Origin of the sequence: Bradyrhizobium lablabi, assembly GCF_001440475.1 — a bacterium.
GTDB classification, from domain to species: Bacteria; Pseudomonadota; Alphaproteobacteria; order Rhizobiales; family Xanthobacteraceae; genus Bradyrhizobium; species Bradyrhizobium lablabi.
This window is the reverse complement of sequence record NZ_LLYB01000093.1, coordinates 1-41794: the sequence shown is the minus strand read 5'-3', so window position 1 is coordinate 41794 and position 41794 is coordinate 1. Positions and strand designations below refer to the sequence as shown.

Below are 41794 nucleotides of genomic sequence, written 5' to 3'. Positions count from 1 at the left end.
TTCGCGCTTTGTTCACGCAAACCCAGCAACCGATAGCGGAGCGACATACCGAAGCATGCAAGTCTGCCTGTTGAAATAGTTATCCTCCTAACTCACAACCGTGCCAGCTTGCCCCTCCGACAGTAGTCCGGTTGGCTTTCCCAAAGCCCCGGAGGTCGAAGATGCAAACCTATACACGCCAACAACTGCACGATCTGGTCTGGTCAGGACCGATGCGTGACATATCCAAGAAATTTGGAATGTCGGACAACGGATTGCGCAAACACTGTGTCAAGGCGTTCGTGCCCCTGCCACCGCAAGGATACTGGAACAAGGTACACGCAGGCCAGAAGGTGAAAACGATCCCGCTCCCTCCTCGACCACCCGGCATATCTGGCGAGTTCAGGTTCGGGCAATGGGACTATCGCGAATACGAAAGGCAGTTGAAGGAAAACGAGCCGGTGGCACCGGCCTTCGATGAACCCATAGAAACTGTGCGGGAGCGGGTTACGCGCAATCTTGGCGTGGTCCTCGCTGCCAAGAGCCTGTCGCCACCTCACGCAGCTTTTCGTCGACAGGTGGAGGATGATGCCAGGCAGGCGGCTCAATCGAGCTGGCACACGGCAATCTTTGATACGCCTCTTGAGAAACGGCGACTACGAATCCTCCAGGGCCTCTTCTACGGCTTGAGTCGACTCGACTCCTGGGCGACTGTTCAGGGTCGGGAAACGCGCACCATTTATGTCGGTGTTGGCCACCAATCTGTATCCATTGGTCTTGAGCGCGCAGCGAACCGCCGACGAACAGCCGACGGCAAGGACACGGAGCGCTTGAAATTCAGCATCTTCAAGGGCTCCGGAACAGAACTTGAGCGGATCTCGTGGATGGATACGGACGAGCAGTCGCTTGAGGCACAGCTAAGCACCATCGCCGCAGAAATCATTGTCTCCGGCGAACTCCAGTATCGCGAGCATCAGGTGTGGGCCTACGAGCAGGCCGTTCGGCGCCGAGAGGAGATCCGGCAGGAAGAAATTCGAAAGAAGTTGGCGGCGGAGAAGGCCGAGCGCGAGCGTCTTATCAAACTGGAGGCCGACCGACTAAAGCGCCTGACCGATAGCGCCGAGAGTTATCATCGCGCCCAGACAATCAGAGCCTTTGTGGCCTCAGTGGTTTCGATGCCTGCGGCGTCCACCGACCCGGCAAGTGTCGCGCGATGGAAAGACTGGGCCCTGCTCCAGGCCGACAATATCGACCCCATCGCGACCGGCCGAATTTGGGACGATGTGAATGATACAGGCCCGTCAACCACTTGATGACACGCCCGACGTCTTCCGCAAGGAACTGGCGGCATAGCAAAGGAGCGCCTCGCGGCGCTCCTTCTCGCTTCAGGTCGATGATTTCACGCCCAGGCCAATGACCTTCCCACCGACCTTGAGGTCAGGCGGCAGTTCAGTGATGGCCGTATCTGTGATGTCGAGGTCGCCCGACACGGAGAGCCCTTCCGGCAAGGCCGTAAGCTTGGTCTTCCGCAGGATTAGGTCGCCGTCGATGGTCATCTGCCGGGGCAGTAACGTGGTCGGGACCCCAGTGAGATCCAGGCCTTCATCGAGAGTGAATCCCTCGGGAAGGAAGTTGGTGACCGTATCCTCTTTGACGTTGTGGGGCTCAAATCGCAGCATGCATTACTCCAAGGAGGTCTCCCGTCACGCCCGGAAGACGTGACGAGGACCGCAGCCCTTCTTGGGAAACGGTACGCGTGATCTTGGGATTGTGGGTTAGCGATTCGCTTTTACAAGTCCCCGAAGGGAAGAGCTGCTGCTGCATGAATAAGCGTGGCCGACGATGACAGAGCAACAGCCACATACTAAGACGCGGTGGCTCCGGCTGCGTCGCGCGTCAAGGGTCAAGACGAGCGGCAGAACCGCCCTTGACGCGCGCCGCACCCGGCGCATGTGGCTCGGCATCACCAATGCCGGAGACCCGGCATTGGTGCCGCAGGCTTCGCTGGCCTGCTACAAAAGGCTTATTTCCAATGAGCCGTGACAATACGCGGCCTCCCTCTCCGCCGAAACTCCGCAGCGCAGCGTGGCCTTTTTGGCCTGGCGAATCACAACGATCCGTTTAGAAGAATCTGCCTAGATGGACGCAGCTTCGGCATGGCGTCCGAACTGGCGACAAGAGCGAAACTTTGTCCCAGTTTGAGACTTGATCAGACGGCCTGCGCGGCATTTTTCAATCGTTTTGCCGCATTTAGCACGGATTTTAGCACAAGCTAAAAACAAGGTGGAAAAAGCTAAGTAAAACAAGCTGCTTAGTGCTTGACAAGAGGACTTAAAATCCCTCGATGGCAACGTCGTGTGGGTTCGAGTCCCACCGCCCGCACCAGCCTTCGCTCGCGAAGTGAGCGAAGGCTGCCGCGCCGAAGCCGACAGTCGAAGGCGGGCTTTGTGTCCGCGAGCTACGGCTAGGCAAGCCACGCCCTGCGAGGCATAGCTTGAACCGGGTGGGAACGGACTCGGGAGACTGGGGGGACTACATTGCCGCAAATCGGTCTTTTCGAAATGCGCCGGCTGGAGATGCTGAGCAACACCATCTTTGGCGTTGCCATGACGCTGCTCGCCTATGATCTGCCGAAAGCCAGCAGTTTCAAGGAAGCGCCGACCTGGATGGGTCTGATACACGTCTACGCGCATCCCGTCATCGCGCTGACGATCAGCTTCATCGTCGCCGGGCTGTTCTGGTTCAGCCATCACCGGCGGCTTGCCGTGGCGCCCGAAGGCGGCCGCGGCGTGGTGTTTCTCAATCTGTTTTTTCTGCTCTCGATCATCATCCTGCCGGTGACGAACGGCCTCTACGGCGTCTATCGGATCGATGGCGTGATCGCGGTGCTATATGGATTCCACCTGGTCGTGATCGCCGCGCTAAACGCGCTATTGTGGGTCCTGGCGCTGCGCGGCCAGAGCAATCCGCAGTTGCTGGCGACGGCGGTGTTTCCGCTGGGCGTATTCGTGCTCGGCACGGCCGTGGCCTTCGTCGCCCCGAGCATCTCACAGTTCATCTGGTGCCTGGCGTTCCTGGCTCCGATGGCCGGCTGGCTCGCGGGCCGCCGCGCAAGCTATCCGCAAGTTGAAGCCCGCTGAAATGCGATTTTATGTGTTGCTCAAAGGAGAGGGATTCACGTCCCTCTCAGGAGAGCTCAGCCCATCTGTGGACGTTGGACAAGCTACAAAATTTGGGTTCTTTACGACGCGAGTAGTTGATGCACCTGACGCTCAGCGAGCGGTTGAACTCGCGGCTGCTCAGGTCCGTCAAGATGAGAAAATTCGTGCCTGTTCCATGGGAGAAGAGATAATTGTCCCAGAGGAGGTTCACCGTGTGAGCTGGATCTTCAGGCGGCTTCGTCCTCCGCGGGGATACACTTTCTTCTTAGAAGAAGAGGATTGAGCCAGACCGATAACTGCCGATCCCGTCAGCGGTGATGCGAGGGATGAATTGGATGGATATTGCACGAAATGAACTGCTGCCGGTTTGACTTTGCCGGAGGCTAGCGCACCTTCGCCTCGCTCACCGTCAGCAACCGGCTCGCCTCCTCCGCAATCATCCGCTCCATCTTGTCCTGAAATTCCTTGCGCGGCAGGCCCGGCGCGATCGGCGGCAGGAACGACAGCGTGATGGTGCCGGAGTGCATCATCAGGGTCTTCTTGCCCCAAAAGAGCCCGGAATTGCACGCCGCCGGCACCACGGGGACCTCGAGATTGGTGTAGAGCGCGGAAATGCCGGCCGACTGAAACTTCACGGGCTCGTCGATCGCCTGCCGTGTGCCTTGCGGAAACAGCAGCACCTTGCGGCCCTCGCCAACCGCACGCTTGGCTTCATCGACCATCTGGCGCAGTGCATGCCGGCCTGCCGAGCGGTCGACCAGGATCATCGGATAGCGCTCGAGAAACCAGCCCACCAGCGGCAGCTTTCTCAGCTCCTTCTTGGCGACGATGCTGGCGTCGGGGAAGATCACACAGAGGGCTGCGGTCTCCCACAGCGATTGGTGATTGCAGGCAATGATGCAGGGACCGTCGGGAACGTGCTCGCGCCCCTCGACGCGATAGTCCAGCCCGATCACGTGCTTCATCAGGAACATGATGCCGTTGGCCCACACCTGGGAGACCGCACGCACTGTCGCACTGCTCGCGTTGAACAGCGCCATGAACGGCGCCGTCGATGCAACGACGACCGTCAGGATCACCACGGCGGCATCGAATAGTATGGACCTCAGATAATGCAAACGTTCCGTCCTCTCGGGCCTCTGATGCGGCTTCCAATACAGCACTTTTCCCGGCTTGCACAATTCCGCCCGCCCGGCTGAAATAGGCCCCGACATGGATCGGCCCGATTGGCGGTCCAGGATCGCCGCATGCCCGACAGCGAAAAGATCGCCATCACGCCACATCTCGTCTTCGATTCCATCACGGCCGGCCCGCCCGGCGCGCCGCTGGTGCTGCTGCTGCACGGCTTTGCGGAATCGATGCATTGCTGGCGCGCGCAGGTCACGGCGCTCGGCGACATGGGCTATCGCGCCATCGCACCAAGCCAGCGCGGCTATTCGCCGGGTGCGCGCCCCGATGCGCGCGAATTTTCGCATTACCTGATCGACCGCCTGATGGACGACGCAATGGCGATCGCGGCGGCCGCGGGCTATGGCGAGGCGCGCTTTCATCTCGCCGGCCATGACTGGGGTGGCAGCATCGCCTGGGGTATCGCCGACCGCCACCATGAGCGACTGGCCTCGCTCACCATTCTCTCGCGGCCGCATCCGAACGCGTTCAACCGCGCGCTGGAAACCGATGGCGAGCAGGCGCAGCGCTCAAGGCATCACAAGGCGTTTCTGGAACCGGACGCCGCCGATATCGTGCTCGCGGACGACGCCAGATGGCTGCGCGAGCGTCTCGCCGCCAACGGCGTCCCCACTGAGGCGATCGAAAGGCATCTCGCCGTGCTCGGCAACAAGGACGCCATGGAAGCGGCGCTGGCCTGGTATCGCGCGCGCGGCGCGATCCGCGGGCCGCTCGGACCGATCCGCGTGCCGACACTTTATATCTGGGGCGATGCCGACGACACCGTCGGCCGCGCCGCCGCCGAAGGCACCGTCGATTTCATCGCCGCGCCCTACCGCTTCGAGGTGCTGCCAGGCGTCGGGCATTTTGCAGCGGATCAGGCGCCGGAACGTGTATGCGAATTAATGCTGGAACATCTCGCGGCGCATCCGGTGTAAGGAACGCAACGCCTGCAAGAATGTTGTCGTGCACAAAATGGAGCACGACAAATTGGCCAACGAACAACCCTTGGATAAACCCGTCGTAACCAGCCGCAAGCCAGCCCGGAACCAGGTACGTCAGCCACAACAGCCACAGGTTCGCTCGCCGCTGTTGAACGACGGACCGGAACTGGAGCGCGACAGCCACTGCTGACGCGGACTGCTAAAAAACGAAAACGCGACGGAGGACGAACCTCCGTCGCGCTTTTTGTTGTCCGATTGAAGCTGGTGCCTACTCGCTCTTGTCGATGTTCCAGAACACCGGCGTTGCCGGGCCGTCGACGACACCGGTGAGCGATTTGCGCCAGCCGCTCGGGATCAGATATTGGCCGAGCGGGATGTAGATCACCTGTTCATAGGCCTGCTTCTGGATGTCGGCAGCGATCTTCTTCTGCTCGTCCAGCGAAGCGGAGCGCGCAAACTTGTCGCGGAGCTCTTCGATCTTGGCGTCTTCGGCCCAGCCGAACCAGCCACCGTTCTTGCCGCGACCGCCGACCGAAGCGTTGGCGACGGGATTGGAGACGTCGGCGGCAACCCAGTTGGTGAAGAACATGTTCCAGCCACCTTCCTTCGGCGGCTTCTGGCTGGCGCGGCGGGTCACGACGGTCTGCCAGTCAGTGGCCTGCACGTCGACCTTGAAGCCGGCTTCACGGAGCAATTGCGCCGCAACGATCGGCTGCGCCTTCAGCGTCACGACGTCGCCGGGCGCCATGACCACGACCGGCGTGCCGTCATAGCCGGACTCGGCGAGCAGCTTCTTCGCCTCCGCCATGCCGTTGCCCTTCACCAGGCTCTCGGCGCCGGCATCGCTCTCCAGCGGGGTGTCGCAGATGAAGATCGCGCCGCAGATCTTTTGATACTTGGCATTGCCGACCAGCGCATCGAGCACGTCCTTCTGCTTCATCGCCATGAAAGCGGCGCGGCGAACCTTGACGTTATCGAAGGGCGGATAGAGGAAGTTCATTCGCCCCAGCGTCTGGAAACCGAACTTGTTGAGGACGTCGACCTTGATCTCCTTGTTCGCCTCCAGCACCGGCAGCAAATCGAACGGCAGGTTTTCCATGAAGTCGATATCGCCCGACTGCAGCGCGTTCACCGCGGTCTGCGCGTCCGGCATCGTGATCCATTCGACGCGATCGACCTTCACGACCTTGCCGCCGGCGGTCCAGCTCGGCGCCTCCTTGCGCGGCACGTAGTCCGCGTTCTTTTCATAGACGGCCTTCACGCCCGGCTGGAATTCGGCCTGCACGAATTTGAACGGACCAGAGCCGACCTGCTCCTTGATCTGCTGGCCGGCAGGCGTTTCTGCGAGCCGCTTCGGCATCATGAACGGGGTATAGGATGACGGCTTACCGATCGACTCCAGCACCAGGCCGTAGGGCTCCTTCAGTTTCAGCGCGAAGCTCTTGGCATCGATCGGCTCCAGGCTGGCGACGAAATCCATCAGCTTCTGGCCCATCGTATCGTTGCGGCCCCAGCGCTTCAGCGAGGCGACGCAATCTTCCGCCGTCACCGGCTGGCCGTCATGCCACTTCAGGCCGTCACGCAACGTGAATGTGTAAGTCAGCTTGTCGTCGCTGACTTTCCAATCGGCCATCTGCGGCTGGACCTTGAAGCTGGAATCCGTTGCCAACAGCGTGTCGTAGACCATGTAGCCATGATCGCGGGTGATGTAGGCGGTGGTGAAACCGGGATCGATGACACGCAGGTCGGAATGCATCACGGCGGTGATGGTCTTCTTGCCGGCAGCCATAGCCTGCGAGCTCAGGGCTAGCGACGTCACCGCTACCGATAGCGCAAGCGCCGACAATGCGGACGCTATCGTGGGACGTTTCCAACGCATGATGGGGAACATTCGATCTCTCCTGACGTGAAACTGGTCAAAGTCCGCTGATTCATTATGCATGCGGTTCGTTATTTGGGCGAACTAACACGCTGTAAATCCTGACTATTTGAAGACTTGCATCAAGCGCGCGGCGCGTCAATCCGCTTTGAGGCGGCCATCGCCCTGCGGATACCGCGGACGCGCGCTCATGTTTCACTTTACAAATCCGCGCGAGATCATTCTCGTAGGTTGGCGAGGCCGGTGCCCGATTAGTTGAAACCAAGATCAAGAAACGAAGAGAAGTCCATGAACCCAGCCAATCTTCCCTTTGATTCCGAGGCCATGCTGCAGGGGCTGCGTAGCTGGGTGGAGTGCGAAAGCCCAACCTGGGACAAGAGCGCCGTCGAGCGCATGCTCGACCTCGCCGCGCGCGACATGGCGATCATGGGTGCGACCATCGAGCGCATCGCCGGCCGCCAGGGTTTTGCCGGCTGCGTCCGCGCCCGCTTTCCGCACCCGCGGCAAGGCGAGCCCGGCATCCTGATCGCCGGCCACATGGATACTGTCCACCCCGTCGGCACCATCGAAAAACTGAAATGGCGGCGCGAGGGCGGCAAGTGCTTCGGCCCCGGCATCTTCGACATGAAGGGCGGCAATTACCTCTCGCTGGAAGCGATCCGGCAACTGGCCCGCGCCGCGTTCACGACACCGCTGCCGATCACGGTGCTGTTCACACCGGATGAAGAGGTCGGCACGCCCTCGACCCGCGACATCATCGAGGCGGAGGCGGCGCGCAACAAATATGTGCTGGTGCCGGAGCCCGGACGCCCCAACAACGGCGTCGTCACCGGCCGCTACGCGATTGCGCGCTTCAATCTCGAAGCCGTCGGCAAGCCGAGCCATGCCGGCGCCACGCTCTCATCGGGCCGCTCGGCGATCCGCGAGATGGCACGCCAGATTATAGCGATCGACGGCATGACGACCGAAGATTGCACGTTCTCGGTCGGCATCGTGCATGGCGGCCAATGGGTCAACTGCGTCGCCACCACCTGCACCGGCGAGGCGCTGAGCATGGCCAAGCGACAGGCCGATCTCGACCGCGGCGTCGAACGCATGCTGGCATTGTCCGGTACCAGCAATGACGTGAACTTCACCGTGACGCGCGGCGTGACCCGCCCGGTGTGGGAACACGACGCCGGCACCATGGCGCTGTATGAAAAAGCGCGCGGGATTGCGGCTCAGCTTGGCCAGGAGCTTCCCCATGGCAGCGCCGGCGGCGGTTCTGACGGTAATTTCACCGGCGCGATGGGCATCCCGACACTGGATGGCCTCGGCGTCCGCGGCGCCGACGCCCATACGCTCAACGAGCATATTGAAGTGGATAGTTTGGCCGAGCGCGGCCGGCTGATGGCGGGTCTCTTGGCGACGCTGGAGTGAGCCATCGTTGCGAGGAGCGAAGCGAAGCAATCCATGGTCCCGCATAAAGGAGGAGTGGACTGCTTCGTCGCTTCGCCGCGCAATGACGGCTGAAAGCCTTCCCGACCGCTTAGCTGCATCGCAAAAAACGCAGGCGCAATGGCACGGGACTTGCTGAAATGCTACGCTGGTGGCGCGGAAACCAGCTCCAAGGCCGGCGCTGCCCAATTCACCCACAACTGACGGATCAAGATGCTCGGATATCTGCTTCGCCGCATTCTCGCCGCCATTCCCGTGATGGGCGTGGTCGCGCTGTTTGTGTTTCTCCTGCTGCGGCTGACGCCGGGCGATCCCGCCGCGATCTTGGCCGGCGACAATGCGACGCCCGAACAGCTCGAGCGCATCCGCACCTCGCTCGGCCTCAACGAGCCGCTCTACACCCAGTTCTTCACCTGGATCGGCAAGCTGCTGCAGGGTGACCTCGGCATGTCGCTGATTTCGAACGTGCCGGTGCTGACGATGATCAGCAAGCGCGTCGAGCCGTCGATCTCGATCGCGCTCTGCACCATCATCCTGGCCGTCATTGTCGCCGTGCCGCTTGGCGTGATCGCGGCGTGGAAGCACGGCACCTGGATCGACCGTTTCGTGATGGGCCTGTCGGTCATCGGCTTCTCCGTGCCGGTATTCGTGATCGGCTACGTCCTGATCCAGATCTTTGCCATCGAGCTGCGCTGGGTGCCGGTGCAGGGTTTCCGCAGCATCACGGCGGGTTTCGGCCCGTTCTTCGAGCGCATCATCCTGCCGACCTGCACGCTCTCCTTTATCTACGTCGCGCTGATCGCACGCATGACGCGGGCGGCGATGCTCGATGTGCTGGGTGAAGATTACGTCCGCACCGCGCGGGCGAAAGGTATCAGCGAGACCGGCGTGCTGCTGCGCCATGCACTGCGCAACGCCGCCGTGCCCGTCATCACGGTGATCGGAACGGGCTTCGCGCTGCTGATTTCCGGCGTCGTTGTTACCGAGAGCGTGTTCAACGTGCCCGGCATCGGCCGCCTCACCGTCGATGCGGTGCTGGCGCGCGACTATCCGGTGATTCAGGCGATGATCCTTTTGACGTCGGGCATCTATGTCACCGTCAATCTGTTGATCGACCTCGCCTACACCCTTCTTGATCCAAGAATTCGTTACTGAGGTTCGGCACGATGGCGATCGAAACCCTTCCCGAACCGTCAATCCCCGTCACCACGCCGTTCCGGCCTAAACTGGGATTCCTCACGGCAACGCCGATCATCGCGGTGGCGACCATCTGCCTCGGGCTGATCATCCTGATGGCGATCCTCGCGCCCCTGCTCGCGCCGCACGACCCGCAATTGCTGTTGCCGGCGCAACGGCTGAAGCCGGCCAGCTCGACATTCCTGCTCGGCACCGACGCCTACGGCCGCGACGTACTGTCGCGCATCATCTACGGCGCACGGATTTCGCTGTTGATCGGCCTTGGCGCCGCGGTCTTCTCGATCGGCATCGGCCTTCTGATCGGGCTCGTCTCCGGCTTCTTCCGCTGGGTCGACGCCGTGATGATGCGGGTGATGGATGGCCTGATGGCAATCCCCTCCATCCTGCTCGCTATTGCCGTGGTCTCGCTGTCGGGCGCCAGCCTGACGACCGTGCTGGTCGCGATCACCATTCCTGAAATTCCCCGCGTAGCCCGGCTGGTGCGTTCGGTCGTGCTGTCGGCGCGCGAGGAACCGTATGTGGAGGCGGCCATCTCGGTCGGCACCAGCCTGCCCAAGATCATGTGGCGGCATTTGATGCCGAACACGGTGGCGCCACTGATCGTGCAAGGCACCTATGTCTGCGCTTCCGCCATCCTCACCGAGGCAATCCTGTCGTTCCTCGGCGCCGGCATCAGCCCGGAAACGCCGACCTGGGGCAACATCATGGCCGAGGGGCGCGCCTACTTCCAGGTCAAGCCGTCGCTGATCTTCTGGCCCGGCCTGTTGCTGTCGATCGCCATCCTGAGCATCAACCTGATCGGCGACGCCGCCCGCGACGCGCTCGATCCGCGCATGAAACAGCGGGAGGCCGGAAAGTGAATTCGACCTCTCCCCGTCATTGCGAGCGAAGCGAAGCAATCCATCTCGCCGCGCAAAGAAAAGAATGGATTGCTTCGTCGCTCCGCTCCTCGCAATGACGGCTGAACTGAAATGAAAAACATCGTTCTCGATATCGACAATCTCGTCGTCGGCCTCGGCAAGAACCCGTCCGGCCAGCGCATCATCGACGGCGTCTCCCTACAGGTCCGCGAGGGCGAGACGCTCTGCGTGGTCGGCGAAAGCGGCTCCGGCAAGTCCGTGACATCGCTGACCGTGATGGGCCTGTTGCAGAAAGGCGCGCTGGTGCCCTCGGGCGGCAGCGTCAAGCTGGTGGGCGAGGAGCTCTTGACCGCCACCGACAAGCGCCTGCGGCAACTCCGCGCCACCCGAATGGCGATGATCTTTCAGGAGCCGATGACGGCGCTCAATCCGGTGGTGCCGGTCGGCCGGCAGATCGACGAAGTGCTGCGCGCCCACACCGATCTCGACGCCCGCGCCCGCCGCCAGAAAATCCTGGCGATGATGGAGCACGTACGACTGCCCGACGTGGAGCGCATCTTTGCCTCCTACCCGCACCGGCTGTCCGGCGGACAGCGCCAGCGCATCATGATTGCGATGGCGCTGGTGCTCGAACCCAAACTCCTGATCGCGGACGAGCCGACCACGGCGCTCGACGTCACCACGCAGAAGCAGATCCTCACCTTGATCCGCGACCTGCAGCGCGATCACGGCACCGCGGTCCTCTTCATCACCCATGACATGGGCGTGGTCGCGGAAATTGCCGACCGCGTCGCGGTGATGCGCTACGGCCGGCTGGTCGAGACCGGCACGCTCGATAGCATCCTGCGCACGCCGGCGATGGAATACACCCGCAACCTGCTCTCCTCGGTGCCGAGCCTGGTGCCGCGGGCGCCGCGGGCGGAGACCAACGAACCGGTCGTGCTGGAAGCCAACGAGCTCAGCAAGATCTATCGCGAGCGCTCGTTCCTCGGAAAGGCGCGCGAGGTCGCCGCGGCCAAGGACGTCACTATCACCCTGCGCAAGGGCCGCACGCTCGGCATCGTCGGCGAAAGCGGTTCCGGCAAATCCACGGTGGCGCGCTGCATCGTCCGCCTGATCGATCCGACTTCGGGCGGCGTTCGCCTTGCGGGGCGCGAGATCTCCGACCTGTCGCGGCGCCTCCTGCAGCCACACCGCAAGAAGATCCAGATCATCTTCCAGGACCCGTATCGTTCGCTCAATCCGCGCGTCACGGTTGGCGAGACCATCGCCGAGGGCCCGATCAATTACGGCATGCCGCGTGCAGAGGCGCTGGCGAAAGCGCGCGAACTGCTCGAGCTGGTCGATCTGCCGGCGGATGCGGTCTCGCGTTATCCGCATCAATTCTCCGGCGGCCAGCGCCAGCGCATCGCGATTGCGCGCGCGCTCGCGCTCGACCCCGACGTTCTGGTCGCGGACGAAGCGGTCTCGGCCCTCGACGTCTCGGTGCAGGCGCAGGTGCTCGAACTGCTCGACGAAATCCAGAAACGGCTCGGCATCGCGCTCCTGTTCATCACCCACGATCTTCGCGTTGCGGCGCAAATCTGCGACGACGTCGCTGTGATGCAGCATGGCCGGATTGTGGAACAGGGGCCCGCGGCAGAGGTGCTGACCCATCCGCAACAGGCCTATACCAAGGCGCTGCTCGATGCCGCGCCCGGCCGGGGCTGGGATTTCGCCAATTTCCGGCCGGTGGAAGTAGCGGCTGAATAGCGACTGCCTCTCCGCGTCATTGCGAGCGAAGCGAAGCAATCCACCTCCCCGCGCGAGGATAGATGGGTTGCTGNCCTGTCATCGGGCGGCGCTTCGCGCCGACCCGTTGGCTCCTCGCAATGACGGGGTTGGCCCCGGCGCAAGCCAAATTCTAACGCCCACGCGGCATGCAAAACGGAATTGCTCCCCGGCTTGCACTTGCCACGATCTCCCGCTTAACGTCCCCCAACGAAAAATACTGGCTGAGACATATGACCCGCATCGCCGTCGGCGGCTTCCTGCACGAGACCAACACCTTCGCGCCGACCAAGGCGACCTATGCCGATTTCGTTCATGGCGGCGGCTGGCCCTCGATGACGCACGGGCCCGATGTGCTGAAGGTGATGCGCAAGATCAATGTCGGCCTTGCCGGCTTCATCGAAACGGCTGAGGCCAATGGCTGGGAACTGGTCCCGACCATCGCCGCCGCCGCCAGCCCCTCGGCGCATGTCACGACCGATGCCTTCGAACGCGTCATGAAGGAGTTGGTCGACGGCATCGCCAACGCGGGGCCGATCGACGCCGTCTATCTCGATCTGCACGGCGCCATGGTGACCGAGCAGCACGACGACGGTGAAGGCGAGATCCTCGCCCGCGTTCGCAAGGTGATAGGCCCGGATCTGCCGCTGGTCGCCAGCCTCGACCTTCACGCCAACGTCTCGCCCGAGATGATTGAGCACGCGGATGCACTCATTGCCTACCGCACCTACCCCCACGTCGACATGGCCGACACCGGCCGCGCCTGTGCAAGGCACCTCGCGCTGTTGCTGCAGACGAAGCATCGCTTTGCAAAAGCCTTCCGGCAACTGCCGTTCCTGATCGCGATTTCCTGGCAGTGCACCAACGACCAGCCTACCAGGGGCATCTATGAAAAGCTCGCGGCGCTCGAAGGCGACGCGGTGCCGACGCTGTCCTTTGCGCCGGGCTTTCCGGCGGCAGATTTCCCTCATTGCGGGCCGAGCGTGTTTGCCTATGGCCGGACGCAGGCCGACGCCGATGCCGCCGCCGACAGGATCGTCGCGCTGGTCGAGAGCCACGAGGATGATTTCGACGGCCGCATCTATTCGCCCGATGACGGCGTGCGCCTCGCGATGGAGCTGTCGAAATCGGCCACAAGGCCGATCATTATTGCCGATACCCAGGACAATCCCGGCGCCGGCGGCGATTCCGACACCACGGGGATGCTGCGCGCGCTCGTGCGCAACAAGGCGTCCGGTGCCACCGGCGTGATCTACGATCCGGAGTCGGCCAAGGCGGCGCACGCAGCCGGCGTCGGCGTCACGGTCACGCTTTCGCTGGGTGGCAAGTCGGGCATATCAGGCGACGCGCCTTACAGGGAAACTTTCGTCGTCGAGAAACTGTCAGACGGACAGTTCGTGGCATCCGGCCCCTATTACGGCGGTCGCGACATGGATATGGGACCATCGGCCTGCCTGCGCATCGGAGATGTTCGTATCGTCGTCGGCTCCTACAAGGCGCAGCTTGCGGACCAATCGATGTACCGCTATGTCGGCATCGAGCCGACCGAACAGAAAATCCTGGTCAACAAGAGCTCGGTGCATTTCCGCGCCGATTTCGAACCGATCGCCGAAAAGCTCCTGATCTGTGCCGCGCCCGGCGCGATGCCGGCCGATACCGCGGCCCTGCCCTGGACGCGGCTGCGTCCGGGCATCCGCATCAAGCCGAACGGCCCTGCCTTCACGCCATCCGTCCAATCCAAATCTTCAGTTACGGGATAACAGACATGCCTACCATTGAACGCATCGACGGCTTTGCCGACGAACTCACCGCCATCCGCCGCGATCTGCATGCCCATCCCGAGATCGGCTTCGAGGAAGTCCGCACCTCCGGCATCGTCGCCGAAAAGCTGAAGGGTTGGGGCATCGAGGTGCATCGGGGCCTCGGCGGCACCGGCGTGATCGGCATCCTCAAGGGCAAGGGCAATGGCGGCAAGCGCATCGGGTTGCGCGCCGACATGGACGCGCTGCCGATGGAGGAAAATACCAACCTGAAATGGCGCTCGACCATTCCGGGCCGGTTTCACGGCTGCGGCCATGACGGCCACACCACCATGCTGCTCGGCACCGCGCGCTATCTGGCGGAGACGAAGAATTTCGACGGCACCGTGCACTTCATCTTCCAGCCCGCCGAGGAAGGCCTTGGCGGCGCCCGCGCCATGATCAAGGACGGCCTGTTCCAGAAGTTTCCGTGCGATGAGATCTACGGGCTACACAACGCGCCGGACCTGAACCACGGCGAGATCGCGATCCTGCCGGGACCGGCGATGGCGGGCGCCGACTTCTTCGACATCACCATCCAGGGCTACGGCGCACATGGCGCGATGCCCGAGCGCTCCAAGGACGCGGTGGTGATCGCGACCACGCTGGCGCAGGCGCTGCAGACCATCGTCAGCCGCAACGTCGATCCCTTGAAGTCGGCGGTGCTGTCGGTGACGCAGATCCATGCCGGCTCCGCCAACAACGTGATCCCCGGCGAGGCCAGGCTCGGCGGCACGGTGCGCGCGTTCGACGACGGCGTGCGCGCGCTGATCCGCGACCGCATGCGTGCGATCTGCGCCGGCATTGCCGCGACATTCGACTGCGAAATCACCGCCGATATCAAAGATACGTTCAGCGTCCTCATCAATGAGGAGGAACAGTCCAGGGTGGTCGAAGCCGTGGCCAAGACCGTGGTCGATCCGGCCAACGTGTTGACGCGTTCGGCCCCGAAGATGGGCAGCGAGGATTTCGCCGACATGATGCAGGCGGTGCCCGGCGCCTATTTCTGGATCGGCCACGATGGCTCGGTGCCCGTGCACAATCCCGGCTTTGTGCTCGACGACAAGATCCTGCCGATCGGCGCCAGCATGTTCGCCCGCATCATCGAAACCCGTTTGCCGGCAGGTTAGCATGCAGAACGCAGCCCCCGAGGAAGAGGTCACCTCGCTGCATGACCTTTCCGCCATCGACCTGATCGCAGGTTATCGCGCCAAGCAGTTCTCGCCTTCGGAAGTGCTGGAGGAAGTGATCGAGCATGTCGCGGCGTGGGAGCCGCACATCAAGGCGCTGTATCTGTTCGATCCCGATGGCGCACGCGCGGTCGCGAAAGCTTCGACCGACCGCTGGCAGAAGGGCGAGCCGGTGAGCACGCTCGACGGCGTGCCGGTGACGATCAAGGACAATATCGCCACCAAGGGCCAGCCGATACCGCTGGGATCGGCCAGCGTGAAGCTGGTGGCGGCGGAGAAGGACGCACCGCCCGCGGCGCGCTTACGCGAAGCCGGCGCGATCATGTTCGCCAAAACGACGATGCCGGATTACGGCATGCTGTCGTCGGGACTCTCCAGCTTCCATCCCCTCACCCGCAATCCCTGGGATTTGACCAAGAATCCCGGCGGGTCCTCTTCCGGCGCGGGCGCGGCGGGCGCGGCCGGTTACGGCCCGCTGCACCTCGGCACCGACATCGGCGGCTCGGTGCGGCTGCCGGCTTCATGGTGCGGTCTGGTCGCGCTGAAACCGAGTCTCGGGCGCGTTCCGATCGATCCGCCCTATGTCGGCCGGGTCGCCGGCCCCATGACCCGCACCGTCGACGATGCCGCGCTGATGATGTGCGTGCTGTCGAAGCCGGATCGTCGCGACGGCATGAGCCTGCCGGCGGATACCATCAACTGGCGGGCGCACGACAAGTCGCCGCGCAAGGTCCGGATCGGCCTGATGCTCGATGCCGGCGCCGGGCAACCGCTGGAAGGTGACGTGCGAAACGTTGTTGTCAACGCGGCCAAGGCGTTCGAATCCGCCGGCGCTATCGTCACTGAAGTCAACGGCATCCTGACCCGCGAGATGCTCGACGGGCTCGACGATTTCTGGCGGGCGCGGTTGTGGGACGATCTGTCAAAATTGTCGCCCGAGGAGCGCGGCAAGACGCTGCCCTATATCCACAAATGGGCGGAAGCCGGTGCAAAGCTTTCCGGCGTGGACGTCGTCAGGGGTTTCAACGCCACCATGGCGATCCGCGCCGCGGCTGCAAAACTGTTCTGCGAATTCGACTACGTGATTTCGCCGGTATCGCCGGTGGTGAACTTCCCGGCCGAGTTTGCTGCCCCCATCAACGATCCGGATAAACCGTTCGAGCACATTGCCTATACCGTGCCGTGGAATATGGCGGAGAACCCGGCGCTCTCGATCAATGGTGGTTACGACACCAAGGGTTTTCCGATCGGCGTGCAAATCATCGGCCGGCGCTTCGACGATCTCGGCGTGCTCGGCATGGCCAAGGCCTTCGAGGCCCTGCGCGGTCCGCAGAAGCCGTGGCCGACGCCACCGAAGAACTAAACGCAAGACCTGCAGGGACATGCGGGATTGTCATGCGCGGGCCTGCCCCGCGCATCCATCGTCTTCATAAAAGATGGATTGCCGGGTCAAGCCCGGTAATGACAAGATGAACATCAACAATAAGTATCACGCGAGGAACCGCACCCATGGCGTACGAGACCATCAAGTACGAGGTCGACGAGCAGATTCTCACCATCACGCTGAACCGGCCCGACAAGCTCAACGCCTTCAACGGCACGATGCAGCAGGAACTGATCGACGCCTTCGACGCCGCCGACAAGGACGACAATGTCCGCGCCATCATCGTCACCGGCGCGGGCCGCGGCTTCTGCGCCGGCGCCGATCTTTCCTCCGGCGCCAACACGTTCGACCGCGACGCGCGACGCGGCCCGGTGAAGCGGCTCGCCAGCGGCGCGGTGGACTACAGCGATCCCATGGTGCGCGACGGTGGCGGCCAGGTGACGCTGCGCATCTTCAAATGCCTGAAGCCTGTGATCGCGGCGGTGAACGGGCCCGCCGTCGGCATCGGCGTCACCATGCAGCTCGCGATGGATATCCGCATTGCAAGCGAAGCCGCGCGCTTCGGCTTCGTATTCTCCCAGCGCGGCATCGTCCCCGAGGCCGCCTCGAGCTGGTTTTTGCCGCGCATCGTCGGCATCTCGCAGGCGCTGGAATGGTGCTATTCGGGCCGCGTCTTCCCGGCGCAGGAAGCACTCGCCGGCCGCCTCGTCAGCAAGGTGGTGCCGCCGGACGACCTGTTGCCGACCGCGCGTGCGCTGGCAAAAGAATTCGCCGCCAAGACCGCACCGGTATCGGTGGCGCTGATCCGGCAGATGATGTGGCGCATGATGGGCGCCGACGATCCGATGGAAGCCCACAAGGTCGACAGCCGCGGCATCTACGCCCGCGGCCGCTCGGAGGACGTCAAGGAAGGCGTGGTGTCGTTCCTGGAAAAGCGCCCGGCCGAGTTCAAGAACAAGGTGTCGAGCGACATGCCCGATTATTTCCCGTGGTGGCAGGAGCGCGAGTATAAGTGAACGNAGCGGCCTGCCGCGGGTTGCAGCCGCGGCAGGTCATTCCTCANNNNCGGAACAGACCAACGATAGCCGATTGCGCTATTACAAGGGTGGGCAAAGCGAAGCGTGCCCACCATCTCCGCGAAAATGGTGGGCACGGCGCAAGTGCGCCTTTGCCCACCCTACGAGTTCTGGATGCCCCGCCTTCGCGGGGCATGACAAGGAAACTACTCCATCACCAGCGCCACACGCCCAATCGCCTTGCGATCGATCAACAGCCGCATCGCTCTCGCATAGTCTTCCAGCGGCAGGCGGTGCGAGACGTTGGGGCGGACCTTTCCAGCCTCCGCCCATCCCGTCAGCGCCTTGATCCTGACCTCGCCGAGCGCGGGATTTCGCCGCACCGCTTCGCCGGCGCGGACGCCGAGCACGCTGGCGCCCTTGATCATCAGCAAATTGGTTTTTGCGAGCCCGATGCCGCCGGTGAACCCGATGATGAGCAGCCGCGCTCCCCAGTTGATGCAGCGCATCGAGTTCTCGAACACCTCGCCGCCGACGGGATCGAACACCACGTCGGCGCCCTGCCCGTCGGTGATGCGCTTGACGGCGTCACGGAACGGCTCGCGGTCGTAGCGGATGAGGTGATCGGCGCCTCGCTCCTTCGCAATCTCGAGCTTCTCGTCGCTTGACGCCGTCGCGATCACGGTCGCGCCTAGCATCTTTCCGATCTCGACGGCGGCCAGCCCGACGCCACCGCCGGCGCCGTGCACCAGCAACACCTCGCCCGGCTGGAGCCGGCCGCGATCGATCAGCGCGTGATAGGCCGTGCCATGGCCGGCCAGGAACGTCGCGCCCTCGGCATAGTCGAAGGTCGACGGTAGTTTGACGAGCTGCGAGGGCGCGGCGACGGCTTCATCGGAATAGGCGCCGTGGCGCATCTTGACGATCACCTTGTCGCCAACCGCAATGCCCGCGGCTTGGTTGACCTCGACGACATCGCCGGCGGCTTCCATGCCCGGTGTAAACGGCAGCGGCGGCTTGAGCTGATATTCGCCCGCGGCCATCAGCACGTCGGGAAAATTCAACCCGGCGGCGCGGATGGCGACGCGCACCTGTCCGGGAGCCAAGGGTACTGCATCAAATGTTTCCAGCCGCAGGCTCTCGGGCGGACCGAGCTCGCGGCAGACGACAGCCCTCGGCATCAGGCGGCCCGCGCTTTCACGCGCTCCAGCGCTTCGCGGATCAGCGGCATCCGGTCGTTGCCGAAATACATGTCGGTCTTGTCGACAAAGATCGTCGGCGAGCCAAAGCCACCGCGCGCCATCACTTCATCCGTGTTGGCCTTGAGCTGGTCCTTGATCGCCTGCTGGCCGATCCCTTCGAAGAACTTGACGTGGTCGATGCCGACCTTCTTGCAGATCTCCGTCAGCACGGAGTCTTGCGAGATGTCCTTGTCGGCGCCCCAATAGGCCTCGAACACGGCGGTGGCGAACGGCACCATATCCTTGTTGCCGAGCCAGATGCAGCCGCGCATCGCCTTGACGCTGTTCACTGGAAACACCGTTGGCGGCATCTTGATCGCAACGCCCGCCGAGCGTGCCCAGTCGGCGAGATCCTTCTTCATGTAGCGCGCCTTCAACGGCACCGGCGTCTCACGCTGCGCGTAGACGCTCGGATTGACGGTGTTGAAGATGCCGCCGACCAGGATCGGCCGCCAACTGATCTCGACGCCGAGCTCTTTCGCCAGCGGCTGGATGTTGTGGAAGGCGAGATAGGTCCAAGGACTGGAACAGTCGAAGAAGAATTCGAGCATGGGGTTTCCTTTTGTGTTGATCCTCATCCTGAGGAGCGCGCAACGCGCGCGTCTCGAAGGATGAAGGCCCGTCTGTGGCCTCATGGTTCGAGACGGCGCTGCGCGCCTCCTCACCATGAGGGGCTTACAATTACTTCCTCCCCGCCATCTCCTTTGCGCGCGCACCGAACATGTTTCGCCGCGCCTCCTCGTCGAACGGCTCCTTCACGAACTTGCCGATTGCCAGCCCCGCCTGCACCTGCGGCCGTGCACGCACTTCCGCGTACCAGCGCCTGACGTTCGGGTAATCGTCGAGGGTAAAACCCTGCGCCTTGTGGGTCATGCTCCAGGGGAAGCAGGCGATGTCGGCGATCGAGTAGTCGCCCGCGACATAGGCGCCGGTTTTGCCGAGTTGGCGGTCGAGCACGCCATAAAGCCGCGCCGCCTCGTCGCGGTAGCGGTCGATCGCGTACGGGATCTTCTCTGCCGCATAGAGCGCGAAATGGCCGTGTTGGCCGAGCATGGGCCCCAGCCCACTCATCTGCCACATCAGCCATTGCGTCACCTGGGATCGCGCCCGCGTCTCCTTTGGCAGGAAGCGTCCGGTCTTGTCGGCGAGGTAGATCAGGATGGCGCCGGTCTCGAACACCGAAAGCGGCCCCTGCCCGTCGGCGGGTTCGTGGTCCACGATGGCCGGAATGCGGTTATTCGGGCTGATCGCCAGAAATTCCGGCCTGAACTGCTCGCCGGCGCGGATGTTGACCGGGATGACCTGGTAGGGAAGCCCGAGTTCCTCCAGCATGATCGAGATTTTCCAGCCGTTCGGCGTAGGCGCGTAATGCAGGTCGATCATGGCTCCCCTGGCTGCCGATACCGGGGAATATTCCCCGCGAAGGCGACTTTTGTTGTTCTGTACCTCGATCTTAAGACATGGCAGACAGGCGCTCAATCAGTACTGATGGGAGGCCCCTATGCTGTTTCCAACCACGATCGCAGGCTCCTTGCCCAAGCCGGAATGGCTGGCCGAGCCCAATATGCTGTGGGCGCCCTGGAAGTCGAAAGGCGACGAACTCGTCCGCGCCAAGCGCGACGCCACCATGCTGGCGGTCAAACTGCAGGAGGATGCCGGCGTCGATATCGTCACCGAGGGCGAGCAGGCGCGCCAGCATTTCGTCCATGGCTTTCTGGAGAAGGTCGAGGGCATCGATTTCGCCCACAAGGTCGAGATGGGCATCCGTAAAGACCGCTACAAGGCGATGGTGCCGCAGGTGACAGCACCACTGACGCTAAAGGGCCGCGTCCATGCGGATGAGGCCCGCGTCGCCCGCACCCACACCACGCGCAAGCTGAAATTCACCCTGCCCGGCCCGATGACCATCACCGACACCGTCGCTGACAAATACTACGGTGACAAGGTCAAGATGGCGTTCGCCTTCGCCGAACTGCTCAACAACGAGGCCAAGGCATTGCAGGCCGACGGCGTCGATGTGATCCAGTTCGACGAGCCCGCCTTCAACGTCTTCATGGACGAGGTCTCCGACTGGGGCATAAGAGCGCTGGAGCGCGCCGCCGAGGGGCTGACATGCACCACCGCCGTCCACATCTGCTACGGCTACGGCATCAAGGCCAACACCGACTGGAAGCAGACGCTGGGTAACGAGTGGCGGCAATATGAGGACATTTTCCCGGCGATCGAAAAAAGCCCGATCCAGCAGGTGGCGATTGAGTGCCGCAATTCGAAGGTGCCGCTGGATCTGCTGGCGCTGCTCCCCGGCAAGGTGATCCAGGCCGGCGTGATCGACGTCGCCAGCGACACGGTGGAGACCGCCGAGGACGTCGTGAAGGTGATCGAGGCGGTCTCGAAATTCGTGCCGCTCAGCAACATTGTCGCCACCACCAATTGCGGCATGGCGCCGATGCGGCGGGATATCGCGGAGGCGAAGCTGGCGGCGCTGGGCGCGGGCGCGAAGCTGGCGAGGGAGAGGTTGGGGTGACAACCCCGTCATTGCGAGCGAAGCGAAGCAATCCATTGTCCCGCAGCGGAGGTATGGATTGCTTCGTCGCTGCGCTCCCTTTGCGCAAACGCTTCGCGTTTGTCGCAGGCAATGACGGAGTAAAATCTTTAGCTCGTCGCACTCGGATGCAGCACCGGACGATATCCGGCGTTGAGTGCCTGCAGCGTTGACGGTGGCGTCAGCAGCAGCGCGTCGTCGAGTGCGGCGTGCGTCTTGTGATAGCCAGCCATCGACCATCGCAGCGCCCTGCCCTGCACGATCAAAAAAGACTCTTCGCCCTGCTGCACCATCGCGCCGTCGGGCAATTGCGTCACCGGTGCCCGCAGCGGATGCAGCCGCTTGCTGCCACGCTCGAGCCGCTCCCGATGCAACACGGCGTCCATCTCCCGCGCGCGGATATCCGAAACGCCATTCCCCTCCTCCCACGCGGCGCGAAAACGGTTGGCATCGTCGCGGCGGCAGAAGAAGCATGGGCGGTGGCCGGCCGCGAATGCGGTCGCTTCATCGAGAAAGAACAGCTCGGTCCAGCTACGGCCGCCCATCACCTTGCGCCGCCAGCCCCGGAATTCGCAGACGCAGGTGATCCACGCCGGGCTCGACCAGCGCTTTTTCAACAGCGTCTTTGTCGCGGGATCGTGGATGATGCCGCGATTGCCGGTGAACATGCCGCGGTGCGGCGTCGCGATGATGTCGCCCGTGGGCGTGACACGGTTTTGCAGCGGCATGTGGCTGAGCTACTTTGCCGGCGACGTCGAGGCGCGCATCTTCCACAGGTTCCAGATGCGGTCGACGATCGCCAGATTCACCGCGTCGGCTTTGGCGCCTTCTCCCGGCGTCAGATAGTTCGCCTCGCCACCGAGCGCGATCGCCTGCGACTGCAGCCTAGCATTGACGTCGGTGTAGTAGGCGCGGAAAACCGCCAGTTTGACCGACGGTCCGACGGCCACGTCACCATGGCCGCGCATCAAAACCACCGGCCTGTCGCCGAGCGTCAGCGCCAAATCCTTGCCGATCGCCGCGTTGCGGACCAGCATGTCGGTCTCGCCGAAACCCTTTCTTATATCCCATACCGGTGCGCCAGCCGCGAGGAACGCCGCGTTGTGAAATACCGCGCGCAACGGCACCTGGCTGATCGTGTATGGAATGACGCCGGGTGAATGGGTGTGGACGACAGACATGACGTCCGGCCGCGCCCGGTAGATTTCGCTGTGAATGAAGCGCTCCAGGAACAGGGATCGCCCCCGCGCATCAACGGCATTGCCGTCGAGATCGAATTCCATGATGTCGTCGGCCGCGACCAGCGCGGGCGCCAGCGAGCGCGACATCAGGAAGCGACTGGGATTGGCGGGATGGCGGGCACTGACATGGCCGAAACCGTCGAGAACGCCGAAATCGGCGAGCACCCGGCTGCCGGTCACGATGTCATCGATCAGGGCCGCATCAGTGCCGGGGACTAAAGTGGCGGTCTGAGCACGGACCTCGGCCAATCCGGACAGCGCCGTAAGCACCGCGACCAGAGCGAACCTTATCGGCCAAATGCCAACCCACCGTCCGCTCATGCCCCATTATCCCATCCTGATCACGCCGCGCCGTCACGGATCGGCGGCTGGAACGACAGCGCGGTGTCCCAGGGGAAGAAGATCCAGGTGTCCTGCGACACTTCGGTGATGAAGGTGTCGACCAGCGGCTTGCCTTTCGGCTTGGCGTAGACGGTGGCGAAATGCGCGTCCGGCATCATGTCGCGGACCAGCCGTCCGGTCTTGCCGGTGTCGACGAGATCATCGACGATCAACAGCCCCTTGCCGGTGCCGCCGCCGAGCTTCGCGGTTTCCGCGGAAATGCTCTTCAGCACTTTCAGGTCGCCCTGCTTGTCGTGGTCGTAGCTCGCGATGCAGACGGTATCGATCACGCGCACGCCGAGTTCGCGCGCGACGATCGCTGCCGGCACGAGTCCACCGCGGGTGATGGCAATCACCGCGTGAAACGGCCCGACCTCGTTGAGCCGCCAGGTCAACGCCCGGCAATCCCGGTGAAACTGATCCCATGAGACCGGAAACGCCTTGCCCGCGCGCTCCTGCGCGCTCAGTTCCGGAGTATCCGGCGCCATTATCCTCTCCTTGTATCTTCCGAATTCGTTCCCGCGCTTACCGGGCGACGTTCAATCCCGCCAGCATCTGCTTCACCGCGGTCATCGCGGCATTGAGCTTTTCGGGATCGCGGGAGCGGACCACGAGATTGGTGTTCGGCTTCTTGTCCTCGTCCATGAACGGATAGCTGCCGATGATGGTGTCGGGATGGGCATTGGCGATGTCCCGCAGCGGCCCGCCGATATCGCCTTCCCGCGCATTGGCGCGGACCGAGTCCGAGAGCATCCGCACGCCCGACTTCAGCTTGGGCGCGACGATATCCATCATCGCCTGCATGATCGAGGGAATGCCGGCCATCACGATGACGTTGCCGAGCTTGAAGCCGGGCGCGAGGATCGTCGCACTCTGGATCAGCTCGGCGCCGTCGGGCACGCGGGCCATGCGCAGCCGGGCCTCGTTCAGGTCCTGCTCGCTCCAGCGATCGCGGAAGCGCGCCACGACCTCCGGATGGTGGTCGATGCCGACGCCGAACGCTTTCGCGACGCTGTCGGCGGTGATGTCGTCGTGGGTGGGACCGATGCCGCCGGTCGTGAAGACGTAGTCGTAGCGATGCCGCAGTGCATCAAGGGCGGCGATGATATCGGCTTCGTCGTCGGCGACGACACGGACTTCCCGCAGGTCGATGCCGATATTGGTCAGGTATTCGGCGATAAAGCCGATGTTCTTGTCCTTGGTCCGGCCGGACAGGATCTCGTCGCCAATGACCAGAATACCCGCCGTGACGATCTCGCTCATGACTTCCCCTCGCCTGTCCCCGTACTTTGCGCAAGCAACGCATTGAAGTCACGGGGCTTTGCTGCCGAAATAAGCACCCGGCAGCCTTTTTTTAGGGCAGCGCGGCCGGCTACCCACACGAAATGCCGCGAGCCAATGCATATCGCGCTGGCCCGAGCCTTGCTACCATCCCGTGAAGTCATGCACTGTGCCGCATGGCTTCGAGAGATAGTCAGGATTTATGGCAGTTGCCTTCGACGAAATGAACGGGCCCGGCGGCGACCTCCGCCCCGCCTATCGGGAGCTCTCCCGCTGGCTGAAGGAGACGCCTCCGGACGCCCTGGAATATCGCCGTCAGGAGGCGGAACTCTTGTTCCGCCGGATCGGCATCACCTTCGCCGTCTATGGCGACGCCGAAGCCCAGGAGCGGCTGATCCCCTTCGACGTGATCCCGCGGATCATGTCGGGGAAGGAATGGACGGTGCTGGAAAAGGGCCTGAAGCAGCGGGTCCGCGCGCTCAACATGTTCCTGCGCGACATCTACCACGGCCGCGACATCCTGCGCGCCAACCTCATTCCCGACGACCTGATCTTCCAGAACCCGGTCTTCCGGCCCGAGATGAACGGCCAGAGCGTGCCGCACGACGTCTATGTGCACATCGCCGGGATCGACATCGTCCGGATCGACGCCGACAATTTCATCGTGCTGGAGGACAATGCGCGGACGCCGTCCGGCGTGTCCTACATGCTGGAAAACCGCGAAATCATGATGCGGCTGTTTCCGGACCTGTTCGCCCGCCACCGCGTCGCCCCGGTGGAGCGATATCCGGACGAACTGCTCTCGGCGCTGCGCTCGGTGGCGCCGCTCTCCGCCTCGGCGGAGCCGACGGTCGCGCTGATGACGCCCGGTGTCTACAACTCCGCCTATTACGAGCACTCCTTCCTGGCCGACAAGCTCGGTATCGAGCTGGTCGAAGGCCGCGACCTCATCGTCAAGAACGACGAGGTATTCATGCGGACCACCGAGGGGCTCAAACGCGTCGACGTGATCTACCGCCGCGTCGACGACGATTTCCTCGACCCCCTCACCTTCCGCCCGGATTCGGCGCTCGGCGTCCCCGGGCTGATGTCGGCCTATGCCGCCGGCAACGTCACCCTGGCGAACGCGGTCGGCACCGGCATTGCCGACGACAAGGCGATCTACTCCTACATGCCGGAGATCGTGAAATTCTATCTCGGCGAGGAGCCGATCCTGAAGAACGTGCCGACCTGGCGCTGCCGCGAGCCGAAAGACCTGTCCTACGTGCTCGACAATCTCGGTGACCTCGTGGTGAAGGAAGTCCACGGCTCCGGCGGCTACGGCATGCTGATCGGCCCTGCCGCGACCAAGGCGACGATCGAGGCGTTCCGCGACAAGCTCAAGCGCGAGCCTGAGGGTTTTATTGCCCAGCCGACGCTGGCGCTGTCGACCTGCCCGACCTGCACGGCCGCCGGCCTTGCGCCCCGCCATGTCGACTTGCGCCCGTTCGTGCTGACGGGCAGCAAGCACGTCACCATCGTTCCCGGTGGATTGACGCGGGTGGCGCTGAAGGAAGGCTCGCTGGTGGTGAATTCGAGCCAGGGCGGCGGCACCAAGGACACCTGGATACTGGACGAATAGAGAGCGAAATTCACGTATGCTGTCGCGCACCGCCGAAAACCTGTACTGGCTGGCCCGCTATGTCGAGCGCGCCGAATATATCGCGCGCACCATCGACGCGACGCTGCGCGTCACTGCCCTTCCCGCCGCCTATATCGGCAAGACCAACGAGTGGGAATCGGCGCTGCTGACCGCCGGTGTCAGCACCAGCTTCTACGAGACCTATCAGGAGGCGACCGAGCAGAACGTCGTCGAGTATCTGGCGTTCTCGCCGGCCAATCCCTCCTCGATCAAGAACTGCATCGAGGCGGCCCGGCTCAATTCGCGCTCGGTGCGCACGGCGCTCACCAGCGAGATGTGGGACACCATTAACTCGGCCTGGATCGAATTACAGGAAGTCTGGGGCAAGGGCACTTCCAGCCGCGAGGAACTGGCGCGTTTTCTCCGCTTCGTGCAGGAGACCTCGCTGCGGTTCGACGGCTCGGCCTACCGGACCATGCTGCGCAACGACGCCTACTGGTTCTCGCGGCTCGGGCTGCATCTGGAGCGCGCCGACAACACCGCCCGGATTCTCGACGTGAAATATCACGTGCTGCTGCCCGAGGAGGAACATGTCGGCGGCCCCCTCGACTACTACCAGTGGACCTCCATCCTGCGTTCGGTATCCGCGCTGACCGCCTATCACTGGGTCTATCGCGAGACGCTGAAACCGTGGCTGATCGCCGACCTGCTGATCCTCAACGATACGCTGCCGCGCTCGCTGGCGAGCTGCTACAGCAATCTGGTGCGCAACCTCGACCAGATTGGCGTCGCCTACGGCCGCCAGGGCGCCTCCCAGCGTCACGCCCGCGGGGTGCGAAACCGGCTTGAACACAGCCATATGGACGATATCTTCCAGCACGGCGTCCATGAATTCATCCAGGAATTCATCGCGGACAATTCCAGGCTGGGTGAGATCATCACAAAGCAGTATTTGATTTAGAGATTTCGGACGAACGCAACCAAACGCCGTCATGGCCGGGCTTGTCCCGGCCATCCACGTCTTGCTATGCCAACCGAAAGACGTGGATGCCGGGGCATCTAGCGCGAAGACGCGCTTCGCGCTACTGCCCGGGCATGACGATCCCAAACATCGACCGGATCCACCATGCGCCTGCGAATTGCCCATACCACGAGCTATCGCTACGAGCCGCCTGCCTCGGGCGTGATCCAGATCCTGCGCATGACGCCCGGCAGCCATGACGGGCAGTATGTCGCCGAATGGCAGATCGACGTCTCGACCGATTCCCGGCTCGACACGCATCAGGACGCGTTCGGCAACGTCACGCATGTGCTCACCCACGGGCCGATCGCCGACCTCACCATCCATGTCGAAGGGCTGATCGAGACCCACGACACCGGCGGTGTGCTGCGCGGTACCGACGAGCGCTTTCCGCCGAGCCTGTTCCTGCGCTCGACCGCGCTGACCGAAGTCAACCCGGCGATGGCGACGTTCGCCCGCGAGATGCGCTCAGAGTCCGACGGCGACGTGCTCGGCTTCCTGCATGCGCTGATGGTGCAGATCAACGAACACATGATCTTCGACGAAGACCCGACCAACTCGGGCACCTCGGCGGCGGAAGCCTTCGCCCTCAAGCGCGGCGTCTGCCAGGACTACGCGCACATCTTCATCGCCTGCGCCCGCTCCGGCGGCGTTCCGGCGCGTTTCGTCTCCGGACATTTCCTGCGCTCCGACGGCACCACTCAGCAGCAGGCCGGCCACGCCTGGGCGGAAGCCTACGTGCCTGATCTCGGCTGGGTCGGGTTCGATGCCGCCAACGGCATCTGTACCACCGACGCCCACGCCCGCGTCGCCATCGGGCTCGACTATCTCGGCGCCGCCCCCGTGCGCGGCACCCGCTATGGCGGCGGCGCGGAGACGCTGACGGTGGCCGTCAAGGTCGAACAGGCCGGGCGGCCCGGCCAGTGGCAGAGCCAGTCGCAGTAGCATTCAGCCGTCATTACGAGCGAAGCGAAGCAATCCACGCTTCAACGCGGGGATAGATGGATTGCTTCGTCGCTTTGTTCCTCGCAATGACGGCCCTTCGGCCGTCACTTGTCCAGCCAGACTTCCTCGAACCGCAGATTGTTGTACTGGCTGTTGTCGTGCGGCTTGAAATTCTTCACGTAGGGCTGCCAGCAATTGGCGGCCGATGAGTGCAGGATGATCGGCCGCGCCGCGTCCTCGACCAGGAGCCGCTCGATCTCCCACACCATCTTCTTGCGCTTGTCCCGGTCGAGCTCGCTTGATTGCGCGACCAGCAAACGATCGACCTCGGCGTTGCAGTACTGGGTGTAGTTGCGCTCCGACTTGCAGGAATAGTTCTCGACGATATTGCCGTCGGGATCGTCGACGCTGACGCCGGTGACGTTCAGCCCGATCGTGTAATCCTTCTTCGCCAGCCGCGCGTACCAGCGTGGGGTGTCGAGAATATCGAGTTCACTCGTGATGTAGACCTTCTTGAGCTGGTCCGTCAGGATCACGGCGGGATCGCGATAGGTCGGCAGGTTCCTGGTCTGGATCTTGATCTGCAGCGGCTTTGCGTCGCTATAGCCGAGTTTCTGCATGATCGCCTGCGCCTCGGCGATGTTCTTCTCGGCATTCGGCCCGTAGCCGGTCAGCGACGACACCATGTCCTCCGGCATGCCCCACTCGCCCTCGGGCTTGGCCAGCATGGCCCCGCCCATCCGCGCCAGCCCCTCCATCAGGATGGTGTTGAAGGGTTTGCGGTCCAGCGCCAGCGACATGGCTTTACGAATATCCGCATTGTCGAACGGCGGGTTGACGCGGTTGACCATCAGATTGATCTGCGTTCCCGTGGTCGTCATCTCGCAGATCGCGTTCGGTGCGCGCGCCTTCACGTCCTTCATCAGGGGAACGCTGACGTCGGAGGGAAAGGTGATGTCGTATTCGCCGGTGGCAAAGGCCAGCATCCGCGTCGCGCGGCTGTCGATCATCCGGAACGTGATCTCGTCGAGATAGGGACGGTCCTTCTTCCAGTACTCGGGATTGCGCACCAGGCGAACCGACTCGCCGCGCTTGAACTCGACGAACTTGAACGGCCCGGTGCCGATCGGCTTGGTCCGCATCACCTGCTGCGACACATGGCAGGGATAGACCGGCGAAAACGCGCTCGCCAGCAGCACCGGCAGGCTCGGCTGCGGCTCGCTCAACTCGAACGTCGCCTCATGATCGCCGTTGATCGAGACGTCCTGCAGCTTGGTGTACCAGACCTTGCGCGGATTGCGCTTGAAGTCCTGGGTCTCGGTCTTGCCGATCAGCATCCGCCAGGTGCATTGCACGTCCTTGGCCGTGAACGGCTGGCCGTCGTGCCATTTCACGCCCTGCCGGAGCTTGAACGTCAGCTTGGTGTTGGTTGAATCCCACGCCCAGCTTTCGGCCAGATCCGGAATGACGGTATCGATGCTCTCATGCGCATTGGCCGGATCGAACACCACGAGATTGTTGAAGATCGCCGCGAACGGCGTCACCGATGCAATCGTCGCTTCCTCGTGCAGCGAGGTCGAGGGCGGATTGTCATTGTGATAGAGCCGGAGCGTGCCGCCCTTTTTCTGCGCCAAGGCGGGGCTTGCGGCAATCAGTGCAATGCAAAAAAACGACGCCAACGCGGCGTATGACTTGCCCGGCAATTCTCTGACGCGCACTGCGGCCTCCCCATGTATTTTCTTTTTCATTAGAATGACGAGAGATCGAAGCGTAACGCAGAGGACAGGCCATGTCAGCAGGCGACAAGATCTTCGCAGGCTCGATCCCGGAAAACTATGACCGCTACATGGTTCCCTTGATCTTCGCGAGTTACGCCCGGGATATCTCGCAAAAGGCCGCCGCGCTTTCGCCCAAAGCCGTGCTGGAGACGGCCGCCGGCAGCGGCGTGGTGACGCGCGCGCTGGCGCCCGGACTTTCATCCGATGCCCGTTACGTCGTGACCGACCTCAATCAACCGATGCTCGATTATGCCGCCACGCGGCAAAATCAGGACGTTCGCATCAGCTGGCGCAAGGCGGATGCACAGGCACTGCCGTTCGAGGATGCCGCCTTCGACCTCGTTTGCTGCCAGTTTGGCGTGATGTTCTTTCCCGACCGACCGTCCGCCTATCGCGAGGCCAGACGCGTGCTCAAGCCGGGTGGATGTTTCCTGTTCAACGCATGGGACCGCATCGAGGAGAACGTGTTCGCGGACGACGTGACCAACGCGCTCGCGGAATTCTTTCCAAACGATCCGCCGCGCTTTCTGGCGCGCACGCCGCACGGCTATCACGATACCGCGCTGATCCGGAGCGACCTGGCGAAGGCGGGCTTTTCGAACGTCACGATCGAAACCAGGGCGGAGGAGAGCCGCGCGCCCTCGCCCCGTTACCCAGCAGTCGCCTATTGCCAGGGAACACCGCTACGCAACGAGATCGAATTCCGGGGTGCCGACAAGCTCGAGGCCGCCACTGACCGCGCCGCGGCCGCCATCGCGCGCAAGCATGGTAACGGTGAGGTTGCCGCCAAAATCCAGGCGCATGTCGTTCTGGCGCGGGCTTGATCCCGGTTTGAGCTCCGGGATGGGTCCAGGCGGCGGTTAGCCCCGGGCATGAGCCGCCACGTCGCCCAGCAGGGCGGGTTCTGGCCGCCGGTTGCATGCCGCGCCGCGGGAATTGGGGTTGGATGGCCCCTCGAAATTGGCTACTAGTTTGGCCGCCGAAAAACGGACGCGTTCGGGGACTTTGAATGACCTATTGCTGCGGAATTCTGGTGCGGGACGGCCTCGTCATGATCGCGGATACCCGCACCAATGCCGGCCTCGACAACGTCTCGACCTTCCGCAAGCTGCATATCTTCTCAAAACCCGGCGAGCGCATCATGGCGATTGCCAGCGCCGGCAATCTGGCGATCAGCCAGTCGGTGCTGTCGACGCTGACCGAGGGCATCGAGGACCCCAACACCGGCGAGGTCGAGACGCTGATGAACGCGCCGACCATGTTCCAGGCAGCCCAGCGCATCGGGCGGGCGATCCGCATGGTCCATGCCACCGAAGGCCCGGCGCTGCGATCCGAAGACGTCTCCTTCGACGTCTCCTTCCTGTTCGGCGGGCAGATCAAGGGCTCGCGGATGCGGCTGTTCATGGTCTACACCGCCGGCAATTTCATCGAATGCACCACCGACACGCCCTATTTGCAGATCGGCGAGCACAAATACGGCAAGCCGGTGCTCGACCGCGCGATGCATTACGACGTCGAGCTCTATGAGGCGCTGAAGACCGGGCTGATCTCGATGGATTCGACCATGCGGTCCAATCTCGGAGTCGGCCTGCCGATCGACGTCTTGGTGGTGCGTGCGGATGCCTGTGAGGCCGACCTCAACCACCGCATCGAGGCCGGCGAGCCCTATTTCCACGACCTTCGCTCGCGCTGGTCGGCGGCGCTGCGCGCGGCACATCAGAATATTCCAAGACCACCCTACAAATCCGAAACAGAAGCAAAGAAGTAAAGGCGAGGAAACAATGGCCGACGCAACCAACAAGATCGCGCTCGTTACCGGTGCAGGCACCGGCGTCGGACGCGCCGCATCGCTGGCGCTGATGAATGCCGGCTACACCGTGGTGCTGGCCGGGCGCCGCATGGAGATGCTGGAGGAGACCAAGAAGCTCGGCGACAATGTCGGCAAGAGCATGTGCGTTTCCGCCGACATGACCAAGCCGGATTCGATCGCCGCCCTGTTCGCCAAGGTGAAGGACACCTATGGCCGGCTCGACGTGCTCTTCAACAATGCCGGCATGGGCGCGCCGCCGGTCAATTTCGAGGACCTCAGCCTCGAGCAGTGGCAGGCGGTGGTGAACACCAACCTCACCGGCCCGTTCCTGTGCACGCAGCACGCCTTCCGCATCATGAAGGACCAGAACCCGCGCGGCGGCCGCATCATCAACAATGGCTCGATTTCGGCGCATGCGCCGCGGCCGTTCTCCTCGGCCTACACCTCGACCAAGCACGCGATCACCGGCCTGACCAAGGCCTCCAACCTCGACGGCCGCATGTACGACATTGCAGTGGGCCAGGTCGACATCGGCAATGCCGCGACGCCAATGACCGATCGCATGGTCGCCGGACCCGGCGTGATGCAGCCCGACGGCACGATGAAACACGAGCCGCGCATGGACGCGAAGGCCGTCGGCGACGCGGTCGCCTACATGGCCGGCCTGCCGCTCGATGCCAACGTGCTGTTCATGACGGTCATGGCGACCAAGATGCCGTTCGTGGGACGGGGCTAGATTTTTCGGCGAACTCCCCTTTCAGATCTCATGGGTGAGGAGCCGCCACTTGGCGCCGCCTCGAACCATGCGGCCCCGCGGGTAGCCTCATCCTTGAGACGCGCGTTCCGCGCTTCTCAAGGTGAAAATTGCCTCGCCCTATTCCAGCTTCCCCAGCGACGGACGCATTCGTCCGGTGTCGACAGCTGCACCAGGAAAGCGGATCACGACGCTGGATCGTAGCGGCGTCCGAGCGTTGCTCCCGTGATATCCGCGTGGCTGGTTCGCATCGAAATGATCAAGGGAGGTCCGCCCTGCGATCTCTCGCACCAATTGCATTTGCACTGCTGTTCCCGTAGTCGTCCGGATGGATTCCGGTAATCGTCCGGATGGATCGAGAATCAGCCTTCGAGTACGACAAAGCCATCGCTGGACTACTCCTATCGAGTCTCGGTCCGCATCAACTCTCGCCTGCTACATCAGGACCGTTCCGTCGCATAGCATCGGCCGGACGACGTTGAAGGCTTAACAAGCTGCAGTGCAGCTCGCGGTCGCCCATGAAACTCGCACGCCTGATCATCGGTTTGATCTTCTTCGCCGGCGGACTTTACGTCCTGGTCGGCGAGCACTTTGCCGGAACATCGGAAGACGCGACGGTCAATGCGCGACTTTACGTCGTCCGCGCCCCGATCGAAGGCAAAGTAGCGCTCGCGGCGCGGAGCGTTGGGTCGCGCGTCAATGCCGGCGAACTCGTGGCGCGTGTTACCGATGAAAGGTTCGACACCGCCCGCCTTCTCGAGCTCGAGCGCGATCGCGACGCCCAGCAGATCGAGCTGCAGCGCATCGCGGCGCAGAGGGTCGCCTTGTCGCAGTCAAGAGCCGGCTTCGAGACGCAGTCTGCAGACTACCGACGCGGCCGAATCCGGCAGATCGAGGTGCGAATAGCGGAGGCGAAGGCGGCACAGGATGCCGCAGGCGCGCGGCTGCGCGAGGCAGACGCCGAATTCAACCGCGCCAGCGAGTTGAGCAATCGCGGCGTACAGACCGCGGCGAATCTGGGTCGGGCTCGTGCGGCGTTCGATGTCGCGCAGCAAGACCTGCAGGGAACAAGGGAGCGGGGCAAATATTTCGAGACCGAACTTGCCGCAGCCCACACCGGAGTATTCATCGGCGAGTCCTACAACGACGCACCGTTCTCTGCGCAACGTATCCATGAAATCGACCTGCGACTGGCCGAACTCTCCGTCGACGAGGAACGAGTCAAAGCCCGCGTGCTCCAGTCCGGTCGACAGATCGACGCCGAGCGTCTTCGCGTCAACCGCTTGACGTCTGCTGCCCTCAGCGCCCGCGTCCCAGGCGTGATTTGGGATTTCCTGGTGGACGATGGCGAGCATGCACGTCGAGGCCAGGATCTCGTCAAGCTCGTCGACTGCAACAGCATGGTCGTGACGGCGGGCGTTTCCGAGGCTCTTTACGCCAGCCTGTCGGTCGGGGCACCGGTGCAGTTTCGATTGTTCGGGGACGATCGGATTTTTGACGGAACGGTTACCCGGCTCGGCGGATCGGGGGCATCGTCGCTTTATCAAAATCTCGCCGTGGGTCCCAGCCCTCAGCATATGCAGCGCTTCGACGTCACGGTGACGGTGCCCGAACTCGCACGACAGCCGGATCTCGGCTGCGCGATCGGCCGGACCGGCCGCGTGATCTTTTCAGCCGGCCACGTCGCTACCATCCGGAAGTTTCTCACACGCTACGGCCTTTGATGCTTCTGCTCTCCCCACTTCTGGCGGCCTTTGCCGGATCCGCTGTTATCGTCGGGCTGCGCCTGATCGTGCTGCCGCTGCTCAACCCAGGCCGATGGTACTGGCGCGCCCTTCTGCTCGGGGGGGCGACCGTTTTGTCGTGGCGCTACGTGGCCTGGCGGTTCACCGAGACTCTCGCGCCACTCGGTTGGACGAGCGATGCCATCGTCAGCTGGGGGTTTGCGACGCTCGAGGCGCTGACGGTGCTGTCTTCGTCCATCGCCTTTTTCATCCTCTTTCGGGTGCGGGAGCGCACGACGGAAGCGAACCAGCATGCCGGATGGTGGTTGCCTGGCGAGACGCCGCGTGTCGATATCTTCATCACGACGTTTAACGAGCCGCCGGAAGTGCTCGAACGGACGATTGTCGGCGCAAAGGCCGTCCAATTTCCCCGCTATCGCGTTTTCGTGCTCGACGATGGCCGCAGGGATTGGCTGCGGCGCGCCTGCGAGCAGCACGGCGTGGGATACATCGTCCGTTCCGATAATGCGCATGCGAAGGCCGGAAACATCAATCACGCGCTTGCCGAACGCGCTCGGGATCCGGACCGCCCGGATTTTATCGCCGTGCTCGATGCCGACTTTGTTCCGCACGTCGACTTTATCGAGCGGGCGCTGGCGTTGTTTCACGACCCAAGCGTCGGGCTTGTTCAAACACCTCAGCACTACTTCAACGCCGATCCAATCCAGCACAACCTCGGCATAAGCTCCGCATATCCGGATGAGCAGCGCCACTTCTTCGACAATGTCGAACCGGCGCGTGATGCCTGGGGAATCGCGATTTGCTGCGGCACCTCCTCCGTGGTGAGATTTCGGGCGGTTGAGCAGATTGGCTGGCTTCCGACGGAAAGCGTGACCGAGGATTTCCTGCTCACATTGAAGCTTGCGGAAAGCGGATGGCGGACGGTGTACCTGAACGAGCCTCTGACCGAGGGTTTGGCGCCGGAGGGCCTCAAGGAATATATCGCCCAGCGCAGCCGCTGGTGCCTTGGCCTCACGCAGATTGTGCGCGGCTCGTACAATCCGATCGGCTCTCATCGATTGAGCCTGATATACCGGATCGGCATACTGGACTCATTGCTCTATTGGATCAGTACCTTTCCGTTCCGAATTGCCAGCCTGATCTGTCCCCTGCTGTATTGGTGGTTCGGCATCACGGTCGTGAACGCATCGCTTGCCGACATCGTCAGCTATTACCTGCCGTATTATTTGGCGGTCCTGGTAACCTTGAACTGGCTTTCCAAGGGACTGTTCATTCCGATCCTCAACGACACGGCGCAGTTGATCGCCGCCTGGCCGGTCTGCCGGGCTCTGACGCTGGGCCTTTTGACGAAGGGTCCCCACAAGTTTTCGGTGACGGCCAAGGGCGGCAACCGGACAAAAGTCGTCGTCCAATGGTCGTTGATGCGACCATTCCTGATCCTCCTGGGGTTGACCGTCGGCGGCCTGGTCGTGCCGCTCAACTCCGATTTCATCTTCAATACTTCGTCGACAGCCGCTGACGGTCTTGCCGTCGTCATGTTCTGGACGGTCTACAACATCCTGGTCCTGCTCGTGGCCACCGCCGTCTGCATCGAACGTCCCCGATATAATCGGCCGCAGCGCCAGGTGCCCGAACCCACCGCTCTGACCGTCGGAGGCGAGAAGCAGCGTGGCTGGCTCATCAATCTCGGTCCGGAAGGCGGACGAGTTAGCGGTCCAGTTGGTCTATCGTTGGGGACGACGGGGTTATTGACGATCCCTGGGATCGGCGACGTTGAGGCATTCGTCCTTGCGCCAACACGTGATGGCTATCGGCTGAGGTTCTCGTCCACCACGACGCAGCGTGCCCAGATCATCGAGAAGCTTCACACGGCTCGCGCCATTCCCGGATCCGATCGGGCAGATATTGTCCGCATGATCCGCGAACTGGCTCGGGCTTTGACCCATTAAGGAGGCGTCATGGCAGGCAGGCGGCTGAGCCTTCGTACGCTGGTGTTCTTCGGCGGCGCCATGCTCATGCTGGTGCTCGCCGTTGTGACTGCGGTGCTCTATACCGCTGCCCTGCAGCGGCGCGCCGAGGAACTGCGGGTTGAGAAGCTGACGACGCGCGGCGAATTGAGCGCCAACCTGCTGGCGCGGCGCCTCCACGGAGTGTGGATGGATGTCGCACGGCTTGCCACCCTGATCGATTCGACCAACCCGGCAAGTGCCCGCGAGCAAATCCAGTTCATGAGCCGGCTCGACACTCGCTATTCCTGGCTCGGCGTCTCCAATCTCGAGGGAAAAGTGCTGGCGGCCACGGACGGAACGCTGGAGGGCGAACGCGTCGAACAAGAGCCGTGGTTCAGGCAAGGCCTGGATGTAACGGCGGCCATCGATGGCAATGGAGCGCATGATCCCGCGCACCTGCCACCGGCGTCGATGGAATCCAGTCGTTCCATCGATCTTGCCGCGCCGGTGCAGCACGCCGGTTCCGTCACCGGCGTCGTTGGTGCGCAGCTGAACTGGAATTGGGTGCTGGAGGGCATGGCAGATTTGCAGGCGCCCGGCATCGAGCCGGTTCTGCTTTCACGTGATCGGCTAGTCCTGTTCGGACCACCCGATCTCGTCAACAAGCCGCTCAACATCGGCTCCGCGCTGGCGGCCGATCGGGTCAATTCCTCGTCTCTGAGAGAGCGCTGGCCTGATGGCAAAGACTACTTCACCGTGACCGTTCCAATGATCGGCTTGGCGGATCTTCCGAACCTCGGCTGGTCGCTCTTGATTCGCCAGAACGCGGATGACGCGATGGCACCGACGCGCGAGTTGATCAGATCGTTCTGGGTCATGCTCGGAACCGGTGCCCTCACCGCCCTGGCGCTGCTCTATCTCGCGGCGCAATGGCTGAGGACTCCGCTGCGCCGGCTTTCTGAAGCAGCCGAGGCTATCGTGCGTGATCCAGCATCGAGGGCGCCTTACGCGGAAACGCGGTTTGAGGAAGCTGCGAGGCTGAGCAACGCCCTGGCTCGGATGCAGTCGAAGCTGATGGACCGGTCCACTTCTTGATTGGCGCACGGCGTTGGTGCGCGCGAAGATTACTGCAGGCGGAAAACTGCTGTGCAAGCAACCGGGTTTCTCGGGATGAGGATCACTCCTCTCCCTACTCCAGCCGCTCCACCTTCCGCAGCGTCGGAAACAGCTTCATCCAGAGCAGTGCAATCGCGATGGTGCCGATGCCGCCGATGACGGCGGCCGGCACGGTGCCAAACAGCGCCGCCGTGACGCCGCTTTCGAACTGGCCGAGCTGGTTGGAGGCATTGATGAACAGGAAATTCACCGCGCCGACACGACCACGCATCTCGTCGGGCGTCGCGAGTTGCACCAGCGAGAAGCGGATCACCACGCTGATCGTGTCGGCGGCGCCCAACATCGCCAGCGCCAGCACCGAAAGCCACATCCATTGCGACAGTGCGAACACGATGGTCGCCGCGCCGAACACGATGACGGCCTGGAACATCCGCAATCCGACATGGCGGTTGATGGTGTGACGCGCCAGATAGGCGGTCATGAACAGCGCGCCGACCGCGGGCGCGGCGCGCAGGATGCCGAGCCCGAGCGGACCGGTCTGCAGAATATCGCGGGCATAGATCGGCAACAGCGCCGTGACGCCGCCAAGCAGCACCGCGAACAGATCGAGCGAGATGGTGCCGAGGATAGCTGGGTTGTTGCGGATGAAGCGAACACCGGCATACACATCGTCTGCAACCGCCGCCTCAGTCGAAACCTCCTGCTTCTCCGTGCGGATGAAGCCGGTGAGAACCGCGCCCGCCAGCCAGAAGATGACGATGACGAGATACGGCAGGCTCGGCGCGAAGACATAGGCGAGACCGCCGAGCGCCGGGCCGGTGATGGTCGCGACCTGGGCGGCGCCGGATGAGATCGCCGTCGCGCGCTGCAGCGAGCCTCTGGGCGCGATCAGCGGCAGCAACGCCGCCGTCGCCGGGCTCTCGAACGCGCCGGCAATCCCGATCACGAAGGTGGCAATGAATATCTGTACGTCGTTGAGCCAGCCGGCAAAGGTCGAGATCGCCAGGAACAACGCGGTCGCCGCCTCCGCGAGCTGGCAAAGCTGCACCACCCGCCTGCGCTCGAACCGGTCGGCGGCGTGGCCGGCCACGAAAACCAGAAGCGCCGTCGGCAGGAATTGCACCAGCCCGACCATGCCGAGCTGGAAGGCGCTGCCGGTGAGGTCGTAGATCTGCCAGCCGATCGCGACCGCGGCGATCTGGCTGGCAAAACGCGACAGGCTGCGGGACAGCAGGAAATAGAGGAACGGGGCGTGCCTGAGCAGATCGCGGGCGCCCATCGGCATCGTCGATGACATGGCAGACGGGTGGCCGAGGGCGACGCGGATGTCAACGGGCAGGCCCGCAACACGGCATTGCGCGGCCGTGCGGCGCTGGCATAATCCCTGGGGGTTTTGGGGGATTCATGCTGCAACTGCAATCGGCGTTTGGCGTGCTGGCATTGCTGGCGATCGCATGGGCGCTTGGCGAGAACCGCCGCGCGGTTTCGATCCGGCAAATTTTGGTTGGCCTGGCAGCCACCGTTGGCACGGCGCTGGTATTGCTCAAGCTGCCTCCGGTGGCCAAAGCGTTCGGCGCCATCAACGACGCCGTCAACACGATCTCGGCGGCCACCCGCGCCGGCACTTCCTTCGTGTTCGGCTATGTCGGCGGCGGCGCGCTGCCGTTCGACCTCAAGGCGCCGGGCGCGGACTTCGTCCTGGCCTTTCAGGCGCTGCCGATCGTGCTCGTCATGAGCGTATTGACGACGCTGCTGTTTTACTGGCGCGTGCTCCCGCCGATCGTGCGCGGCATGGCGTGGCTATTGGAGCGCACGCTCGGCGTCGGCGGCGCGGTCGGGCTGTCGACCGCAGCCAATATCTTTCTCGGCATGGTCGAGGCGCCGCTGTTCATCCGCCCCTATCTGGCCCAGCTGACGCGCAGCGAGTTGTTCCTGGTGATGACCGGCGGCATGGCGGGCATCGCCGGCACCGTGCTGGTGCTCTACGCCACCTTCCTAGCGCCGTTGATCCCGGATGCGGCGGCGCATTTTGTCATCGCATCGGTGCTTGGTGCGCCGGCCGCGATCCTCATCAGCCTGATCATGGTGCCGGAGACGTCGGACAAGCGCACCGGGGGATCATTGGAAGATCCGGACATGCAGGTCTCGAGCACCATGGATGCGATCGTCAAGGGCACCACGGCAGGGCTCGAGCTGTTGCTCAACATCGTCGCCATGCTGCTGGTGCTGGTGGCGCTGGTCTATCTCGTCAATGCGATTTTGGGACTGTTGCCCGAGATCGGCGGCGCCAAGATCTCGCTGCAGCGGCTGCTCGGCTACGTGATGGCGCCCGTGTGCTGGCTGATGGGCCTGCCCTGGCCGCAGGCCGTCACGGCCGGCAGCCTGATGGGCATCAAGACCATCCTCAACGAATTGATCGCCTATGTCGAACTGTCGAAGCTCGGCGCTGATGCGCTGGATCCGCGCTCGCGGCTGATCATGCTCTATGCGATGTGCGGCTTCGCCAACTTCGCCAGCCTCGGCATCATGATCGGCGGCCTCGGCACCATGGCGCCGGAGCGGCGCGAGGAGATCAATGCGCTCGGGTTGAAGTCGATCGTATCAGGGACGCTGGCGACGTGCTTGATGGGCGCGGTGGTGGGGGTGTTGACGTAGGCCGTAAATCCGTAGCCCGGATGGAGCGAAGCGCAATCCGGGATCAGTTTGTCAGCTTCGAGACTGGCCCATCGGGCGCGCATTCGCGCGACCCGTTGGCTCCATCCGGGCTGCAGGATCAGCCCGCCAATTCCACCGTCTTGAAATCCGCCGGCAAAATCACTTCCAGCAGTTCGACGTCGTCGGAATAATCCATAATCAGATGCTTGATGCGCGGCGGCTGGGTCCAGGCGCTGCCTTCCCTCATCAGCGTTTCGCCCTGCCCTTCCATGTAGGTCTTCACCCAGCCCTTGAGCACATAGACCATCTGGAATTCGACGTCGTGGTAATGCAGCTTTGAAACTTCCGCCGGATTGCAGGGCCCCTGCAAGCGGATGACATGCGCCTGCGCCAGGCCGTGGGTGGCATCCTTGATGCCGAGGTCGCGGTACTTTGCGTAAGTGCGCAGGCCGTCGGCCTTGAAATCCTCTTCGCGGTGATGGCTGATGGCGATGGTCTGCTTCGGCCGCGCCTTGCTGGCCGGCTTGGCCTTCGACACGCGTCCCTTGGATTTGAGGGCCTTGCGGGCTCGGGATTTGGGGGCCGTCTTGTGACCCGACCATTTCTTCTTTACGGCAGGCTGCGCCGCCGGTCGTGACGTCACTTTCTTTTTGGCCATGGGAGCCTCCCTTTTTTGTTTGTGCAGAGAGGCTAACACGAATTCAATTTTGTAGGGTGGGCAAAGGCGCTTGCGCCGTGCCCACCATCTAACATTCCGCTCGCGATGGCGGGCACGCTTCGCTCTGCCCACCCTACGGCTTCAGCGCAATCAATGCAGCCTGAACACGCCATCCACCGCGCGCAGCTCGGCCGGCTTGATCAGCCTGGAATGTGCAACCGTCACGGAAAACAGCGGGCCATCGAGCTTTTCCTGCCAGAAGGCGAGGAAATCCTTCAGCGCGGGGAATTTCGGAAACAAATCGTAATTCTGCCAGACATAGGTCTGTAACAATGAGGGGTGATCCGGCATCCGATACAGAATTTGCGCCGTCGTCAGCCCGTAACCCAGCACCTGCTTCCGGAAGTCGTCGGAAGCAACTCCAACCCGCGACACCATGCCAAACCTCCATTGCTGGAAGCGCATTCACGTGGTGGCCACACACCGAGCCACCCCGGCGGAGATGCGCTCACATCTGAGAAATGTGACGACGCGCCCCTCCCATCACAAGCCTAAATGTTTAATGATCTGTTGAAAATTCACGCGTTAGCAGCAGCTTACCGCACGTGCTAATACGGGGTCCCGGAGTCGGGCCGCCCCGGTTAATCATGATTAATGAAATTGGCAGGCGTCATATTTGAGTGCCAATTTTTCTGCTAGAAGCCCTTGTCCCCCGCAGAATACTGGCCTAAATCAGCCGCAGCCGAGTTAGCACTCGCCGGCTCGGACTGCCAAAATTCCCAATTCTGGTAACATCTTCAGAAACTTAGGAGGACTGCATGAAATTCCGTCCGCTTCACGACCGCGTCGTGGTCAAGCGTATCGACGCCGAAGAGAAGACCGCTGGCGGCATCATCATTCCGGACAGTGCCAAGGAAAAGCCCTCCCAGGGCGAAGTCGTTGCCGTCGGCCCGGGTNCCGTGACGAAGCCGGCAAGCTCATCCCGATCGACCTCAAGGTCGGCGACCGCGTCCTGTTCGGCAAGTGGTCGGGCACCGAGGTCAAGATCGACGGTGAGGATCTCCTGATCATGAAGGAGTCCGACGTCATGGGCGTGCTCGACGTCCCCGCCTCGAAGAAGAAGGCCGCCTAAGCCCTTCGCCTGCCACGCTCACCCTGAGGAGCGCCCGCAAGGCGCCTCCCCGACAGGGTGAGAAACAAAGATCAACTCAGGGAAACCAAATATGTCAGCCAAAGAAGTCAAATTCGGCGTTGATGCCCGCGACCGCATGCT

Annotated in this window: 36 protein-coding genes and 2 pseudogenes; 24 read left to right on the top strand and 14 right to left on the bottom strand. The window is 62.9% G+C overall.

Annotated features, from left to right (window positions below):
* The first annotated feature begins 161 nt into the window (after positions 1–161).
* On the top strand, positions 162–1292 hold the full coding sequence (locus CQ14_RS26985) for a hypothetical protein (protein WP_156435468.1): 1131 nt from the start codon (positions 162–164) through the stop codon (positions 1290–1292).
* 72 nt (positions 1293–1364) lie between these two features.
* Here the strand turns inward: CQ14_RS26985 and CQ14_RS26980 are convergent, their stop codons facing one another.
* Positions 1365–1658, bottom strand: coding sequence for a hypothetical protein (locus tag CQ14_RS26980; protein WP_057860864.1), 294 nt, complete (start codon positions 1656–1658; stop codon positions 1365–1367).
* Positions 1659–2540: 882 nt separating this feature from the next.
* Here CQ14_RS26980 and CQ14_RS26975 point away from each other — a divergent pair.
* Entirely contained in the window at positions 2541–3119 is a 579-nt protein-coding gene (locus CQ14_RS26975; protein ID WP_057860876.1) for a TMEM175 family protein, read from the top strand.
* A gap of 404 nt (positions 3120–3523) precedes the next feature.
* Here CQ14_RS26975 and CQ14_RS42580 read toward each other — a convergent pair whose 3' ends face one another.
* Entirely contained in the window at positions 3524–4258 is a 735-nt protein-coding gene (locus CQ14_RS42580; RefSeq protein ID WP_057860875.1) for a lysophospholipid acyltransferase family protein, read from the bottom strand.
* A gap of 129 nt (positions 4259–4387) precedes the next feature.
* On the opposite strand from CQ14_RS42580, the gene CQ14_RS26965 reads away from it, so the two are divergent.
* Entirely contained in the window at positions 4388–5245 is an 858-nt protein-coding gene (locus tag CQ14_RS26965; protein ID WP_057860863.1) for an alpha/beta fold hydrolase, read from the top strand.
* A 274-nt stretch (positions 5246–5519) separates the two neighbouring features.
* Here the strand turns inward: CQ14_RS26965 and CQ14_RS26960 are convergent, their stop codons facing one another.
* The gene (locus CQ14_RS26960; protein ID WP_057860862.1) at positions 5520–7142 is read right to left on the bottom strand and encodes an ABC transporter substrate-binding protein; all 1623 of its coding nucleotides are present in this window, start codon (positions 7140–7142) and stop codon (positions 5520–5522) included.
* Positions 7143–7418: 276 nt separating this feature from the next.
* Between CQ14_RS26960 and CQ14_RS26955 the strand changes: the two genes are divergently transcribed.
* The 8 genes from CQ14_RS26955 (at position 7419) to CQ14_RS26920 (ending at position 17783) form a co-directional block, all read left to right on the top strand.
* On the top strand, positions 7419–8549 hold the full coding sequence (locus CQ14_RS26955) for a M20/M25/M40 family metallo-hydrolase (protein ID WP_057860861.1): 1131 nt from the start codon (positions 7419–7421) through the stop codon (positions 8547–8549).
* A gap of 231 nt (positions 8550–8780) precedes the next feature.
* Positions 8781–9722: an ABC transporter permease gene (locus CQ14_RS26950; RefSeq protein WP_057833748.1), complete on the top strand. Its 942-nt coding sequence runs from the start codon at positions 8781–8783 to the stop codon at positions 9720–9722.
* Positions 9723–9733: 11 nt separating this feature from the next.
* Complete coding sequence (locus tag CQ14_RS26945; RefSeq protein WP_057860860.1) at positions 9734–10624, top strand: ABC transporter permease; 891 nt, start codon at positions 9734–9736, stop codon at positions 10622–10624.
* 111 nt (positions 10625–10735) lie between these two features.
* Positions 10736–12376, top strand: a complete 1641-nt coding sequence (locus tag CQ14_RS26940; protein ID WP_057860859.1) for an ABC transporter ATP-binding protein — start codon at positions 10736–10738, stop codon at positions 12374–12376.
* 251 nt (positions 12377–12627) lie between these two features.
* Positions 12628–14154, top strand: coding sequence for a M81 family metallopeptidase (locus tag CQ14_RS26935; protein WP_057860858.1), 1527 nt, complete (start codon positions 12628–12630; stop codon positions 14152–14154).
* Positions 14155–14159: 5 nt separating this feature from the next.
* Entirely contained in the window at positions 14160–15323 is a 1164-nt protein-coding gene (locus CQ14_RS26930) for a M20 aminoacylase family protein (RefSeq protein ID WP_057860857.1), read from the top strand.
* Position 15324: 1 nt separating this feature from the next.
* Positions 15325–16746, top strand: coding sequence for an amidase (locus CQ14_RS26925; RefSeq protein WP_057860856.1), 1422 nt, complete (start codon positions 15325–15327; stop codon positions 16744–16746).
* Positions 16747–16892: 146 nt separating this feature from the next.
* Positions 16893–17783, top strand: coding sequence for a crotonase/enoyl-CoA hydratase family protein (locus CQ14_RS26920; protein WP_057860855.1), 891 nt, complete (start codon positions 16893–16895; stop codon positions 17781–17783).
* 206 nt (positions 17784–17989) lie between these two features.
* Here the strand turns inward: CQ14_RS26920 and CQ14_RS26915 are convergent, their stop codons facing one another.
* From CQ14_RS26915 to CQ14_RS26905, 3 genes are all read right to left on the bottom strand, one after another.
* On the bottom strand, positions 17990–18964 hold the full coding sequence (locus CQ14_RS26915; RefSeq protein WP_057860854.1) for an NADPH:quinone oxidoreductase family protein: 975 nt from the start codon (positions 18962–18964) through the stop codon (positions 17990–17992).
* Positions 18964–19575: a 2-hydroxychromene-2-carboxylate isomerase gene (locus CQ14_RS26910; protein ID WP_057860853.1), complete on the bottom strand. Its 612-nt coding sequence runs from the start codon at positions 19573–19575 to the stop codon at positions 18964–18966. The genes CQ14_RS26915 and CQ14_RS26910 overlap by 1 nt, the downstream gene beginning before the upstream one ends.
* A gap of 130 nt (positions 19576–19705) precedes the next feature.
* Positions 19706–20407, bottom strand: coding sequence for a glutathione S-transferase N-terminal domain-containing protein (locus CQ14_RS26905; protein WP_057860852.1), 702 nt, complete (start codon positions 20405–20407; stop codon positions 19706–19708).
* Positions 20408–20525: 118 nt separating this feature from the next.
* On the opposite strand from CQ14_RS26905, the gene CQ14_RS26900 reads away from it, so the two are divergent.
* Positions 20526–21548: a methionine synthase gene (locus tag CQ14_RS26900; RefSeq protein WP_057860851.1), complete on the top strand. Its 1023-nt coding sequence runs from the start codon at positions 20526–20528 to the stop codon at positions 21546–21548.
* A gap of 128 nt (positions 21549–21676) precedes the next feature.
* On the opposite strand, the gene CQ14_RS26895 is transcribed toward CQ14_RS26900, so the two are convergent.
* From CQ14_RS26895 to CQ14_RS26880, 4 genes are read right to left on the bottom strand one after another with little or no spacing between them, the layout of a single operon-like run.
* Positions 21677–22294, bottom strand: a complete 618-nt coding sequence (locus CQ14_RS26895; RefSeq protein ID WP_057860850.1) for a hypothetical protein — start codon at positions 22292–22294, stop codon at positions 21677–21679.
* A gap of 9 nt (positions 22295–22303) precedes the next feature.
* The gene (locus CQ14_RS26890; protein ID WP_082650053.1) at positions 22304–23128 is read right to left on the bottom strand and encodes a class II aldolase/adducin family protein; all 825 of its coding nucleotides are present in this window, start codon (positions 23126–23128) and stop codon (positions 22304–22306) included.
* A gap of 20 nt (positions 23129–23148) precedes the next feature.
* The gene (gene gpt / locus CQ14_RS26885) at positions 23149–23676 is read right to left on the bottom strand and encodes a xanthine phosphoribosyltransferase (RefSeq protein ID WP_057860849.1); all 528 of its coding nucleotides are present in this window, start codon (positions 23674–23676) and stop codon (positions 23149–23151) included.
* Positions 23677–23713: 37 nt separating this feature from the next.
* Positions 23714–24451, bottom strand: coding sequence for a competence/damage-inducible protein A (locus CQ14_RS26880; protein ID WP_057860848.1), 738 nt, complete (start codon positions 24449–24451; stop codon positions 23714–23716).
* Between the two features lie 220 nt (positions 24452–24671).
* Between CQ14_RS26880 and CQ14_RS26875 the strand changes: the two genes are divergently transcribed.
* From CQ14_RS26875 to CQ14_RS26865, 3 genes are all read left to right on the top strand, one after another.
* The gene (locus CQ14_RS26875) at positions 24672–26090 is read left to right on the top strand and encodes a circularly permuted type 2 ATP-grasp protein (RefSeq protein WP_057860847.1); all 1419 of its coding nucleotides are present in this window, start codon (positions 24672–24674) and stop codon (positions 26088–26090) included.
* A 16-nt stretch (positions 26091–26106) separates the two neighbouring features.
* Positions 26107–27051: an alpha-E domain-containing protein gene (locus CQ14_RS26870; protein WP_057860846.1), complete on the top strand. Its 945-nt coding sequence runs from the start codon at positions 26107–26109 to the stop codon at positions 27049–27051.
* A 165-nt stretch (positions 27052–27216) separates the two neighbouring features.
* A complete protein-coding gene (locus tag CQ14_RS26865) occupies positions 27217–28056 on the top strand; it encodes a transglutaminase family protein (RefSeq protein WP_057860845.1) in 840 nt (279 codons plus the stop codon).
* Positions 28057–28160: 104 nt separating this feature from the next.
* On the opposite strand, the gene CQ14_RS26860 is transcribed toward CQ14_RS26865, so the two are convergent.
* A complete protein-coding gene (locus CQ14_RS26860; RefSeq protein ID WP_245320540.1) occupies positions 28161–29774 on the bottom strand; it encodes an ABC transporter substrate-binding protein in 1614 nt (537 codons plus the stop codon).
* A 71-nt stretch (positions 29775–29845) separates the two neighbouring features.
* Between CQ14_RS26860 and CQ14_RS26855 the strand changes: the two genes are divergently transcribed.
* From CQ14_RS26855 to CQ14_RS26830, 6 genes are all read left to right on the top strand, one after another.
* The gene (locus CQ14_RS26855) at positions 29846–30658 is read left to right on the top strand and encodes a class I SAM-dependent methyltransferase (RefSeq protein ID WP_057860843.1); all 813 of its coding nucleotides are present in this window, start codon (positions 29846–29848) and stop codon (positions 30656–30658) included.
* A 185-nt stretch (positions 30659–30843) separates the two neighbouring features.
* Positions 30844–31602, top strand: a complete 759-nt coding sequence (locus CQ14_RS26850; protein WP_057860842.1) for a proteasome-type protease — start codon at positions 30844–30846, stop codon at positions 31600–31602.
* A 13-nt stretch (positions 31603–31615) separates the two neighbouring features.
* A complete protein-coding gene (locus CQ14_RS26845) occupies positions 31616–32380 on the top strand; it encodes an SDR family oxidoreductase (protein WP_057860841.1) in 765 nt (254 codons plus the stop codon).
* A gap of 536 nt (positions 32381–32916) precedes the next feature.
* Positions 32917–34122 (top strand): HlyD family secretion protein, encoded by a 1206-nt coding sequence (locus CQ14_RS26840; protein WP_057860840.1) that lies wholly within the window; start codon positions 32917–32919, stop codon positions 34120–34122.
* Positions 34122–36092, top strand: a complete 1971-nt coding sequence (locus tag CQ14_RS26835; protein ID WP_057860839.1) for a glycosyltransferase — start codon at positions 34122–34124, stop codon at positions 36090–36092. Before CQ14_RS26840 ends, CQ14_RS26835 begins: the two co-directional genes overlap by 1 nt.
* Before the next feature lie 9 nt (positions 36093–36101).
* Entirely contained in the window at positions 36102–37187 is a 1086-nt protein-coding gene (locus CQ14_RS26830) for a hypothetical protein (RefSeq protein WP_057860838.1), read from the top strand.
* A 94-nt stretch (positions 37188–37281) separates the two neighbouring features.
* Here the strand turns inward: CQ14_RS26830 and CQ14_RS26825 are convergent, their stop codons facing one another.
* Entirely contained in the window at positions 37282–38505 is a 1224-nt protein-coding gene (locus tag CQ14_RS26825) for an MFS transporter (RefSeq protein WP_057860837.1), read from the bottom strand.
* 107 nt (positions 38506–38612) lie between these two features.
* On the opposite strand from CQ14_RS26825, the gene CQ14_RS26820 reads away from it, so the two are divergent.
* Positions 38613–39863, top strand: coding sequence for a NupC/NupG family nucleoside CNT transporter (locus tag CQ14_RS26820; protein WP_057860836.1), 1251 nt, complete (start codon positions 38613–38615; stop codon positions 39861–39863).
* Positions 39864–39981: 118 nt separating this feature from the next.
* Here the strand turns inward: CQ14_RS26820 and CQ14_RS26815 are convergent, their stop codons facing one another.
* Positions 39982–40521, bottom strand: a complete 540-nt coding sequence (locus CQ14_RS26815; RefSeq protein ID WP_057860835.1) for a cupin domain-containing protein — start codon at positions 40519–40521, stop codon at positions 39982–39984.
* Between the two features lie 150 nt (positions 40522–40671).
* The gene (locus CQ14_RS26810) at positions 40672–40959 is read right to left on the bottom strand and encodes an usg protein (RefSeq protein WP_057833772.1); all 288 of its coding nucleotides are present in this window, start codon (positions 40957–40959) and stop codon (positions 40672–40674) included.
* A 380-nt stretch (positions 40960–41339) separates the two neighbouring features.
* On the opposite strand from CQ14_RS26810, the pseudogene CQ14_RS46820 reads away from it, so the two are divergent.
* Both CQ14_RS46820 and CQ14_RS46815 read left to right on the top strand, forming a co-directional pair.
* Positions 41340–41477, top strand: a pseudogene (locus CQ14_RS46820) (co-chaperone GroES); the annotation flags it as partial.
* A gap of 1 nt (position 41478) precedes the next feature.
* A pseudogene (locus CQ14_RS46815) lies at positions 41479–41653 on the top strand (co-chaperone GroES); the annotation flags it as partial.
* Positions 41654–41794: the final 141 nt, after the last annotated feature.

Coding starts and splice junctions, on each gene's coding strand:
- CQ14_RS26900 (WP_057860851.1), top strand. CDS start 20,526: ATGCTGTTTCCAACCACGATCGCAGGCTCCTTGCCCAAGCCGGAATGG.
- CQ14_RS26915 (WP_057860854.1), bottom strand. CDS start 18,964: ATGCCGAGGGCTGTCGTCTGCCGCGAGCTCGGTCCGCCCGAGAGCCTG.
- CQ14_RS26835 (WP_057860839.1), top strand. CDS start 34,122: ATGCTTCTGCTCTCCCCACTTCTGGCGGCCTTTGCCGGATCCGCTGTT.
- CQ14_RS26910 (WP_057860853.1), bottom strand. CDS start 19,575: ATGCTCGAATTCTTCTTCGACTGTTCCAGTCCTTGGACCTATCTCGCC.
- CQ14_RS26840 (WP_057860840.1), top strand. CDS start 32,917: ATGAAACTCGCACGCCTGATCATCGGTTTGATCTTCTTCGCCGGCGGA.
- CQ14_RS26905 (WP_057860852.1), bottom strand. CDS start 20,407: ATGATCGACCTGCATTACGCGCCTACGCCGAACGGCTGGAAAATCTCG.
- CQ14_RS26920 (WP_057860855.1), top strand. CDS start 16,893: ATGGCGTACGAGACCATCAAGTACGAGGTCGACGAGCAGATTCTCACC.
- CQ14_RS26985 (WP_156435468.1), top strand. CDS start 162: ATGCAAACCTATACACGCCAACAACTGCACGATCTGGTCTGGTCAGGA.
- CQ14_RS26940 (WP_057860859.1), top strand. CDS start 10,736: ATGAAAAACATCGTTCTCGATATCGACAATCTCGTCGTCGGCCTCGGC.
- CQ14_RS26850 (WP_057860842.1), top strand. CDS start 30,844: ATGACCTATTGCTGCGGAATTCTGGTGCGGGACGGCCTCGTCATGATC.
- CQ14_RS26895 (WP_057860850.1), bottom strand. CDS start 22,294: ATGCCGCTGCAAAACCGTGTCACGCCCACGGGCGACATCATCGCGACG.
- CQ14_RS26955 (WP_057860861.1), top strand. CDS start 7,419: ATGAACCCAGCCAATCTTCCCTTTGATTCCGAGGCCATGCTGCAGGGG.
- CQ14_RS26925 (WP_057860856.1), top strand. CDS start 15,325: ATGCAGAACGCAGCCCCCGAGGAAGAGGTCACCTCGCTGCATGACCTT.
- CQ14_RS26830 (WP_057860838.1), top strand. CDS start 36,102: ATGGCAGGCAGGCGGCTGAGCCTTCGTACGCTGGTGTTCTTCGGCGGC.
- CQ14_RS26870 (WP_057860846.1), top strand. CDS start 26,107: ATGCTGTCGCGCACCGCCGAAAACCTGTACTGGCTGGCCCGCTATGTC.
- CQ14_RS26865 (WP_057860845.1), top strand. CDS start 27,217: ATGCGCCTGCGAATTGCCCATACCACGAGCTATCGCTACGAGCCGCCT.
- CQ14_RS26880 (WP_057860848.1), bottom strand. CDS start 24,451: ATGAGCGAGATCGTCACGGCGGGTATTCTGGTCATTGGCGACGAGATC.
- CQ14_RS26930 (WP_057860857.1), top strand. CDS start 14,160: ATGCCTACCATTGAACGCATCGACGGCTTTGCCGACGAACTCACCGCC.
- CQ14_RS26960 (WP_057860862.1), bottom strand. CDS start 7,142: ATGTTCCCCATCATGCGTTGGAAACGTCCCACGATAGCGTCCGCATTG.
- gpt (WP_057860849.1), bottom strand. CDS start 23,676: ATGGCGCCGGATACTCCGGAACTGAGCGCGCAGGAGCGCGCGGGCAAG.
- CQ14_RS26845 (WP_057860841.1), top strand. CDS start 31,616: ATGGCCGACGCAACCAACAAGATCGCGCTCGTTACCGGTGCAGGCACC.
- CQ14_RS26875 (WP_057860847.1), top strand. CDS start 24,672: ATGGCAGTTGCCTTCGACGAAATGAACGGGCCCGGCGGCGACCTCCGC.
- CQ14_RS26810 (WP_057833772.1), bottom strand. CDS start 40,959: ATGGTGTCGCGGGTTGGAGTTGCTTCCGACGACTTCCGGAAGCAGGTG.
- CQ14_RS26935 (WP_057860858.1), top strand. CDS start 12,628: ATGACCCGCATCGCCGTCGGCGGCTTCCTGCACGAGACCAACACCTTC.
- CQ14_RS26815 (WP_057860835.1), bottom strand. CDS start 40,521: ATGGCCAAAAAGAAAGTGACGTCACGACCGGCGGCGCAGCCTGCCGTA.
- CQ14_RS26980 (WP_057860864.1), bottom strand. CDS start 1,658: ATGCTGCGATTTGAGCCCCACAACGTCAAAGAGGATACGGTCACCAAC.
- CQ14_RS26890 (WP_082650053.1), bottom strand. CDS start 23,128: ATGAGCGGACGGTGGGTTGGCATTTGGCCGATAAGGTTCGCTCTGGTC.
- CQ14_RS26975 (WP_057860876.1), top strand. CDS start 2,541: ATGCGCCGGCTGGAGATGCTGAGCAACACCATCTTTGGCGTTGCCATG.
- CQ14_RS26820 (WP_057860836.1), top strand. CDS start 38,613: ATGCTGCAACTGCAATCGGCGTTTGGCGTGCTGGCATTGCTGGCGATC.
- CQ14_RS26945 (WP_057860860.1), top strand. CDS start 9,734: ATGGCGATCGAAACCCTTCCCGAACCGTCAATCCCCGTCACCACGCCG.
- CQ14_RS26950 (WP_057833748.1), top strand. CDS start 8,781: ATGCTCGGATATCTGCTTCGCCGCATTCTCGCCGCCATTCCCGTGATG.
- CQ14_RS26965 (WP_057860863.1), top strand. CDS start 4,388: ATGCCCGACAGCGAAAAGATCGCCATCACGCCACATCTCGTCTTCGAT.
- CQ14_RS26825 (WP_057860837.1), bottom strand. CDS start 38,505: ATGTCATCGACGATGCCGATGGGCGCCCGCGATCTGCTCAGGCACGCC.
- CQ14_RS26855 (WP_057860843.1), top strand. CDS start 29,846: ATGTCAGCAGGCGACAAGATCTTCGCAGGCTCGATCCCGGAAAACTAT.